The sequence below is a fragment of the Rhodococcus sp. BH5 genome (genome assembly GCF_027583855.1).
Classification (GTDB): Bacteria; Actinomycetota; Actinomycetes; order Mycobacteriales; family Mycobacteriaceae; genus Rhodococcus_F; species Rhodococcus_F qingshengii.
Genome location: NZ_JAJHVW010000001.1, coordinates 745,657 through 802,254, shown reverse-complemented (window position 1 = coordinate 802,254; position 56,598 = coordinate 745,657). Strand labels below are relative to the sequence as shown.

Here is a 56,598-nt window from a genome sequence, read left to right as displayed (position 1 = left end):
GACCACGGAAAAAGTCGTCACGAAGCTTCGTGAGCAGATGGCGGCCCGCAGCGTCCGGACCGAGGCTGCCGCCCGCGCCCTTCTGCGCGAGGTGTTGATCGCCGAACTGCGTCCCGAACTGGACCGCTCCATCCGCGCATTGCCGCACGATGATCACCCGGCTGTTCTGCTCGTCGTCGGCGTCAACGGGACCGGCAAGACAACGACCACCGGCAAGCTGGCTCGCGTGCTCGTCGCCGACGGTCGTCGCGTCGTGCTCGGTGCCGCGGACACGTTCCGCGCCGCCGCCGCCGATCAGCTCCAGACGTGGGCCGAGCGTGTCGGCGCTGAAGTTGTTCGTGGCAAGGAGGGTGGCGATCCCGCTGCGATTGCCTTCGACGCGGTCTCACGGGGCATCGCGGACGGCGTCGACGTGGTCCTGATCGACACCGCCGGCCGTCTGCACACCAAGACCGGTCTGATGGACGAGCTCGGCAAGGTCAAGCGGGTTATCGAGAAGAAGGCCTCGGTCGACGACGTTCTGCTGGTTCTCGATGCGACGGTCGGCCAGAACGGACTGGCGCAGGCTCGAGTGTTCGCGGAGGTCGTGGACATCACCGGCGTCGTACTGACCAAGCTGGACGGAACCGCCAAGGGCGGAATCGTCTTCCAGGTTCAGCATGAACTGGGTGTGCCGGTGAAGTTGGTCGGTCTCGGTGAAGGTGCCGACGACCTGGCGCCCTTCGAGCCGGGTGCGTTCGTCGACGCCCTCCTGGGCTGACGCCCCCGTGCGCCTTTTCGGTAGCGCGAACTACCAAAAAGGCGCACAGGGTCGGTAGAACCCCCTGGCGAAACCTGTTTGCAACAAAGTTGGGCAATTGGTTCACGTCTGCGAAACGCGACAGCGCCATGGACGAAACACCAGCCCAGCACTCTTCTCCTTAACGACGTGCTGCCCGGCACGTGCGACTAGGAGGTAGTAAGTGAGTACCGACGATTTGTTGGCGAACTCCGGTAACGCCGCATGGATGCTGATGGCTGCATCTCTGGTCTTGCTGATGACACCCGGCCTCGCTTTCTTCTACGGCGGGATGTCTCGGTCCAAGTCCGTCCTGAACATGATGATGATGTCCTTCGGGGCCATGGCCGTCATCGGCGTCATCTACGTTCTGTGGGGATGGTCGATGTCCTACGGCACCGAGAACATCGGGGGCATTTTTGCCAACCCGTTCGAGTTCTTCGGCCTCAAGAACAGCATCACCGATGCTGACGGCAACTTCATCGCCGGCGCCTGGGGCTACCCCAACGTCATCGACATCGCGTTCCAGGTGACGTTCGCGATCATCACCACCGCCCTCATCAGTGGTGCCCTGGCCGAGCGGGTCAAGTTCGGCACCTGGCTCCTGTTCTCGGGTATCTGGGTCACCGTCGTCTACTTCCCGCTCGCACACATGGTGTGGGGCGGCGGACTCCTCTCGGGCTCCGAGGACGGCATCGCGGCAAAGCTCTTCGGCACCACGGTCAACGACGACGGAGTCACCGTCGCCAACGTCGCTCCGATCGACTTCGCCGGTGGCACAGTCGTTCACATCAACGCGGGTATGGCCGGTCTGGTCCTCGCACTCATCGTCGGCAAGCGTCTCGGCTTCGGCAAGACCGCCTTCCGTCCGCACAACCTGCCCTTCGTGATGCTCGGCGCCGCACTCCTCTGGTTCGGTTGGTTCGGCTTCAACGCAGGCTCGGCATTCGCCGCCGACGGTAACGCCGGTCTCGCCTGGGTCAACACGACCACCGCGACGTGTGCCGCAGTCCTGGCCTGGCTCGCTACCGAGCGTATTCGTGACGGCCACGCCACCAGCCTCGGCGCAGCGTCCGGTGCGGTCGCCGGTCTGGTCGCCATCACCCCTGCTGCCGGTGCGCTCAACCCGGTCGGTTCCATCTTCCTCGGCGCTGTTGCCGGCATCCTGTCCGCTCTCGCAGTAGGCCTGAAGTTCCGCTTCGGCTTCGACGACTCGCTCGACGTCGTCGGTGTTCACCTTGTCTCCGGCCTGTGGGGCACGATCGGTATCGGATTCTTCGGCACCGCAACCGGACTCTTCTACGGCGGCGACTACAAGCAACTGGTGGTTCAGATCGTGATCGCACTCGCAGCCCTCGTCTTCACCGGCGTTCTGACGACGATCATCGGCTTCGCACTCAAGCCCCTGGGCTGGCGAATCTCGGCCGAGGACGAGGCACGCGGCATCGATGAGACCGAACACGCAGAGACCGCATACGACCTCGCGTGATCAGCACGTGATTAAAGTGAATTCAGGCACTTCAGAGTTTGGAAAGGGATGAGCACATGAAGCTGATCACAGCAATCGTCAAGCCGTTCACGCTCGAGGACGTCAAGACCGGACTCGAGCAGGCCGGAGTGCTGGGTATGACAGTCAGCGAAGTTCAGGGCTACGGCCGACAGAAGGGCCACACCGAGGTGTACCGAGGCGCGGAGTACTCCGTGGACTTCGTACCCAAGGTCCGGGTCGAGGTCGTCGTCGACGACGCGGCCGTGGACAAGGTGGTCGAGGTGATCGTCGAGGCCGCTCGAACCGGCAAGATCGGTGACGGCAAGGTGTGGGTCTCGCCAGTCGAGTCGGTCATCCGGGTTCGCACCGGGGAACGCGGTGGCGATGCACTCTGACCCGAAAGGGTCCGAGAACTTCGGCCCTGGTTCCGTCGCGAAAGCGACGGGGCCAGGGCCGGTCTCGTCAGGGGGATCCGACGAAGCTGCGGACCTGGCCCGCGCACGCAAGGCCCTACTCACCGGAGGCGTCAAGAACAGGAGGCTCGACGCCCCCGCGCTGCGACATGCACTGGTCGATCTGCACGAATTCTGGTTGACCACCAAGGGGACCGAACTGGGCATCAAACCGGATTGTGGGTTTGCCATCGTCGCCGTGGGTGGTCTCGGCCGACGCGAACTGTTGCCGTATTCCGATCTCGATCTGATTCTGCTGCACGACGACATGGACCCGGCGGTCGTGGCCCAGGTTGCGGACAGCCTGTGGTACCCGCTGTGGGACGCGCACATCAAACTCGACCACAGCGTGCGGACGCTTCCGCAGGCGCTTCAGGTTGCGGCCACCGACATGACGGCAGCACTCGGAATGCTCGAAGCACGCCACATTGCCGGCGACGTGGAGCTGAGCAACCTGTTGATCAGTGGTGTCCGACGACAGTGGCGCATGGACATCCGCAGCCGATTCGACGAATTGATCACCCAGACCCGTACGAGGTGGGAGCGCAGCGGCGAGATCGCCCATCGCGCCGAACCGGATCTCAAGAGCGGTCGTGGCGGGCTGCGAGACGTCCAACTGCTCAACGCCCTGTCCATCGCGCAATTGACCGACGGGATGCCAGGGCTGGGACCCAACTCGCCCGGCGGCGGTCTGGCACTTGCGCACAGGCGGTTGCTCGACGTGCGCACCGAACTTCACCGCGTTGCCGGTCGCGCCCGCGACCAACTGCGAGCACAGGACGCCGACGAGATCGGTGCGGCGCTACGGATCGGTGATCGCTTCGATCTGGCCCGCCTTCTCAGCGAATCGGCGCGCACCATCAGCTATTCGGTCGACGTCGGTATCCGTACCGCCGGAAACTCCTTGCCCCGGCGTGGTTTGTCGCGGCTGCGTCGCGCGCCGGTGCGACGACCACTGGACGAGGGTGTCGTCGAGCATGCCGGCGAAGTAGTTCTGGCGCGCGATGCGAGACCGAAGAAGGATCCCGGTCTGGTGATGCGGGTCGCGGCAGCGGCGGCCACCAACGGCATGCCGATCTCCGCGTCGACGCTCAATCGCCTGGCGGACAATGCCCCCGAATTGCGTGAACCGTGGCCGAAAAATGCAGTCAACGATCTCTTGGTCGTGCTGGGTTCGGGATCGCGTGCGGTTCCGGTGATCGAGGCGATGGACCGGACCGGGCTCTGGGGTCGACTCCTGCCGGAGTGGGGGACCATTCGCGATCTTCCGCCGCGCGACGCCGTCCATACGTGGACGGTGGATCGGCACCTGGTCGAAACCGCCGCGTATGCAAGCGGATTCACCACTCGCGTCGCCCGGCCGGATCTGCTCATGCTCGGTGCGTTGATCCACGACATCGGGAAGGGGCGAGGGGGAGACCACAGCGTCGTCGGTGCCGAATTGGCCACCGCGATCGGAAATCGCTTGGGACTCTGGCCTTCCGACGTCGCGACGTTGACGGCGATGGTGCGCTACCACTTGCTGTTGCCGGAAACCGCCACCCGTCGCGACCTCGACGATCCGGCAACGGTGCAGCGAGTGGTCGACGCACTCGAGGGAGACGGGACCCTTCTCGATCTCCTGCATTCGTTGGCGGAAGCGGATTCGCTGGCCACCGGGCCTGGTGTCTGGGGCGACTGGAAGTCGTCGTTGATCGGCGAGCTGGTGCGTCGTTGTCGTTTGCTGATGGCAGGGGAGGAGCTCCCGCAACCCGATCCACTCGCTCCCGAGCAATTGGCCATCGCCGAGGAGGGCGGGGTTCACGTCTCGCTCGTTCCGGCCGAGAATGCGCACACCTACGTCGTGACCGTCATCGCGCCCGACGCTCCCGGGCTGCTGTCTCGGGCTGCCGGAGTTCTGGCGCTGCAGTCGTTGCGGGTGCATTCCGCATCGCTGGGGTCGCATGCAGGTTCGGCGGTCAACTCGTTTGTCGTGACGCCGAGGTTCGGCACACCCCCGCAGGCGGTGCTGCTCCGGCAGGAATTGATCCGGGCTTCGGCCGGTGAACTGAATTTGCTCGAACTTCTCGACGCGAAGGACGAGGAGGCACGGGCAGAGCAGTGGGACGACCCGATCCAGACCAACAAGGATTCCGCGGTTCCGGTGCTCTATGCGCAGGCGCCACCGCGGGTCATCTGGTTCGACGCGCCCGGTGACGGTCAGGCGATCCTCGAATTGCGTACCGAGGACCGCGTCGGCCTGCTCTGCCGACTGGCCGCAGCACTCGAACACAGTGGAGCCGACATCCGGTGGGCGAAGGTCGCCACCTTGGGTTCCTCGGTGGTCGACGCGTTCTGCCTCGACTTCGGTGAGGCCGATACCCGCGCGGCGCGAGAGCGCGTCGAGGAGGCGGTGCTGGCGGTGGTTCCGGTGCCACAACCCAAGAAGAAAGAGGATTGACGGACCGGTTTCGGCAGTTACGCCCGCATCGGCTGGGATCGGTGCGGGCGTAGCGGCTAGGCTGGTGCCCGAGAATATCCACGGCTAACTCGCACGACCTTCAGGAGCGCACTCGGTGTTCGAATCCCTTTCCGACAGATTGACCGGATCTCTCAAGGATCTGCGTGGCAAGGGTCGTCTGTCCGGCGCCGACATCGACGCTACGGCCCGCGAGATCCGCCTTGCCCTGCTCGAGGCCGACGTCGCGCTTCCCGTAGTGCGCAGCTTCATCGCCAAGATCAAGGAACGCGCCAAGGGCGCCGAGGTCTCGGGTGCACTGAACCCGGCTCAGCAGGTCGTCAAGATCGTCAACGAAGAGCTGGTCGAGGTTCTCGGCGGCGAAACTCGTCGACTGCAGTTCGCCAAGACTCCGCCGACGGTCATCATGTTGGCCGGTCTGCAGGGTTCCGGTAAGACCACGCTGGCCGGAAAGTTGGCCAAGTGGCTCAAGGATCAGGGGCACACGCCCCTCCTCGTCGCCTGTGACCTTCAGCGTCCCGGCGCCGTCACTCAGCTTCAGATCGTCGGTGAGCGTGCAGGCGCCGCAGTCTTCGCGCCGCATCCCGGTACCTCCATCGGCGGCGGCGAGAACGCACTGGGCGTGTCCGCAGCCGACCCCGTCGAGGTCGCCCGCGCCGGCGTCGAAGAAGCACGCAACAAGCATTACGACGTCGTGATCGTCGACACCGCCGGTCGCCTCGGTATCGACTCGGAGCTGATGGCGCAGGCCGTCGGTATCCGTGACGCCGTCAACCCGGACGAGACCATCTTCGTCCTCGACGCCATGATCGGTCAGGACGCGGTCAGCACGGCCGACGCTTTCCGTGAGGGAGTCGGCATCACCGGTGTCGTCCTCACCAAGCTCGACGGCGACGCCCGCGGTGGTGCCGCGCTGAGCGTCCGCGAGGTCACCGGCCAGCCGATCCTCTTCGCGTCCACCGGCGAGAAGCTCGAAGACTTCGACGTCTTCCATCCCGATCGCATGGCCAGCCGGATCCTCGGCATGGGCGATGTCCTGAGCCTCATCGAGCAGGCCGAGCAGGTGTTCGACGCCGATCAGGCCGAAGCGACCGCAGCGAAGATCGGTTCCGGTCAGCTCACCCTCGAAGACTTCCTCGATCAGATGATGGCCGTCCGCAAGATGGGCCCGATCGGCAACCTCCTCGGTATGTTGCCGGGTGCCGGCGGCATGAAGGACGCGCTGGCCAACGTCGACGAGAAGCAACTCGATCGCATTCAGGCCATCATCCGCGGTATGACGCCGGCCGAGCGCGACGATCCGAAGATCATCAACGCCTCACGCCGACTGCGCATCGCGAACGGTTCGGGCGTCAAGGTTTCCGACGTCAACCAGTTGGTGGACCGTTTCTTCGAAGCCCGCAAGATGATGGCTGCCATGGCCGGCCGTATGGGTATGCCCGGCGCGCGTAAGCAGGTTCGCAGCAAGAAGGGCAAGAAGGGCAAGAAGGGCGGCAAGGGCCCGACGCAGCCCAAGATGCGCGGAGGATTCCCCGGCATGGGCGGATTCCCGGGTATGCCCGGCGGAATGCCGGCCGGTATGCCCGACCTGTCGAACATGCCCAAGGGTCTCGATCAGTTGCCGCCCGGACTGGAAGGCATCGATCTCTCCCAGCTCAAGCTGCCCAAGAAGTAGTCGGTGGCTGCGCTTCATCTGCGGGGTATCGGTCTGCCCGATGCCGAGCCGATCGAATTGTGGATCGTCGACGGGCTGATTTCCTTCGAGCCGGTGTCCGGTGCGGAGACGATCGTCGAATCGGGTTGGATCACACCGGGTCTCGTGGATGCGCACTGTCACGTCGGTATCCGCTACGGCGGTGGCGGCGGCGAAACCGTCGACGGCTTGCTGGGGCAGGCGAAGACCGAACGTGACGCGGGCGTGCTGTTGCTCCGCGACGCCGGATCGCCGGTCGACACCAGGTTCATCGACGAGCGCCTCGATCTGCCGCGGATCATTCGCGCAGGTCAGCACATCGCAGCACCGAAGCGGTACATCCCGGGCCTGCCGGTCGACCTGGACGACGAATCTCAGTTGCCGGCCGAGGTGGTGCGTCAGGCACGCGCCGGTGACGGTTGGGTCAAGCTCGTCGGGGACTGGATCGATCGTTCCATCGGTGACCTCGCCCCGTTGTGGAGCGACGAGATTCTGGTCGAGGCCATCGCTGCCGCCCATGCCAAAGGCGCAAGGGTCACCGCTCACGTCTTTGCCGAGGATGCTCTGCCCGGCCTGATCAACGCCGGCATCGACTGCATCGAGCACGGCACCGGATTGACGGACGCGACCATCGAGTTGATGGTCGCGCACGGCACGGCCTTGGTTCCGACGCTGATCAACATCGCAACTTTCCCCGAGATCGCGGACTCTGCCACGCGGTATCCGATCTACGCGGCGCACATGCGGGATCTGCACGCTCGTCGACATCGGACGATCGGTGCCGCTCACGAGGCCGGGATTCCGATCTATGCCGGAACGGATGCCGGCGGATCGATCAGGCACGGGCGGATCGCCGACGAGATCGCCGAACTCGAAGTTGCCGGTTTGACGGCGCATCAGGCGCTGGGCGCAGCCTGCTGGGACGCGCGGAGTTGGCTGGGTGCGCAGGGGATCGAAGAAGGAGCGCCCGCCGACCTGGTGGTTTATTCCGAAGATCCGCGCGGAAACCCCGCTGTGCTCGCGAAGCCGATGCGTGTGATCCTCCGCGGAACCCCCGTGAGTGGTTAGGGAGTCCCCGCACTCTCGAAGCGCGCACAGGGTGGTTTCCGAACGAGCCCACCCATCTGGCACAATGGACCATTGTTCGTCGCAACCGGTTACGTACCGCTGCGACGGTCACAGGATAGAGGCAAAACCGGGCTCACAAATCGTGTGGGTCGCTGAATTGCACGTGACATGCGCAGCACTGTTGTGCGCGCTGAAGGAGAACTGCAGCTGTGGCTGTCAAAATCAAGCTCACCCGCCTCGGCAAGATCCGCAACGCTCAGTACCGCGTTGTCATCGCCGACTCGCGCACCCGTCGTGACGGCCGTGCGATCGAGACCATCGGCAAGTACCACCCCAAGGAAGAGCCCTCGCTGATCGACATCGATTCCGAGCGCGCTCAGTACTGGCTGTCCGTGGGCGCACAGCCCACCGAGCCCGTCGAGGCACTCCTCAAGATCACCGGTGACTGGCAGAAGTTCAAGGGCCTGCCGGGCACCGAAGGCACCCTGCGCGTCAAGGAAGCCAAGCCCACCAAGCTCGAGCTCTTCCAGGCTGCGCTCGCGCAGGCCGAGAACGAGCCGGTTGCAGAAGCAATCACCCCCAAGAAGAAGAAGGCTGCAAAGGCTGACGAGGCCAAGGCAGAAGACACCGCGGCTGACGCCGAGGCTCCCGCTGCAGACGCCGAGGCTGCTGACAAGTGAGTGCCGTCGTCGCTGATGCGGTAGAGCATCTCGTGCGTGGCATCGTCGCCAATCCCGACGATGTGCGCGTCGAGCTGATCACCGGACGTCGGGGACGGACCGTCGAGGTGCACGTGCACCCAGACGATCTCGGCAAGGTCATCGGTCGGGGTGGTCGCACTGCGACCGCTCTGCGGACCTTGGTCTCCGGCATCGGTGGCCGCGGTATCCGTGTTGATGTCGTCGACACCGATCAGTAGACGGCAGTAAACAGGTGGAACTCGTAGTCGGTCGTGTCGCGAAGTCGCATGGCATCAAAGGTGAATTGGTAGTCGAGGTTCGTACAGACGAGCCCGAGGATCGTTTTGCCGTAGGTTCCGTGCTGCGTGGGCGCAAGCCGCGCGAGTCCACACTGAAGTCGTACACAGTGGAAGCCGCCCGGGATCATTCCGGGCGGCTTCTGCTGCGCCTCGAAGGCGTCAGTGACCGTGGCGACGCAGATGCGTTGCGCGGCACACTGTTTGTCATCGACAGTTCCGAACTCGAGCCTTCGGATGATCCGGACGAGTTCTACGATCACGAACTCGAAGGACTGAAGGTCGTCCTCACGGACGGTGCCGAGGTCGGTTCGGTCATCGAGGTATTGCATTCCGCCGCAGGCGAATTGCTTTCGATTCGCCGTACCGGTGAGGCATCCGGCGAATTGCTGATCCCGTTTGTCGCCGCCATCGTCACCTCGGTGTCGATCGCCGACGGTGTCGTGGTGATCGAGCCTCCCGAGGGACTGCTCGACCCGGACTTCGGCGACAAGTCGAACAGCGACAATTCGAACTCAGACAACGACTGATCGTTTGTTATGCGTCTCGACGTCGTCACCATCTTTCCCGAGTATCTCGAACCGCTTCGTGCTGCCTTGCTGGGCAAGGCAATCGAACGTGGCTTGATCTCGGTCGACGTCCACGATCTTCGGTCGTGGACCCATGACGTGCACAAAGCCGTCGACGATTCCCCGTATGGCGGCGGACCCGGCATGGTCATGAAACCCACCGTCTGGGGCCCGGCACTGGACGACGTGATCGGGCGCTCCGATTCTTCCGGCCCCGATGATGCCGAGACCATTCTGGTGGTGCCCACTCCCGCCGGCGTTCCGTTCACCCAGGAGACCGCGCACCGCTGGTCCAACGCCAAGCACCTTGTGTTTGCCTGCGGCCGATACGAAGGTATCGATCAACGGGTTTTCGACGACGCCGCCAAGCGGGTCAGAGTCGAAGAAGTCAGCATCGGCGATTACGTCCTGATCGGCGGCGAAGCAGCGGTGCTGGTGATGGTCGAGGCTGTCGTGCGACTGATGCCCGGCGTTCTCGGCAATCAGCTTTCACACCAAGAGGATTCGTTTTCCGACGGCCTTCTCGAAGGGCCTAGCTACACTCGCCCGGCTGTGTGGCGCGACCTCGAAGTTCCGCCGGTGCTTCTCTCCGGTGATCACGCGAAGATCAAAGCGTGGCGCCATGAGCAGTCGCTGCAGCGCACGGCCGAGCGTCGACCGGATCTTCTTCCTTAGGTATTTCGCTTCAACCAGGTGATGCTTGCGCCGTCGTCGAGCGATTCGGTTGCAGTCGGTGTGAACGGTGTCGGCTCGAAGTTACCTCTGATCATCGGTATGCCTGCGCCGGCGACTACCGGATACCTCTTGATGATCAACTCGTCGATCTCCGGTAGTAGTTCGCCGGCGAGAGTTCCGCCGCCACACAGCCAGATATCTTGTCCTTCTTCCTCTTTGAGAGATCTGACTACCCCAAGCGGATGGGCGCGAACGATGGTGACGGGGGGATCCTCGGCGTCAGGGATGGTTGTGGAGACGACGAACTGACGCAGGTGCGCGAAGGGGCTTTTCACTCCGGCGGCCAGCCCGGGCTCGTAGGAGCCGCGGCCCATGACGACCGTGTCGAAGGTCTTGTTGGGCGCGTCCTCGATTCCGAGAGCGGGCCGCACATGCGTTGGCACGGTTTCAGGATATCGATCGCATATCCAGGCCGTGATCTGTTCGGAGACCGGGAGGAAATCGAATTCGCCACCAGGCCCCGCGATGTATCCGTCGAGGGAAGCTCCCACGTAGTACACAAGCTTTCGCATATAACGCTCCGTTCGTAGTACTATGTTTGTAGTGGTTTAACTTAGGGTCGTGTCAGGAGTGATGTCAAGTGCGAAAGAACCCGGAACGCCGGCTTGCCCTGATCGACGCGGCAATCGAGGTGTTGGCCCGAGAGGGTGCTCGAGGCTTGACGTTTCGAGCCGTTGACGCCCAGGCAGCAGTGCCGAACGGGACAGCGTCGAACTACTTCTCCAATCGCGACGACCTGCTCACTCAAGCGGGTGGCCGGATCTACGAGCGACTGATTCCGGAGGACCTCGAAGGGATGATCGATCCCGTCAACGGCACCGATCGTGAGCGCCTGGTGACGCTCATGCTCGACGTGGTCGAGCGCGTCACCTCGTTCGGAACGGGTTTCCTCGCGCTCATGGAGTTGCGACTGGAGGCGACGCGTCGACCGGACCTGCGTGCGGTACTGACCGTCCGCATCCGAGAAGACTTCGATCTGAACGTAGCCAATCATCTGGCGTCGGGCGTGCCGGGTGATGCGATGACCGTTCGCCTGCTCTATTTGTCGCTGAACTGGCTCGCACTGGATCGACTCACATTGCCGAACCTGTTCGGAGAGGAAGATATTCGGACGATCGTCGAGGCGGCAGTGGATCGAGCGCTACCCCGCGAATCGTAGAAGGTCAGTGCCGTTCGGCAGGTTTGCGGCGGAACGAGAAGTATCGATGACCGAAGAAGCTCACACCGGCAACGATCAACATGACAACCGCCTGGGCGGGAAGCGGCGGGGCATGCAGAATCGACACCGCGATTGTTCCGAGTATCAGATTCAGCACCAGGCCACCGGAATTGACGACGATGAACGCTCCCAGGTCGCGTGCCACATGTCCGCGGACGCGGAAAACGAGAGTCCGATGCAGAACGAAAGCGATGAGGACGCTGATGGAGTACGCGCCGATCACAGCCACTTGATACAGATCCTTGTTGTCGAGGATCAGTGACCAGACCACGAAGAGCGCGTATCCGATCGCCGTATTAGCCACTCCGACAATGGCAAATGCGATGGGCTGATGCTTGACCACCCGAAGCAGTGGGCCGGGGTTCTCGGGTGATGCGATGTCTTCGGTCATGAAGACTCGGTTTTCACGGTGTTGATCCCGTCCTTGCGTCGGTTCCGCAGATACATCCACTCGAGCACGCCGAGTCCGAGGACTCCGGCGACCATCGAAGCGCCGCCGACCTTCCATCCCGGGGGACGCCACGTCAGGACAAGTTCCGCGTCTTTCGTACCGGCTGGAACGTCCACGGTGACAAAGGACTTCGCGACGACGTCGATCGGGACAGGCTGACCGTCGATGCTCGCCCGATATCCGGGCCAGCCGAGCCGTGCGAACACAACCTTGCCGCCGGTCTCCGAACTGACACGAAGGGTGCTCGACATGTTCGATTCCGCGATCGACGTAGCCTCGACGCCGTGGGCGTCGGCGATGCGTCCGTTGCGTGTCGAGACGGGGCCGTCGACGCGTTCGAGTACCGAGATGTAGTTCTCGTGTCCGGGGTAGTCGACCCATTTCCATCCGTCGGGAGCCGGGTTCTTGCGTGCATCGGGGTAGAGAGCGTTCTGAAGTACGACGCGGTCCACGTTCATCAGGTCGACGATGGTGCGGCCGGTGGTGGGTTCGACGGTGAATGCGCGTCGGAAGGCGTCGGGGCAGACACTCATGTCCCAGCGCATGCAGAGCAGATCACCGAAGTAGAAGTGCCCGTTGGGGGTGTAGCCGCTGGTGTAGGTCAGTTCGAGGTCTTTGGGGTAGTTGCCGAAAGCCAGGGAACCGTACGCTCCGTCGAGGGTCTTGTCCCCGGGGGCGATGAGCGCACGGTCGCCCAGTTGCAGTGTCGTGCCTTCGAAGTCGGGGAAGGCGTCTTTCATCTCCGAGCGGGATTCGGGCAGGTTCCAGCTCATCGGGGTTGGTTGCGCGGCCCGAACCTGGGCGTACGCGATGGGGGAGACCGCGACGATCGCTACGAGGCATGCGAAAGCAGTGCCCTTGGTACGGCCGAGCCAGACCATCGCGGCGCCGAGTGCGGCAACGAGCAGGGCCGAGATCACATGCCATTTCGCGAGCCCGGGAGCTGCCGAGGCTGACCGAATCAGAAGCAGGCCCACGAGGATTCCCGCTGCAACGCAGCGCCCGCGCAACTTGTCGGTCGTGGCGTAACGCCCGAGCAGGATGCACACCAGAAGCAGGAGTCCGATGGCCACCATCGGAAGTACGCGCGCGGGCCACCGCAGTGGGCCGATCGTGCTCGGCCCGGCAGTCCACATGAGGACGGCGACCGTGAAGATCCCGACGGCGGTCAATTCGCGTGCCGCGGCGCGTGCCTTGCCCCAGTCGATGAATGCCAGGGCGGGTATGAGGAACCAGGCGATGTAGACCATGGGCATGGTCTGGATGTATCCCCACCACGAGGTGAACGCGGGCATCGTGCTCGGCAGGCTCGCGTTCAGCGATTCCGACCACGGGACGGCGAGGAATGCATCGTTCTTGACTTCGGATGCACCGCGCCAGGTGACGTCCGCGGTGAGCAGGCTCGGCAGATACGTCGCGAGACCGGCCAGAGCGGCACACGCGGACACCGCCAGAAGCCGCAGTGACGGCAGCCAACGCCGCTGATAGACAACTTCGCCGATTGCGACCGCGCCGATCATCAAGCCGGATTCGACTGCGGGGAAAACATATTGGACCGACATCGCGAGATACAAGAACACGAAGGTCGGGATCGGACCGCTCTTACCTCGGGCGTAGCGGATTGCCGACGCCCACGCCTGAACCATCCAGGCAGTGCCGGTGAAGGCAGTCATCCAACTGGCCGAGTCGAAGAACAGCAGGAAACCGGTGAACGGAATCGAGACGCCGGCGACGGCAGCCCACGTGGGCTTCGAGCCGTACTCGAGGCAGATCCGATAGACGCCGAGTGCAAGGATGATCGCGAAGATCAACTTCACGATCGTCGCGTACAACGCCAGGTTGTCGAAGGACGGTGCGATCAGGTCGATCAGGAGTTGCGGTGGATTGAGAAGGCCTGCTTCCTCGATCGCGTAGTTGCCCGCCATCCAGTTCTCGGGGACGAGCACCGGGAGGTGTCCTTCTCGCAGACTGCGGCCGAGCATGACCCACAGCGGCGCGTATTGGGACTCGGTGTCGTCGGTGTAGAAGTGACGAGCATTCGCGAGCACCACGGCCAGATAACCGGCGATGACACCGATCGCCGTGACGGCGCCCCACTTGTACACGTCTGCCCGGGCGAGAGTGCGAGTTTCCACCACGAGTTCCAGACCTTAACAGGGCAGGTGGGGCGTACGGAGACGCGAGCGCGTCACGCGCCGCCGGCATCCGAAGTCAAGACATCTCTGCGTGTTAAAGTTCGCGACGGTGTGGGCCCGATCGTGCCTGTCTCTCGGCGCCAGTCGAGCCCCCTGAAGGGAGTGGAAGCGAGTGCACTCGATTTCCGTCGTAGTGCCCGTTTATCAGGGCGAAAAGACGATCACGGCGCTCGTCGAGGAGTTGGACGGCCTGGGCACACCGAGTGCGACGCCCGGTGGTGCGCAGTTCTCCGTCGACGAGATCGTGCTGGTTCACGACAACGGCCCGGACCGCTCCGACGTCGTGTTACTCGAATTGGAGCGCCGTTTCGAGCAGGTGCGTGTCGTGTGGCTCAGCCGCAACTACGGCCAGGACGCGGCGACCATCGCTGGCATGGCCGCTGCAACTGGACAGTGGATCGTGACGATGGACGAGGACGGCCAGCACGACCCGGTGCACATCGGGGCTTTCCTCGACACCGCGCTGACGGAGCGATCCGATCTCGTGTATTCCAAACCCACGAACACACGCCCGCACGGATTCTTGCGGAACCTGACCTCGCGCGGCGCAAAGATCGTCTTGGCGACGGTATTCGCGTTCCCTGATTCGACGAGATTCGAAAGTTACCGCCTGATCCGCGGTGACATCGGCCGACAGTTGGCCGGCGTCGCGGCCAACGGCGTGTATCTGGACGTTGCGCTGACGTGGGTTGTCGGTAACACGGCCACGGCGCCGGTGACACTTCGAGCCGAAGGCCGCGAAGAATCCGGGTACAACTACCGCCGTTTGTTCTCGTTGTTCTGGAAGATGGTGTTGTGTAGCGGAACACGCGGTCTGCGGCTGGTCAGCCTGCTCGGAGTCACCCTGGCGTCGGCCGGCGTGATCATGGCCGCGGTGATCTTCATCGGGGCCATGACCGGCGACAACAATGATCCCGAAGGATGGGCGTCGATCATCATGGCGCTGCTGGTCTGTTCGGGTGCGATTCTGTTCTCGCTCGGGCTCATTGCCGAATATCTCGGTGTGGCACTGCACGTCCTTGTCGGAAAGCCGCTGTATCTGACTGTCGACTCCCCGCGGCCCGGAACCTCGATCGATCGGCGTAGTCGTGAGCACTGATCGCATCATCTTCTCCCGCCCCTATCGGGCATCGAACGAATTGTCGAATCTGGCAACGGTTCTGGAGTCCGACCACATTCACGGTGACGGACGTTTCACCAAGTCCGCGACTGCAGCGCTCAAGGCGATCACCGGATCCACGCATGCTCTGCTGACCACCTCGTGCACGCATGCACTCGAATTGGGTGCGCTGCTGCTCGAATTGGGCCCGGGCGACGAGGTAATAGTTCCGAGCTTCGCGTTCAGTTCGGCGGCGACCGCCGTCGCGTTGCGCGGGGCCACTGTTGTTTTCGTCGACATCGATCCGAGTACCGGCAACATCGACCCTGCGTGCGTCGCGGCGGCGATCACCGAACGCACCAAAGCTGTACTGGTCATGCATTACGGCGGAGTCGCCGCGGACATGGAACCTCTCCTCGACCTCGCGGAACTCCACGGCGTTGCGTTGATCGAAGACAACGCTCACGGACTCGGCGGAAAGTGGCGCGGGCGCTCGCTCGGCACCATCGGAACTATCGGAACGCAGAGTTTTCACGACACCAAGAACGTTCACTGCGGTGAGGGCGGCGCGCTGTTGCTCTCCGACGATCAGTTGATGACTCGCGCCGAAATCATCCGTGAGAAGGGGACCGACCGTGCGCGTTTCCTGCGCGGGCAGGTCGACAAGTATTCGTGGCAGGACATCGGGTCGAGTTATCTGCCCAGTGAACTCAATGCCGCCGTCCTCGACGCACAACTCTCCGAGTTCGACGCGATTCAGGCGGCCAGGCATCGCGTCTGGGATGCCTACAGCGTGAGTCTGGGCGAGTGGGCGGCCGCGAACGGTGTCGTGCCCATGGCGGTGCCCGATGATCGCGAGCACACTGCGCACCTGTTCTATCTCAAGATGCCGACCGAAGAGAGCCGTGACGGCTTGATTCGGCACCTTGCCGGTGACGGAATCGTGGCGCCGTTCCACTACGTTCCGCTCGATACGAGTGCGGCCGGTGTGCGCTACGGACGAACACCGCAGCCGTGCGTGCGTAGTGCCGAGTTCTCCGCGTCGATCCTTCGACTGCCGCTGTGGCCCATGCTCACGTTCGAACAACAGGACCGTGTCATCGGTTCGGTGCTCGAGTACAAGCAGGCTTGAGGACGAACACGACCGCGTTGGATCGAATCAGGGCCCGGAAGCTTCGGGCATCGCCGAATCCGCGGTCGTGGATGCCGCTGCCCAGTCGTCGATGCTTCCGCTCGGGAAGAGAATCTGCGTGACGCCGGTGACCGTGTCGCGAGCGTGCAATGCACTTTCGTCGTCGACGGCATCGGTGAACGAGGTGTCGGGATAGAAGCTGTCCTCGTCCGTGTACTGGACGTCTTCTCGCGAACCGATCGCGATGATGTATCGGTTGTCGTCACCGACGATGCCGGTGGACAGATGGATCCACTTGTCCTCGACACAGCACATCCAGCCCTGTTTGACTCCTATGACGGGCTCGCCGAACAAGGCCTCGGGCAGGCCGAATCTCTGGTCGTAACCGTCGGTTCCTTCGGGAGTGGATTGCCGCAGGTACTCGACGAACTGCTCGACCCGTTCAGGTCCGAGTTGATCGGAGTCGTCGAGGACACCGCTGTAGAAGGTGACCAGGTCACGTGTCGTGGTCTCGGTGTTCCACCACATTCCGTCCCAGGGCGGCGTCGTCGCGGTCAGTGCGTAACGCTCGGCGACGCGGGTGATCACCTCTTGGCCGCCGACCTCGTCCCACAGGAGGTTGGCTGCGGTGTCGTCGGAGGATTCGAGCATCGCCGCCATGAGGGTGCGATCGTCGTCCGTGATGGGTCGCTCACCGCGCGCATCCTGATGAAGTAGATCCTCGGCGATGAAAAGTTTTGCCACCGAGGCTGTTTCGATCTGCTGGTCACCGGCGACGTCGAGGTACTTGTCCGAGGAGCGGTCGAGGATGGCGATGGAGACGTCCGCACCACGCCCGAGCGCAGCCACCTGAGCCTGTCCCAGACGGCCGTCGAGGGTCTCGGCTACCGGAACATTGGTGTCGGGAAAGGCGGGGGTCTGCATCGGATCATCCGGGTTCTGCCCACCGCTGCACGAAGCCGCAAAAGTAACTGCGGCCACCATTGCGGCAATCCGGACGTACCGCGTACTCATTTGTTTCCCCCGGTAGCCCTGACACGGCACTGTTGCCGATCTTCTTGTCTCAGGATAGCGGTAGGGTCGGATCTCGTGATTCTCAAGACCGTGAACCAGCGCATTGCCGAGGAACTCGACGTCCGCGAAGGCCAGGTTGCAGCAGCAGTCGACCTTCTCGACGGCGGAGCCACGGTGCCCTTCATCGCCCGGTACCGCAAGGAAGTCACCGGCACGCTCGACGACGCCCAGCTGCGACTCCTGGACGAGCGGCTGCGGTATCTCCGCGAGCTCGACGACCGTCGTGACGCCGTGCTCACGGAGATCGACTCTCAGGGCAAACTCGACGATCAACTGCGCGGTCAGATCATGCTGGCCGAGACGAAAGCGCGGCTGGAGGACATCTACCTCCCCTTCAAGCCGAAGCGGCGCACCAAGGCGCAGATCGCCCGCGAGGCCGGCCACGAGCCCGTCGCCGATGCTCTCATCGGAGATCCCACCACCGATCCCGCGCAGTATTCGGACGAGCAACTCGACGGTGCCCGGTCGATCCTCGTCGAGCGCTTCGCCGAGGACGCCGATCTGGTCGGTGAATTGCGTGAGCTGATGTGGAATCGCGGCCAGGTCGTCTCCTCGGTCCGCAAGGGCAAGGAAACCGATGGCTCGAAGTTTGCTGACTACTTCGAGTTCTCGGAACCGTTCTCCAAATTGCCCTCGCACCGCATCCTCGCCGTCCTGCGCGGCGAGAAGGAAGAAGTGCTGTCGCTCAACATGGCGGCAGACACCGAAGAACTCGCGCCGGGGGAGCGCACGGTCTACGAAGGCCGCATCGCGTCGCGGTTCGAGATCGCCGACCGTGGTCGGGCCGCCGACGGGTGGCTTCTCGACACCGTCAAGTGGGCGTGGAAGACGAAGTTCGCCGTCACGCTCGGTATCGACACTCGGATGCGTCTGCGGCAGTCGGCCGAAAAGGACGCCGTCGACGTCTTCGCCACCAACCTCAAGGATCTACTCCTCGCAGCTCCCGCCGGCGCCCGACCCACCATGGGACTCGACCCCGGATTCCGCACCGGAACGAAGGTTGCCCTCGTCGACGGAACCGGCAAAGTTGTTGCCTACGAGACGATTTACCCGCACCAGCCGCAGAACAAGTGGGACGCGGCTCTCGCGACGCTTGCCGGACTGGTCGCCGAACACGGCGTCGAACTGATCGCCATCGGCAACGGCACGGCCTCACGCGAGACCGACACGCTCGCTACCGAACTGATCAAGAAGACCGGCGCGCCCAACCTGACCAAGATCGTCGTCTCCGAGGCAGGCGCATCGGTGTACTCGGCTTCGGCCTACGCGTCGCAGGAACTTCCCGACCTCGACGTCTCGATTCGCGGTGCGGTGTCCATTGCGCGTCGCTTGCAGGATCCGTTGGCGGAGTTGGTCAAGATCGATCCCAAGTCCATCGGCGTCGGTCAGTACCAGCACGACATCACCGAATCGCTGCTCTCGCGTTCCCTCGACGCCGTCGTCGAGGATGCCGTCAACTCGGTCGGCGTCGACGTCAACACCGCGTCCGTGCCGCTGCTTGCTCGGGTGTCCGGAATTGCAGGATCCCTTGCAGAGAGCATCGTCGCGCATCGGGACCAGAACGGTCCGTTCAAATCCCGCAAGGGTCTCAAGGATGTCTCCCGACTGGGACCCAAGGCATTCGAGCAGTGCGCAGGCTTCCTGCGGATCACCGACGGCGACGACCCTCTCGACGCGTCGAGCGTCCACCCGGAGGCATATCCGGTGGTTCGCAAGATCGTCGCGAGTGCAGGCGGGGACGTGCGCACCGTGATCGGAAACTCGCAGGCACTTCGATCGGTCAAGGCGTCCGACTACGTCGACGAGCGATTTGGTCTACCGACCGTCACCGACATCATCTCCGAGTTGGAGAAGCCGGGACGAGATCCACGACCCGAATTCAAGACCGCGACTTTTGCCGCAGGTATCGAGAAGGTCGCGCATCTCAAGCCCGGCATGACCCTCGAAGGCGTGGTCACCAACGTCGCAGCCTTCGGTGCCTTCGTCGACATCGGAGTTCATCAGGACGGTCTGGTTCACGTCTCGGCGATGTCGCACAACTTCGTCAAGGACCCACGCGAGGTCGTCAAGTCAGGTGACGTCGTCAAGGTGAAGGTCCTCGAAGTGGACGAGGCACGCCAACGCATCGGGCTGACGCTTCGTCTCGACGACGAGGTGGGAGCGCCCCGCAAGTCCGAAGGCCAGCGAGGTGGGCAACCTCAGCGGCAGGGCCAGCCGCAGGGCCAGCGTCAGGGGCAGGGTCAGCAACGAGGAAATGGCGGACGCCAGGGCGGACGCGAGCAGCGACCGGACAACCGCGCGCCTGCTGCCGGGTCGATGGCCGACGCTCTGCGCAAGGCGGGCTTCGGCAAGTAAATCCGTCCGCCGGGTTTTCGAAGTCCGTATCGTCACAATCGAGTCGGTTGGCGGTATGAATCCGATCAGGGTCGGATCATGAATTCGGTGAAGGGAGGACAGTGATGCGGGAGTGGCTCGAGCGCGAGATCATCGCCCATGGCCGATTGCCGTTGCTGTTCTTCCTGCTCGGGTTCCTGTCCGCCTTCCTTTTCATCCGCCTCAGCGTCCGGATGATTCGCGCGCAAGTGAAATGGTGGCCGGGCAACATCGCGCCCGGAGGCCAGCATGTGCATCACGTCGTGTTCGGTGTGATCGCCATGATGATCTCCGGTGGTGCGTTGATCGCGGTCTACGTCGATGGTTCGCAGACCACCGGTGCCGTCCTGGCGGCGATCTTCGGTATGGGTGCTGCGTTGGTGCTCGACGAGTTCGCACTGATCTTCTATCTGAAGGATGTGTACTGGTCCGAACAAGGTCGGACCTCGGTGGATGCGGTCTTCGTCGCGATCGCCGTGACCGGCCTGGTGCTGCTGGGTTTCCGCCCGCTCGAACTTCTCGACGTCGCCGGATTCCGTGAAGAACGCGATCCGTGGATCAAGTTGGTCTTCGTTTTCGTCGCGTTGATCAACTTCGCCTTGGCAGCCATCGTGATTCTCAAGGGGAAGATCTGGACGGGGCTCGTCGGTCTGTTCGTTTTCCCGTTGCTGGTAATCGGAGCGGTCCGCCTGAGCCGGCCGGGTGCACCGTGGGCTCGCTGGCGGTACACGCGCAAGCCGAAACGGATGAACCGCGCGCTCGAACGCGAACGGAAATGGCGTCGGCCCGTCATCCGGGCCAAGATCTACGTCCAGGATCTGATAGCCGGATCGCCGAGCGTCGAACATGCGATGACCGCGGCCGAGCAGGAACTGGACCACACCATCCACGCAGCTCCGCCGCCACCGATTTCCCCGCTGGTATCCGCGTCTGGCACAATGGACGGGTTGCCTGGACCAGGCAGCAGCACTTGATCTGGGCACGAACCAGACGAGCGCCGTTTCGGGAGACCGAAACGCGTGCCGCTCGGTTCCTCTGCTCCTGCGAAATACAAGGATGACATATGAACACCCTGGACTTCCTGGACAAAAAGTCGCTCCGCGACGACATCCCCGAGTTCCGTCCCGGCGACACGCTCAACGTGAACGTCAAGGTTATCGAAGGCTCCAAGGAGCGCGTGCAGGTCTTCAAGGGCGTCGTTATTCGTCGCCAGGGCGGCGGCGTTCGCGAGACCTTCACCGTCCGTAAGGTCTCCTTCGGCGTCGGCGTCGAGCGCACCTTCCCGGTTCACAGCCCCACGCTGGCCTCCATCGAGGTTCTGACCCGCGGTGACGTCCGTCGCGCCAAGCTGTACTACCTCCGTGAGCTTCGTGGCAAGAAGGCGAAGATCAAGGAAAAGCGCTGATCTTTCCGATGAGCCCGGCACCGCGTACGCGCGGTGTCGGGCTAATCTGGTTTCTGTGGCAGATTCTTCGAAGGAGCAGGCATTGTCGTCCGGACCCGAGAATCACGAGGGATCAAGCGGTTCCGCGGAACCGACCTCACATCGGCCGCAGAAGAAACAGCGATCGTTTCTGCGAGAACTCCCTGTTCTGATCGGCGTAGCGCTGGTACTCAGCATCGTCCTTCAGGCATTTGTCTTCAGAGTTTTTCTCATCCCATCCGAGTCGATGGAACCGACACTGCACGGCTGTGCGGGATGTACCGGTGACCGCATCGTGGTGGAGAAGATCGGATACCGCTTCGGCGATCCGGAACCCGGCGACGTCGTCGTCTTCAAGGGACCCGATTCGTGGAACACGAAATATGTGTCCAATCGGTCCGACAACGTTGTCGTCCGCGGCATTCAAGAGGTCGGTTCGTGGGTCGGCCTCGTTCCGCCGGACGAGAACGACTTGGTCAAGCGAGTGATCGCTACCGGCGGCCAGACCGTCGAATGCTGCGACGAGCAGGGCCGAGTCCTGGTCGACGGCAAGCCGCTCGACGAGCCGTACATCAAGATGGATTTCCCGTTCACTCCGGGAACGCAAACGTGTGACACCGAATTGAAGTCGGGCCGCTGCTTCGGACCGATCACCGTTCCCGAGGGCCACGTGTGGGTCATGGGTGACAACCGCAGCAATTCCGCCGACTCGCGCTACCACGTCGACGACGAGTTCCAGGGAACCGTCCCGATCGACAACATCATCGGTCAAGCTCGTTTCATCGTTCTTCCCCCGTCGCGAATGGGCGGCATCGATGCGCCTGATATTCAGGGCAACTGAGTTGTCGGACCGCACACATGGATTCGCGTAGTTCCGAGTAGGCAGAGACAGTGAGTAGTTGGCCCCCTCGCGTTGTCATTCGCAGATCGGCAGGTCTGCGGACGATGGAGTCTGCGTTGGCGCGAACCGGACTCGGTCCGGTGGCCGGCGTCGACGAGGCCGGGCGCGGAGCGTGCGCTGGTCCACTTGTCATTGCAGCGTGTGTCCTGGCGCCGAAACCGCAAGCAGCCCTCGCGCGGCTCGACGATTCGAAGAAGCTGACCGAACGTGCGCGCGAGGAGCTTTTCCCGGCGATCAAGCGCTTGGCTTTGGCGTGGAGTGTCATCTCTGTTCCCGCTGCGGAAGTCGATCAGATCGGCATCCACGTCGCCAACATCGAGGGGATGCGACGAGCAGTTGCGGGCCTCGACCTCGAACCGGGCTACGTTCTCACCGACGGATTCCGGGTTCCGGGTCTGACGGCTCCGTCGCTACCGGTCATCGGCGGTGACGGCGCCGCTGCATGCATCGCCGCGGCGAGCGTTCTCGCGAAGGTGACCCGAGATCGTGTGATGACCGAGATGGACGACACTCATCCGGGATACGGCTTCGCGATTCACAAGGGATACAGCACGCCACTGCACATGGACGCACTCGACGAGCTGGGGCCGTGCCCTGAGCACCGCATGACCTATGCCAACGTGGTGGCTGCGGGAGTCCGGTTGGAACAACGCGCGGGCCGTACGGGATGATGGACGTTCAGACGAACTGGGAGGACTGGCTAAACCGATGAGTGCCGAGGATCTCGAGAAGTACGAAACCGAGATGGAGCTGTCGCTCTACCGTGAATACCGGGACATCGTCGGACAGTTCTCCTACGTCGTGGAGACCGAACGACGTTTCTACCTGGCCAACACGGTCGAGTTGCTGCCCCACAATTCAGACGGGGAGATCTACTTCGAGCTGCGGATGTCCGACGCCTGGGTGTGGGACATGTACCGCCCGGCGCGATTCGTGAAATACGTACGCGTCGTGACCTTCAAGGACGTCAACATCGAAGAGCTGGACAAGCCGGATCTGCGCCTTCCTGACTGATCTGCGCTTGCCGGACTGATCTCGACAACGAAGTGCCCCGCCGATATCGGCGGGGCACTTCGTATTTCGCGGAGTTGTGCGGGGTCAGTTGCCCTTGACATTCACGATCTGACGCAGCGTGTGTCGAATCTCGACCAAGTCCTTCGCGTCGTCCATCACGACGTCGATGTCCTTGTACGCACCCGGGATCTCGTCGAGGAACGCCGCGGAACGCTTGTATTCGATTCCGACCATTGCCTTGTCGAGATCTTCGATGGTGAAGGTCTTGCGTGCCTGGTTACGTCCGTACACCCGACCCGCGCCGTGGGGGCTGGACTTGAACGACGGTACGTTTCCCTTTCCGACGACGACGTAACTCGCCGTCCCCATCGAACCGGGGATGAGCCCGGGCGTGCCCTCGTCTGCCTTGATCGCACCCTTACGGCTCAGCCACACACCCCTGCCCATGTGGAACTCCTTCTGGGTGAAGTTGTGGTGGCAGTTGATCCGCTCGACTTCGTCGATGATCGCGGGCTTGCCGTCTCCCATGAAATGCGCGAAGTCCTTCACGACGCGGTCCATCATCTCTTCGCGGTTGAGCAGAGCGAAGTGCTGAGCCCAGTTGAGATCGGTGATGTACGAGTCGAATTCGGGTGTCTTCTCGACCAGGTAGGCAAGATCCGGATCGGGAAGGTTGATGTACCACCGCTCGCACAAGTCCTTGGCGATCTTGATGTGATGCTGCGCGAGCTTGTTTCCGATACCGCGGCTTCCCGAGTGCAGGAACAGCCAGACGCCGTCGCTTTCATCGAGTGTCACCTCGATGAAGTGGTTACCAGAGCCCAGCGTTCCGAGCTGAAACCTCCAGTTGTTCTTGAACTTGTCGTAGAAGGCCAGGCGATCGCCCGCCATTGCCTCGAGTTCTGCGATGCGGATTTTCGCCGTGTCGCTCAGCGTCTTGTTGTAGACACCTGCCGAGAGCGGAACGGAGCGTTCGATGCTGTGGCGAAGTACGCTCAGGTCGCGGCCTTGAAGGTCGCGTGCGTTGAACTGGGTTTTGACCGCGATCATTCCGCAGCCGATATCGACTCCGACGGCGGCGGGCATGATTGCGCCTTCCGTCGGAATGACCGAACCCACCGTCGCTCCCGCACCGAGGTGCGCATCCGGCATAAGCGCCAGATGTGGACGGACAAAAGGCATCTGGGACGTACGCAGCGCTTGCTCGCGAGTGTTCTCGTCGAGTATCGATGCCCAGTTCCACAACCTCTTGGTGATCTTCTCCATCAGATTTCTCCCACATAGTTCACAGCCGAACCGATCGGTCCGGTGTGTCGTGCAGGAATGACCATGCGCTCGGTCAGTGGTTGTGTGCAACCCCTTTTCAGGTTCGCAGGCCGTCTGCGAGTTCGTAGATTCGTCCGACGTACTTCTCCTGGAAGGCTTTTCGGGCAGCATCTGCTTGTTGCCGTGCGCCCATCTGGGAGTAGAGGTACTCGAGATGAACCAAACTCTCGCCGATGTCGACGCGTCGCTGGTCGAGAACCGTCAGCTCGTCGACCAGTCGAGCCAGATCTAACGCGGTGTCCGGTACCTCGTCCATGGTGATCCTCGATGTCCGTGAGTGCTTCCTGACCCCGAGGCTAACACTCTTCGAACATATTTTCGATACCTGCCCTGTTGTTTACTTCGACAACGTGGCTGTCAGTTGGTCGATGGCATACGGAATGCTCAGGACGGTATTGCCGGACATCGCCGCGCCGACGGGTGGATCTGCGGTGTACCGCACGACTATCGCATTTCCGTTCTTCACAGCGGGTAGCCGCTGGTAGAGAGTGTTGCCGGGGAGGGCCTTCTCTCCCTCCGGATCGGCCATCACGATCAAACGATCAACGGGTTCGAGGATGTCGTATCGCTCGTTCGGCAGCCAGTCGCCGAACTGGTCGCCGACGAATGCGTCGACCGTCGCAGGGAGGGTGAACCCGAGTGACGAGAGGAAAATGCCGCGTGGGTCGTGCGACGAGAACACGTATCCCTCGGGAGTGTCGAGGTTGACGATCGTTGCGGTTTGCCCGGCGAACTCCGGGTGTGCAGCGCGGGCGGCGGCAAACGCGTTTTCGGTATCCGTGATCAGTTGCTGAGCTTGTGGTCCTTTGCCGAGGGCGCGCCCGGCGGTGAGCGTCATGTCGGTCCACGGCGTTGTGTACGCGTCGTAGTCCTTGCTCTGCGCGACAGTCGGCGCAATCGAGGTCAGCTTCTTGTAGGTTTCCGTGTCGATGTCGGCGTACAGCGCGAGGATCAGATCTGGTGCGAGGGAGGCGATTTGCTCGAAGTTGAAGTCTCCGCCGCTGTTGATGTAGGTCGGAGTTTTCCCCTTCCAGTAATTCTTCGTCCACGGCCAGCTTTCATCCATGCCGGACCCCCACCATTCGGCCATGCCTACGGGTTCGACTCCCAAGGCGAGCAGTGGTTCGTGATCGGTGTATCCGAGTGTCACTACCCGCTGCGGTTCGGCATCGATTGTCGTCGAACCCTGTGCGTGCTCGATCGTCACGGGGAATGCGTCGTTGCTCTGGGTCGCTGATGCGGTGTCGACGCCTTGCGAGGTTCCACAGGCGGTCGAGAACCCGATGATCGCGGCCGTCGTGAATAAGGCGGCGAGGATTCGGGTGCTATGTGAGGGCACGTGCATGCTCCTTCGAAGTGGTGGGCGAAGTGATCTGAGGTCCGCGTGAAGTGCTGAGCTGGTCGCGTCAGCAATAAAGTGAGGCTAACCTTTGCAGGATCGTCGGTCCATCCTTCAGGATGGACTCGGATACGCCCAGAAAGACGCAAAATGTCCACTATCGAGTACTCGACTCGCCCAAAGTCCTTGCTAGCGCTGCCCGATAGTCGCGGACGGACATTCAAAGATTTTCAGGTCTACACCAACGTCGTCGAGGGCGTGACCGCGTACGGGGCTCACCGCCACCCGGAGCATCAGATCGCCTGGATGAGTGAAGGGACGATGCAGATTGCTGCCGGGGGCAACGTGTGGCACCTGCACAGCGAGCACTTGGTCTGGTTGCCGGGCACCGTTCTCCACGACATGACGCTTCTGTCGGCGGGATGCATGATCGCGGCCTATGCGCGTCCGGATCTACGCCCTGGCGGGCCCAGGTGGACTCAGCCACTGGTTCTCGAAGTCGATGCTCTGTCCGCTCAATTGCTGCGCCATCTCGCAGATCGGACCATCGACGATGCTCGGCGGTTGATGAGTCAGGAGTTGCTCTACGACATTCTTGCTGCCGCGCCCGAACGGCACGACGTCCTCGCGGTTCCTCGCAATGCTGCGGCGAGTTCGGTTTCTGCCCGCATCCTTGCCGATCCGGCAGACTCGCGAACATTAGGGGAGTGGGCGGGTGAACTCGGGGTCAGTTCCAAGACTTTGATGCGTGCCTTTGTCGCCGATACCGGGATTACCTTCGGACAGTGGAGGACTCGCGCCCGAATGTATGCGTCGCTCGAGATGCTCGCGCGGGGTGAGGGTGTCAACGACGTTGCCCCGCAGGTGGGTTACCGAACCAGTAGCGGGTTCATCGCCGCATTTCGGGAAACCTTCGGTACGACGCCGGCCCGGTACGGCGGAAAGCTGACGCGGTGATTTGCTGATGATTTCTTGAACTCGGTTGACGGCAAAGCTTTGTTCGGCAACGTAGAAATGGGCCGAGCTACCAGCATGTGCTGGTGGCTCGGCCCATTTCTAATTCGAACTGAGTCAGCTCATGTTGCCGAGCACATTGCCCAGGACACCGCTGATGACATTGGTCATCGACCCCTGCGGATCGGTGAGGGAACCGAATACCTGGCCCGATCCGGAGTTGAGTGAGCCGAAGCCCATGTCCTCTAGGCTTCCGGCGCCCGCCTCGACGGGGTTCGGCTGCCGGATGGTGACGCACACGCCCATCGGATTGATGTTCCAGTCGCCCGCCGCCAGCACAATGTTGGTGCCGGCGCCGCTGTCGAGCTGAGAGCCGACAACTGCGTTATCGGGAACCTTGTAGGTGGTCTCCAATGCGATGATGCCGCCACCAGCAGTGGTCCATCCGCCGCCCTTTGCCACCACGGAGTTGTTGCCGACGACGACGGTCTTGGTGACGTCGTCCCACTTCTGGTCGCCGATAAGCCATTTGACGTTCAGGCGAGCCTTGACCAGCTGGAATCCTGCCGGGTGGAAATCGCGGATCTGATTGACGAGTGCTCCCGAACCGGAAACCTTTGTCAGGTAGGTGACCGTCTGTCCCGGGGCGACCTTGCCGTCGCCGACAACCTCCTTGCTGACGGTGTACGGCGTCCCGAGGGAACCGGCCCAACTGTCGGTGACCGACTGGTTGAGCGCGCATGCCGGTGCTGCTTGCGCCACCGAGGCTCCAAGTCCAACAGTGACGCCGGCGGCGATGAGAACGAGGGATGTAGTGGTTGCTACTGCGTGGCGAAGTGAGCGGCGGGCCATGTAGAACTCCATTCAGCGGGGTGCGTGACGGTTTGAGCAAAACTGTAACTAGTTCTACTGGACTTTCGTCCAAGATGTGGCTGGTTTCAGAAAATTGTCAGGTTTCGGGTCGCCGTTGGTGTGTCGCGCTGCCGAATTCCACAGGTTCCGAGTTGTGAACAGGTTGTTTTCGGATGGCTTGGTTTTGTGGTGGTGGGTTGAGGGTGGTGGTTGGGACGCGTTTCGTATGGGCGGGCGCGGGGTGTGAGTGGTGGGGGCTGCGATGGCGAGGAATATGGCGTTGGGGGCTCGGGGCGAGGATGTGGCTGTCGAGTTCCTGATTGATGCGGGTTTGGAGATTGTCGAACGCAATTGGCGTTGTCGGTACGGCGAGTTGGATGTTGTTGCGACGTCCGGTGATCGAATTGTGTTCGTGGAGGTGAAGACTCGCTCGGGTGCCGGGTACGGGAGTCCGGCGGAGTCGGTGACGTTCGCGAAGCAGCGTCGGATTCGGGTGTTGGCGATGCACTGGCTCACTGATTCGGGCCGGTCGTGGTCGAGGGTCCGTTTCGATGTGGTGGCGGTGTTGATCGGCCGGGACGGCGTGCCTTCGGTCGAGCATTTTGTGGATGCGTTCTGATGGCGTTGGGGCGGGCGCATTCTGTTGCGGTCAGTGGTGTGGACGGGCAGATAGTGGAGATCGAGGCGGATATCGGGCGCGGGTTGCCTGCGGTGCATTTGGTGGGGCTGCCTGATACGGCGTTGCACGAGTCGCGTGATCGGATTCGAGCGGCGGTGACCAATTCTGGTGAGGAGTGGCCGGACAGCAAGGTGATTTTGGCGTTGTCGCCGGCGACGTTGCCGAAGGTGGGCAGTGTTTACGATTTGGCTTTGTCGTTGTCAGTTCTCGATGCGGCGAAGAAGTTGCCGCGGAAGTTGTTGCGGGAGACTGTGTTTTTGGGGGAGTTGGCGCTCGACGGTCGTTTGCGGACGGTGCGTGGTGTGTTGCCTGCGGTGCTTGCGGCGAAGCGGGCGGGGTGGGGGACTGTGGTGGTTCCGGCTCGGGCGTTGGCTGAGGCGGGCTTGGTGAAGGGGATCGAGGTGCTGGGCGCTGACGATCTGTCCGCGGTGATCGGGTGGTTGCGTGGGGAGTTGGCGCTTGCTGTTCCTGATGTTTTCGAGCGTGCTGGTGTGGTGGCGGTGCGGGATTTGAGTGAGGTTGTCGGGCAGACGGATGCTCGGTGGGCGATCGAGGTTGCTGCGGCGGGTGCGCATCATTTGATGTTGACGGGTCCGCCGGGGATCGGGAAAACGATGTTGGCGCAGAGGCTTCCGGGGATTCTTCCGCCGTTGACGGAGGGGGAGTCGTTGGAGGTGACGGCGATTCATTCGGTGGCGGGGGTGTTGCCGGAGGATCGGCCGTTGATCGATATGCCGCCTTTCATTGCGCCGCATCACAGTTCGTCGGTCAGTTCGCTGGTGGGTGGTGGTAGTGGGATGGCTCGTCCTGGTGCGGTCAGCCGCGCCCATCGCGGCGTGCTGTTTCTCGACGAATGTGCCGAGATCGGGGTGAAGGTGCTCGAAGCGCTACGCACACCACTCGAAGACGGGGAAGTGCGAATCGCCCGGCGGGACGGAGTTGCTCGGTACCCGGCGCGGTTCCAGCTGATCCTGGCCGCGAATCCGTGCCCATGCGCGCCGCCGCGAGACGCGGACTGCGTCTGCGCACCCGCGGCGCGTCGCCGTTACCTGGGGAAATTGTCTGGCCCGTTGTTGGACCGAGTCGACATCAGGGTCCGGATGCAGGCGGTAGCAACCGGAGCGCTGATCGACGAAGTGGGGGAAAGCACCAGCGATGTTCGTGCGCGCGTGGCGGCGGCTCGGGACACTGCAGCCCAGCGGTGGAGTGAGTACGGGTGGCGGACCAACGCGGAGGTACCAGGGCCGGCGTTGAGACAGAAGTTCAGACTCTCGCGTGCAGCGCTGGCGCCGGTGGAACGGGCGCTGCGTAAAGGTGTCATCACTGCTCGTGGGGCGGACCGAGCGTTGCGGGTTGCCTGGAGTGTCGCCGATCTGGCAGGTGAAGCGATGCCCGGACCAGACCAAGTTGTCACCGCACTCGACTTTCGAGACAGGGGATTCCAATGACTGCACACGATCCACGACTACTCGCTTGGGCATATCTGTCCCGCGTCGTGCAGGGCCCTAGCGCATATATGTCCATGTTGATCGGCGAGCTCGGGGTCGAAGAAACTGCGAGGGCGGTTCGCAACGGCGATCTGCCACCCGCGATCGAGGAGAAGACGCGAGCCCGCGCTCACATCGACACAGCCCAACGAGACCTCGACCTGATGGAGGCGATGGGTGGCAGACTCGTAACACCGAACTGCGCCGATTGGCCGGCGTGGCGAATGCTTTCCTTTGACGGACTCGATCCCTCCGGGGGTGAGACGGCGCCATTTGTGTTGTGGGTGTTGGGGTCCGGGGATTTGGTTGATCTGACCGAGAGATCGGTTGGAATTGTGGGCACGCGGGCATCGACTGCGTACGGCGAACACGTGACGGCAGAGATTGCCGGTGACCTCGCTGTCGACGGATGGACCGTGATTTCCGGGGCGGCCTTCGGTATCGACGGGGCCGCGCACCGCGCTGCATTGGGCGTAGGTGGAAACACACTGGCTGTCTTGGCCTGTGGCGTGGATCGAGCGTATCCGTCAGGGCATGCGCGACTACTCAAACAGATAGCGAGTTCGGGTGCAGTGATAAGTGAATATCCGCCGGGCACAACACCTGCAAAGTTCCGGTTTCTGGCAAGGAATCGACTGGTAGCTGCGTTGTCGGACGGAGTAGTGGTGGTCGAGGCGGGTTGGCGCAGTGGTGCACGCAATACCGCCAATTGGGCTCGGAAGTTAGGCCGTCCCGTGATGGCGGTGCCCGGACCGGTTACCTCGGCATCGTCGACCGGATGCCACCGGATGATCCGAGAAGGTGAAGCGCAACTCGTGTCCAATGCCGTGGATGTAGTCGAAGCGTCAGGCCCATTTGGTGTCGGGGATTCCGCGGAGGATGCGGCCGCGACGCGTGACATCGACGCATTGCGAGGCAATTCTCGATTGGTATACGAAGCATTGCCGGGAACGGGGTCTCGCAGTACGCGTGAGTTGTCCGAGGAATCGGGATTGCTCATAGCTCAGGTTCGTGCCACTCTTCCTCTGCTCGAACTGGAGGGATTTGCAAGTTCTGATTCCAGTGGTTGGTTTCGGACGCGGTAGTACGTGAACTACTTCTGCGCCCGTCAGACCATGCGTGGCGATGCTCACTAATCGTTTGCGAAGACCGTGAATCGTCAATACCCGCAGCGCATCGGAAATGGCACGTCAGGGCTATTTTTCACGAATTTGCTCGACTGTGTGCAACGTAATTCTCGATGCGTTTCGCCGACCCGACCTGCAAGTTCGACGGGTCTCAGGAAAGCCTCAGGTCAATGTGCATGGAAGTCCGATTAGTCTGGATCACGATGACGGCGGGCATTGATTGACACCCGGCATCCGAGGGATGAATGTGCAGAATTTTCAGGGTCGTGTTCGGTCGAGGCAATGCCGCTAACCCGCTGCTAATTCGGACCATTGAGTCTGTTCGGAAACGGTGAAGGCTTTCGAACTTCTTTTGTTCATCAACGCTCTATCTGTGTATTGTGAAGGAGAATTGAATCGATCATTGAAAGAGGAGTGCAATGGCTGAGAAGCTGATTCGGCAACTCATCGACGACCTTGATGGTAAGCCGATTGACGATGGATTCGGTGATCGAATTGAGTTCTCTTACCAGGGAACGGATTACGTGATCGATCTGCGCGCCACCAATGCAGAGAAGTTCGACGCTGCGGTGAAGCCGTTCGTCGAGGCTGCTGCGAAGGTGAGCGGGAAGCGCGGCAAGAAGGCTCAGGCTGCATCTCCGCAGGCCACATCAGGTTCCGGACGCTCCAAGGAGACGCTCCAGGCCATCCGTGACTGGGCAGGTAAGAACGGTTACGAAGTTGCTCCGCGTGGGCGTATCAAAGCGGAAATCATCGACGCTTTCGACGCTGCACACTAGATTGAATTAAATACACCTCTGGCTCTCGGCGAACTCGCCGGGAGCCAGAGGTGTATTTTACTGTTGCTTTGCCGAGTTCTCGGACAGCTTTGTCCGACAGGTCGTCCGTGTGAAGCAGATCAAATAATTCGTCTAAACAGCACCGAATTTACCCAGCAGATTGGTCGGTTTCTTTCGCTCTGTACAAAGGTCGACAGAGCGCTGTGTGGAGTCGTCGGCGAGGTATTTCGCCCTCGTGCTGCAATTGTCGTGTACATTAGTTAGGTAACACTAACTTTCGGAAGGATCTTTCTGTGGCCAAGCCGACAACTGCATTGACGGTTCTGCGGACCGAACAATTGACCCCCCATATGGTACGAGTGTTTCTCGGGGGACCAGGCTTCGAGTCGTTCACTCCCAGCGAATACAGCGATTCCTATGTAAAGATCGAATTCGGCACTCCTGATCAGCCGACACTGCGCACCTACACGATTCGTTCGTACGATCTTGATGCCAAAGAGATTGCAATCGATTTTGTCGTCCACGGCGACATGGGTGTCGCAGGTCCGTGGGCCGCGTCAGTTCAGCCGGGCGCTGAGATTACTCTGCGGGGACCTGGTGGCGCGTTTTTGCCGTCACCAACCGCTGATTGGTATCTCTTCGTCGGAGACGAGACCGCAATACCCGCTATTTCCGCGTCGATAGCGCGATTGGCGCCGAATGCGGTCGGCTACGCCGTTGTCGAAGTCGGGGGACCGGAAGACGAAATCGCGCTCGATGCCCCAGAAGGTATTGCCGTGACCTGGCTACATCGCGGGGCATCGTCCGATGCGGTCGGCGAAGAATTAGCGGGCGACAACGCTCCGGTTGTCGCCGCGGTCAAGGCACTCGAATGGTTGCCGGGCGAACCGCACGTGTTCATTCACGGTGAAGCACAAGCCGTCATGCACAACCTCCGACCGTACATTCGCAAGGAACGAAATGTCCCGGCGTCGGCTGCTTCTATTTCCGGCTATTGGCGTCGTGGTCGCACCGAAGAGGGCTTCCGGGTCTGGAAGTCCGAACTCGCCGCGGCCGAAAACTAACTCGCGGCGGCCGTGCCGCGAGTCAGCAACACGAGCGCAACGGCCGCGAGAACTCCGAAGGTGGGAATTGCGATTGCCATCGGAACTGCCGTGTCTTCTCCCGCAATTCCCACCAACGGCGAAACCAGCGCCGCCAAGCCGAACTGGCCCGCTCCCATCAGCGCTGAACCGGTCCCGGCCGCGTTGGTGACCTCTCCTTGGGCGAGAGCGGTCGCATTGCCCATGATGAACCCGATGCTCGAAATTGCCACGAACAGTGGGACCAAGATCAACCAGGTATTCGTGGAACTGAAAACCACGCTGGTGCAGAACAATACGGCGCCGCCCATGAGGAGTAGGCACACCCCGAAACGCAGCAGCGTGCGTGCTCCGACGCGACCGAGCAGGCGAGTGGTGATCATCGCTGCCGTGACCATTCCGGTGGCGTTCACTGCGAACGCGATCGAGAATTGTGACGGACTCAGCCCGAGAACGTTCTGAACGACGAACGGTGACGCGGAGATGTACGCGAACAAGGCGCCGAATCCGAAGACGAATGCGAGCGCATATCCGAGGTAGTGCCGATTGCGGACCACGTATCGCAGATTCGAGATCAGGGCCTTCAATCCGCCGCCGTGGCGTCGCTCGGGCGGAAGTGTCTCGGGAACGAGCAAAACGACACCAGCCACCATCACGGCGCCCGCGACAGCCAGGACCCAGAAGATTCCGCGCCATCCGACGGGGCCGAGAAGTGCGCCGCCGATCAGTGGCGCGACGACGGGAGCGATACCGCCGATGATCATCATGATGCTGAAGAGCTTCGCTGCGTCGTCGCCGCGCGCTCGGTCGGCAATACAAGCGCGGGCAAGAACGATGGCAGCGCCTCCACTCAAGCCCTGGACGAGTCGTGCACCGATGAGAAACTCGATGTTCGGCGCCACCGCGCATGCCGCGCCGCTCAGTGCCGTGATGATTGTCGCGGCCAGCAGTATTCGTCGCCTGCCAAGTCCGTCGGAGATCGGACCGATGATCAGCTGGCCGATTCCGAGGCCTGCCATGAAGGTGGTCAGCGTGAGCTGAACGCTGGCCGCAGTAGTGTCGAGTGCATCCGCCATCAACGGTAGGCCGGGCAGGTACATGTCGATGGACAGTGGAGCGATTGCGGAAATCAGTGCCAGTACGCACAACATCTTCAGAGGAATTGCTCGATTCACCGATCAACCCTATCGGCGAGGGAGCTTGCAGTTTCAATCGCGGCGAGCGAGCGTGTGTTCATGACTGACGCATTGCCGGCGAGCTTGAGCGTTCACCTCGATGCGTATGCCGAGCACCTCCGACTGAGCCGAGGCCGGTCGGAACACACGATCCGCGCCTACGTCGGTGACGCGCGGGCATTGCTGACCCATTTCTCCGCGGGTTCGGAGAATGCAGATCTCGACCGCCTCGACCTAAGTGTCATGCGTTCGTGGTTGGCCGCCCAGAATGCCGTAGGAACAGCCCGTACGACGGTAGCTCGACGGGCTTCTTCGGCGCGTGGGTTCACTGCGTGGCTCGCGCAGACCGGACGCATTTCCGTCGACCCGGGCACACGTCTGGCGGCTCCACCAGCTCGCCGGACGCTGCCGACGGTGCTGCGTCAGAGCCAGGCCCTCGACGCAATGGATGCGGCGGAAAGCGGTGCGCAGCAACAAGAGCCGCTCGCCCTGCGAGACCGACTCATCGTGGAATTGTTGTACTCCACCGGAATTCGCGTCGGCGAGTTGTGTGGACTGGACGTCGAGTCGGTCGATGCCGATCGACGATTGCTTCGTGTTCTCGGCAAGGGGAACAAGGAGCGGTCGGTGCCATACGGCCTGCCCGCAGAATCGGCACTGAACGGCTGGCTGGAGCACGGACGACCCGCGCTGTGTTCGGATCGGTCCGGGCGAGCGTTGCTCCTCGGAGTTCGAGGCGGCCGGCTCGATCAGCGTCAGGCGCGTTCGGTGGTCCACGAAACCATGGCTGCAATTCCAGGGGCTCCCGACATGGGTCCGCACGGGCTTCGGCACTCGGCTGCGACACATTTGCTGGAGGGTGGTGCGGACCTTCGTGTGGTCCAAGAACTCCTCGGTCATGCGAGTTTGGCGACCACTCAGCTGTACACGCACGTGTCGGTCGAACGGCTTCGATCCGTCCACGATCAGGCCCATCCGCGCGCCTGATTTGTGGAGCGACGCGAGTTCTCGGCTGGTATTTGGTAGCGTCGCAGCTCAGAAGAGTGAACAATCGGCAAAGTTCGATCGTCGTATCGAGACACTCGATTACATGCGATATCCGGGGGATTCGTGAACCGCCAAGATGTGAAGCACCTGCCGAACAGCGGCCAACCAGCCTGGCTGTCCGAATCGCCGCAACCGGCTCCCGAGCCGGCGCCGACGCCGGAGCCTGTGGCGCGACTGCAAGAGGTCTGGTCCACGCCACCGCCACCGTCGAGCCAACAGCAGGTGACAAACCAGGATCTGGTTGCCGAAGCTTTACTGAAACGCCCGAAACGGACGCCGCGTGGCGGCTGGCGTAGGGGATTGCATCGTGCGACCGGAGGTGTGGTCAATCTGGGGGATTCGACCAACGAACAGCGCAACCGTGCACTGGCCGCCCGAATCGAGCAGCCGATCCGCAACGACTACCGAGTCGCTCTGCTCTCGCTCAAAGGCGGCGTGGGCAAGACGACGGTCACGGTCGGACTCGGTGCGACGTTTGCTTCGCTGCGTGGTGACTGCGTCGTGGCGGTTGACGCCAATCCCGATTTCGGGACTTTGGCACAACGTGTTCCGCTGCAGACCAATTCGACAGTGCGCGATCTGATTGCTGCTAGACCGGACATAAAGAGCTATTCGGACGTTCGAGTGCACACATCCCAGTCGTCGAGTCGTCTCGAGGTGCTGGCGAGTGAGCAGGATCCGGCGATTTCGGAGGCATTCAGCGAGGCCGACTATCGCCAGGTCATCGACATCTTGCAGGTCTACTACAACATCATCCTCACTGATTGCGGTACCGGGATCATGCACTCGGCGATGAACGGCGTTCTGGATCTTGCCAATTCGTTGGTTCTCGTCAGTTCGCCGGCAATCGACGGAGCGCGCAGTGCAGCGGCAACGCTCGATTGGCTTCAGTTGCACGGATACGGCCATCTGGTCGAGCGGACCGTCGTCGTCATCAGCGCCGCCAGACCCGGGTCGAGCGTCATCGACATGGACGCGTTGGTGGACTATTTCATGCGTCGATGCCGCGCCGTCGAGGTCATTCCTTTCGACGAGCATCTCGCGGAGGGGTCGGTGATGGACCTCGAATTGATGCGACCGGCCACCAGACGAGCGTTCATGGAACTGGCAGCGATGGTGGCCGACGACTTCGCGGACGCTGTGGGTCGGCACGCCGTTTCCGAGTGGCACTGATTCTGCGACCGATTTCTGCGACCGATCAGCCTCCTTTCAATGGCTTGAGCCTGAGCGGTTGCGACCGAACCAGTCCGAGTGGATCGAGATACTCGCGTCCTCTGCGCAAGCCCCAGTGCAAACATGCTTCGACAGCGCACCCTTCGTGCCCGGTTTCGAGGGTTCCGATCACGGACCTGTCTGCGACGCGTTCACCTGTGCGAACGACTGCGGTGACGGGTTCGTAGGTCGTGCGTAGGCCGCCGGAATGATCTATCGACACCGTCGGCTTTCCGGCGACCACTCCCGCGAACACCACGATGCCGTCGCCGGCCGCGAGGACGGATTGGCCGGCACTGCCGCCGAGATCGACCCCGCGATGACCCGGCAGCCAGTTCTCAGCCGGTTTGTCGAAAGCCCGTTCCACGTGCGGCCGAGGAGCGAGCGGCCAGTCGAATCGCGTGTCTGCTGACGCCGTGCCTACGGCGACACAGCAGGAGATCACGGCAAAGACCACGCCTCGTCGAGCTCCGTGCAACATCGTCATTCCTTGATCTTGCGTGGAGTAGCGCACGCTTCAATGCAGATCAGACGGGTAATCCACAAGGTAGCCGCCGATCCACAACCGCCGGTTCGGTCTGTTGCTTCCGGGGTGGTTATGGCATCGGGGGACGAGGACGTACACTTGTCGAGCGGTCTGTGCTCGCACAGTCCGACTTCGCGCGCCCGCGCACGTTTTCCGGCCTCGGCTGGTCCTGGTTCTCACGAAACAGGTCCGACGGCCGTGCGGGTGCCAGGGCAGGGATCACCCGATCGCCTGCATCAACCGGATTGAAAGTTTGAGGTACACAGCCATGGCTGTCGTAACCATGAAGCAGATGCTCGATAGTGGAACCCACTTCGGACATCAGACCCGTCGCTGGAACCCGAAGATGAAGCGATTCATCTTGACCGACCGCAACGGCATCTACATCATCGACCTCCAGCAGACGCTGACGTACATCGACAAGGCGTACGAGTTCGTCAAGGAGACCGTTGCCCACGGCGGCACCGTTCTCTTCGTCGGTACCAAGAAGCAGGCGCAGGAGTCCATCGCTTCCGAAGCGACTCGCGTCGGAATGCCCTACGTCAACCAGCGTTGGCTCGGCGGCATGCTCACCAACTTCACCACCGTTCACAAGCGTCTGCTTCGCCTCAAGGAGCTCGAGGCAATGGAGCAGACCGGTGGATTCGAAGGTCGCACCAAGAAGGAAATCCTCATGCTCACGCGTGAGATGACCAAGCTGGATCGCACCCTCGGTGGTATCCGCGACATGGCCAAGGTTCCTTCCGCGGTGTGGATCGTCGACACCAACAAGGAGCACCTGGCAGTTGCCGAGGCTCGCAAGCTGAACATCCCGGTCATCGCGATCCTGGACACCAACTGCGACCCCGACCTCGTCGACTACCCGATCCCGGGCAACGACGACGCCATCCGTTCCGCAGCACTGCTGACCAAGGTTGTCGCTTCCGCGGTTGCCGAAGGTGTGCAGGCACGTGCAGGACTGAGCGCCGACAAGGACGCGAAGCCCGAAGCCGGCGCAGGCGAGCCCCTCGCCGAGTGGGAGCAGGAACTGCTCTCGCAGGCAGCTCCGGCCGCAGAGGCTGAGGCAGCTCCGGCTGCAGAGGCTGAGGCAGCCCCCGCCGCAGAGGCACCGGCCACCGAGGCCTGATTCGTTGAAACCGGCCCTGACCAAGAGTTCTTTTGGTCAGGGCCGTTTCACCGTTAGGCCCGAGCACCACCGTCAGGCCGTGCTTCACCGTTAGTCCTAGGTCCGAAACAGACACATGAGGAGGCTCGCTAATCATGGCGAACTACACCGCCGCTGACGTCAAGCGGCTCCGTGAGCTCACCGGCTCCGGAATGATGGCATGTAAGAACGCACTCGCAGATGCAGACGGCGATTTCGACAAGGCCGTCGAGCAGCTGCGCATCAAGGGCGCGAAGGATGTCGGAAAGCGCGCAGAGCGCACCACCGCTGAGGGTCTCGTCGTCGCCAAGGACGGCGTCATGATCGAGATCAACTGCGAGACCGACTTCGTCGCCAAGAACGACGAGTTCATCAAGCTGGCCGACGAGATCGTGACCGTCGCTGCTGCTGGTAAGCCTGCTGACCTCGACGCTCTCAAGGCGCTCGAGCTCGACGGCAAGACCATCGACACCGTCATTGCGGAGCAGTCCGCGAAGATCGGTGAGAAGCTCGAACTGAGCCGCGTCGCTTCCTTCGACGGCCCCGTTGCCGTTTACCTGCACAAGCGCAGCTCCGACTTGCCGCCCGCTGTCGGCGTTCTCGTCGAGTACACCGGTGAAGGCGATGCTGCTGCTGAGGCCGCTCGCGGCGCTGCAATGCAGGTCGCAGCACTCAAGGCGAAGTACGTCACGCGTGACGAGGTTCCCGAGGAGATCGTCGCTTCCGAGCGTCACATCGCCGAAGAGACCGCCCGCGCAGAAGGCAAGCCCGAGCAGGCACTGCCGAAGATCATCGAAGGCCGCGTCAACGGTTACTTCAAGGACGTCGTTCTGACCGAGCAGTCTTCGGTCACGGACTCCAAGAAGACCGTCAAGGCGATCCTCGACGAGGCAGGCGTGACCATCAAGCGCTTCGTGCGTTTCGAGGTCGGCGCCTCCGCTTAATTCGGAGCCCGCACACATGGACCCCGCCTGAAGAGCATTTGCTCTACCGGCGGGGTCTACGTGTACCTGGGGCCTCCGATGAGGCAGGATGAGAGTGCCTCGGGACGAGTCCCGGGGGCTTTCCTATGCCGCGGTGTCCGATTCGGCGGCAGAAGAAGAATGAAGGACCTACAAGGTCTTGTATCGAACTGAGGAGAACAATGTCCGAACCAGCCAACGAACGTCCAGGATTCAAGCGGGTCCTGCTCAAACTCGGCGGCGAAATGTTCGGAGGCGGCAAAGTCGGTCTCGATCCCGACGTGGTCACCAAGGTGGCTGAGCAGATCGCAGAGGTCGTTCGATCGGGCGTACAGGTTGCAGTGGTCATCGGCGGCGGAAACTTCTTCCGCGGAGCGGAACTGCAGCAGCGTGGCCTCGATCGCGCGCGCTCCGACTACATGGGCATGCTAGGCACCGTCATGAACTGCCTCGCTCTGCAGGATTTCCTGGAGAAGGCGGGCGTCGATTCTCGCGTGCAGACGGCCATCACCATGGGCCAGGTCGCCGAGCCGTACCTCCCCCTTCGCGCACGCAGGCACCTCGAGAAGGGGCGCGTAGTCATTTTCGGTGCCGGGATGGGTATGCCCTACTTCTCGACTGACACCACTGCTGCGCAGCGCGCGCTGGAGATCGGTGCCGAGGTAGTGCTGATGGCCAAGGCTGTCGACGGCGTCTACTCGGCCGACCCGCGTCTCGACCCGGACGCGACGATGTACGAACAGATCACGCACCGTGAGGTCATCGAACGTGAGCTCAAGGTCGCGGACGCGACGGCATTCAGCCTGTGCATGGACAACTCGATGCCGATGATGGTGTTCAACCTCCTCACCGAAGGAAACATCGCTCGCGCGGTGTCCGGTGAGAAGATCGGCACCCTGATCAAGTCGTGAGTGACACCCAAAAAATGATGCAGAACAACATGGAGGAACAGCCGTGATCGATGAAGCGCTCTTCGAGGCAGAAGAGAAGATGGAAAAGGCTGTCACGGTAGCCAAGGACGATCTCGGCTCGGTTCGCACCGGACGCGCGAACCCCGGTATGTTCTCGCGCATCGTGATCGACTACTACGGTTCGATCACGCCGATCACGCAGCTCGCGAGCATCAACGTCCCCGAGGCCCGCATGGTCATCGTCAAGCCGTACGAGGCTTCGCAGCTCAACGCGATCGAGACGGCGATCCGCAACTCGGATCTCGGTGTGAATCCGTCCAACGACGGCAGCATCATCCGCATTTCGGTTCCGCAGCTCACGGAAGAGCGTCGACGTGAACTGGTGAAGCAGGCCAAGTCCAAGGGCGAGGATTCGAAGGTCACGCTGCGCAACATCCGCCGCAAGGCGATGGACGAACTCAGCCGGATCCAGAAGGACGGTGAAGCCGGCGAGGACGAGGTCGGTCGCGCAGAGAAAGAACTCGACAAGACCACGGCGAAGTACGTGCACACGGTCGAGGAACTCGTCAAGCACAAGGAAGCAGAGTTGATGGAGGTATAGCCTCCTCATTTGCAGTGTTTGTCGTCGGGAGTAGATCAGGGAGTTTGGGTGCACGCACAAGAGGGAACCGCCGGTGGTCCCGTCACGGACGGGCCTACGGGCGGCGCTGAGGGCGCGCAACCGCCGAAGTCGAAGGCGGGCAGGAACCTACCTGCCGCCATCGGCGTCGGAGCTGGCCTCGGCGCCTTGGTCATCGGCACTTTGATCTTCCTGCCCCCCGGATGGATCGCCGTCGTTGCGATCGCGATGTTCATCGCGACGTGGGAGGTCACCACGCGGCTTCGTGAAGCCGACATCGAGGTGCCGCGAATTCCGCTTCTCGTCGGCGGGCAAGCCACGATCTGGCTCGGCTGGCCGTGGGGACCGGTCGGGGTGCTCAGCGGATTCACCGCGACCGTCCTGGTATGCATGGTGTGGCGGTTGTTCGACCACGGCCTCAAGGCGACCCCGAAGAACTTCCTGAGAGACACATCCATCACGGTGTTCGTTCTGGCGTGGATCCCGCTGTTGGCGTCATTCGGTGCGTTGATGGTGCTCGAAGACGACGGCCCCGGTCGCGTCTTCGTCCTGATGATCGGTGTCGTGTGCTCCGACATCGGCGGCTACGCGGCTGGAGTGCTGTTCGGGAAGCACCCGATGGTGCCGGCTGTGAGCCCGAAGAAGTCCTGGGAAGGATTCGTCGGCTCCCTCATTTTCTGCGTCATCGGCAGTCTGCTTTCGGTGACGTTGATACTCGACGCGAATTCGATGATCGGCGTCCTGCTCGGTGTCGTCCTGGTGGTAGTCGCGACGGTCGGCGACCTGATCGAATCGCAGATCAAGCGTGAACTCGGCATCAAGGACATGGGAACCTTGCTTCCCGGCCACGGCGGAATCATGGACCGCCTGGATTCACTCCTGCCGTCGGCATTTGTCACCTGGCTGATTCTGTACGCACTCGTCTGATTTCTCGTGCGTGATTTCTTCTCAGGCCGTTCCAAGCCGATCCCCAGTCCGAACATCTGGCATTGGCCGGACGTGTACGAAATCGAGAACCGTGCGCAGGACGTCGACGGTTCCCTCTGGGCCGCGATGCGAGCCCAGGTCGACTGGTCTGGACGCGATGTCGTCGATGTCGGCTGTGGGGCGGGGTTCCATCTACCGGAGTTCGCTCGTACTGCCCGTCGTGTTGTCGGAGTGGAGCCGCACGCACCGCTGGTGAGGGCCGCGCGGGAACGAACCCGCGATTCGGCGTCGATCGACGTAGTCCAGGGTTCAGCAGAGTCCACGGGTCTGGTGGATGCTTCAGTCGATCTCGTTCATGCCCGTACGGCGTACTTCTTCGGAAAAGGCTGCGGCCCGGGAATTCGTGAGGCCATGCGCATCCTGAGGCCCGGGGGAGTCTTGCTGATCGTGGATCTCGATGTGAGCGCCGGCCCGTACGGGGAGTGGATGAGGGCGGATCTGCCCAAATACGATCCCGCGGCGGTCGAAGCGTTCTTCGAGGCTCAAGGATTCTCGCTCACGCGCGTCGAGACCCGGTGGGAGTTCGAGAATCGAGACGATATGCGGCGGGTACTCGGAATCGAGTTCACCGAGAAGACTGCCGAGCGTGCGTTCTCGCAAGTAACGGGATTGGGCTTCACGGTGCGATACCGGATCCATGTTCGGTCCAAACCACGATCACTCGAACTTGCGTGAAGGCGGGCTCAAAAGACGAACGTCAGGCGCTCCGACTTGAGCGCCTGACGTTTTCTGCACCGATTCAGTAGTAAAAAAATCAGTGATCGGTGGGGATGTGGAACAGGGTGGCGAGCTTGTGAATCTTCTTCGCCTTGGCGAGCTTGGGCAAGTCGCTGCCGTCGCGCACGCGTGAGCCGTCTTCGCCGAGATCGTCGATGACATTCTGAGCCCAGATCGCGTCGGCTACAGAGGGACTCAGTCCTGCGTTGACGGGGGCAGTCTGCGCGGTGGTCATGCAGAGTTTGCCGGCCATGCCGAGTGACAAGGTGATCGCACAGTCTCGGGCGAGCAGATCCAGATCGGGGCCGAGCGTGGGACCGTCGATCGGCGGAGCGATGCGTGCCGCGCGGCTGGCGATGGTGAGCCGCGAACGCGGGTACGACATCGACGTGGGGGAGTCGTCCATCCCAGTGTCGCGCCGGAAGTCGCCGCTGCCGAATGCGAGACGGAAGATGCCGTCAGTGCGTGCGATCTCGGGCGCAGCCTCGAGTCCCACCGCGGATTCGACGAGAGCAAGAATCTTGGTGCCGTCGGGAAGTCGCTCGGCCGTGGCGTCGGCCTGCTGACCGCTTTCGGTCTTTGCGAGCATGACACCCTCGAGTCCGGGGAGGCCCGCGAGTACGGCCAGATCCTCTTCCCAGAACGGTGTCGTGGCGTCGTTGATCCGAACCCAGGCGTGATTGTGTTCGCTCAGGAATGCGGCGACATCGCGGCGGGCAGCTGGTTTGTCGGGTGCGGTGACGGCATCCTCGAGGTCGAGAATGACGGCGTCGGCCGCACTCGCGAGTGCGGCGTCGAAGGTGTCCGGTTTGGACGCGGGGACGAGGAGCCAGGATCTTGCCTGCTGCGGGGCAATTCGCGAGGTCACAGGTCTCTCCATGTGAGTAGTCACATCAGGGCCTTTCCGGTGATTTCCACGACATCAATGATGCCTGCTGGCCCATCGATCGACCCAATTGCGTAACTAGATTTCAGTCACATCTGCCGCTTCGCTGCGCGCCGGATCTGAATGATGCGAACGCCGCCTGCCAACGCCATGATCAATGCGCCCGCGATGGCGGAAAGCAGGATCGTGATTCCGAGCGGAAAGTCGATCTGCCAGGCGAGGATCTTGACGGAGACGCTCTCGAGGTTCTGCAGGATGAACACCAGCAGTAAGATCAACACGATTGCACCTATGACCAGGCCAACCCAGGTCGTGGCGGCTCTGGTTCGGTCGGTGACCGACGTTCCGGTCGGCACCGGTTCAGGCGTCAGTGTCGGTTCCGGATCGTGTTTTTCCACTGCCTTGTTCTCGTCCACCTTCGGAAGTTCCGGATCGGGGCCGAAACCGTCGGCTGGGCCGTACACGGGGGAATTCGACGGATCCTCTGGTGTGGTTGACATGACATGATCATCACTCAACCTGCGCGAAGTTGCACGGGTAATCCGGCCACAATCGGGTGGCAGTGGGGTAGCACCCCAAAACAATGGGACAATGGTGTAACTATGGCTGCCTCTCTTCCCCTCGTTTTCACTGCACCCAAGCGCGGAATGCCTCCACGGCACCTCGCCGATCTCGATTCCGCCGAGCGCAAAGAAGCGGTGAAAGAGCTCGGCCTTCCGGCTTTCCGGGCCGATCAGCTGGCGCGTCAGTACTACGCGCGGCTGGAAGCCGATCCGGAGAAGATGACCGATCTCCCCGCATCGGTGCGCGAGAAGGTGGGGGAGTCGCTGTTCCCGACCTTGTTGACCCCGATCAAGCACCTCGCGTGCGATTCGGGCGACACTCGCAAGACCCTGTGGAAGGCACATGACGGAACGCTGCTCGAAAGCGTCTTGATGCGCTATCCCGACCGGGCAACACTTTGCATCTCGAGTCAGGCAGGCTGCGGAATGGCCTGCCCGTTCTGTGCGACGGGTCAGGGCGGCCTCGACCGCAACCTCTCGACCGCCGAGATCGTCGATCAGGTTCGCGAGGCAGCGGCCGCCATGCGCGACGGTGAAGTCGCCGGCGGCCCCGGACGCCTCTCGAACGTCGTGTTCATGGGTATGGGCGAGCCTTTGGCGAACTACAAGCGTGTGGTGGCAGCGGTACGACGGATCACCTCGCCTGCACCCGACGGCCTCGGCCTGTCTCAGCGGTCCGTCACGGTCTCGACCGTCGGCCTCGCTCCCGCTATCCGCAAGCTCGCTGACGAAGGCCTGAGCGTCACGCTGGCGGTATCGCTGCACACACCGGACGACGAACTGCGCGACACTCTTGTCCCGGTCAACAATCGCTGGTCAGTGTCGGAGGTACTTCAGGCTGCCCGGTACTACGCAGACAAGACCGGTCGCCGTGTGTCCATCGAGTACGCGATGATCAAGAACGTCAACGATCAGCCGTGGCGCGCGGACATGCTGGGCAAGAAGCTGAAGAAAGCACTTGGCGGGTTGGTGCACGTCAACCTGATTCCGCTCAACCCGACTCCGGGCAGCGAGTGGGACGCGAGCCCCAAGGACGTCGAGCGTGAGTTCGTGCGTCGGGTCATCGCCCAGGGCGTCTCGTGCACGGTGCGCGATACGCGCGGTCAGGAAATCGCCGCAGCCTGTGGCCAGCTGGCAGCCGAGAACTGAAACGTTCCAGGCCTGAAACACGTAAAGAGAAGGCCTCCACGAACTTTCGTTCGTGGAGGCCTTCTCTTTGTCAGGTTTCTAGCGCGGGCGGCGACGGATGACGATGTCGCGGACCAGAATGAAGATCATCAATCCGGCGGTGCCGATGAGCCACAGATCCTCGACCTTGCCGTGATGGTTTCCGATCATCATCAGAAGCAGGAATATTGCGAAGAACCATCCGAGGAAACGGAAAAACTTGAGTCCTTCACCACTCCACCCCCATGCGGCAGAGGGAACCTCGGCCTCATCGACGTGCGAGACCACGACGGGGGCGCTGGACTTGACGTCCAACTGGGTATCGGCCACGGTCGATCCTCCTGCTCATTCGGTTGCACTACTGCCCAATATGGTGACATACGACTGCCTGTCGTACGTAGTTGGGCGTCGATAAGGTTGTTCTCAGGTGTTATCAGGAACAATGGGCGAGTGCAGGAAACCACACGTACCCGCGTCCTCCTCCTCGGCAGTACCGGTTCGATCGGTACCCAAGCGCTGGAGGTCATCGCTGCCAACCCCGACCGTTTCGAAGTAGTCGGTCTTGCAGCGGGCGGCAACAACGTCGAGTTGTTGGCCGAACAGATTCGTGCAACCGGCGTCACGGACGTCGCCGTCGCCGATCCTGCAGCGGCATCGGCGCTGGAATCGGTAACCGCCCGTTCGGGACCGAGCGCCGTGACAGAACTGGTTCGGGACAGCGGTGCCGATGTTGTCCTCAATGCGCTCGTCGGTTCGTTGGGACTCGAACCGACACTGGCGGCTTTGAACTCGGGAGCGCGCCTGGCGCTGGCGAACAAGGAATCGCTTGTCGCCGGCGGAGCGCTGGTGACGAAAGCCGCCGCCCCCGGTCAGATCGTGCCGGTCGACTCGGAGCATTCGGCGCTTGCCCAGTGCCTACGTGGTGGAACAGGCGACGAGGTGGCCCGGTTGGTTCTCACCGCTTCGGGTGGGCCGTTCCGTGGCTGGAGCGCCGAGGATCTCGAAAGTGTGAATCCAGCTCAGGCAAAAGCGCACCCCACCTGGTCGATGGGGCCCATGAACACCCTCAATTCGGCAACTCTGGTCAACAAGGGCCTCGAGCTGATCGAGACGAACCTGCTGTTCGGGATCGACTACGACCGCATCGACGTCACCGTGCACCCGCAGTCGATCGTGCATTCCATGGTCACCTTCTTCGACGGGTCGACGCTGGCGCAGGCAAGCCCGCCGGACATGAAGCTCCCGATCGCTCTCGCTCTAGGCTGGCCGGACCGCATCGAAGGTGCTGCGTCGGCATGCGACTTCACCACCGCCTCCACCTGGGAATTCGAGCCGCTCGATTCGTCGGTGTTCCCCGCCGTCGATCTGGCGCGAAGCGCGGGCAAATCCGGCGGTTGCTTCACCGCGATCTACAACGCGGCCAACGAAGTGGCGGCTCAGGCATTCCTCGACGGTGTCCTTTCCTTCCCGGCGATCGTCCGCACGGTGGCCGCTGTTCTCGACGATGCAGGTCAATGGTCCGCGGAACCGGTTACCGTGGACGACGTTCTGGCCGCAGACGGCTGGGCACGCACACGAGCGCGTCAGCTCGTGAAGCAGGAGGGCTAGAGCTTTCATGGTTTTTGCACTGGGCGTAGTGCTGTTTGCCCTCGGCATCGGCGTGTCCATCGCCCTGCACGAAGCCGGTCACATGTGGACGGCCAAGGCTTTGGGAATGAAGGTTCGCCGCTACTACATCGGCTTCGGACCGAAAATCTTCTCGTTCCGTCGAGGTGAGACCGAGTACGGCCTCAAGGCGCTGCCGCTGGGCGGATTCTGCGACATCGCGGGCATGACGGCCCTCGACGAGATGACGCCTGAAGAAGAGCCGCACGCGATGTACAAGAAGGCGGCGTGGAAGCGCGTCGTCGTCATGTCCGGCGGTATCGCGATGAACTTCATTCTCGGCTTTGCGCTGCTGTACGGGCTGGCTCTCGGCTGGGGCCTGCCGGATCGCAGCGGGGATACGTTGGCGAAGGTGGGCAGTCTGTCGTGCGTCGCACCGACGCAGTCCGAAGACGGAACTCTGGCGACCTGCTCCGGTGACGGTCCGGCGCAACGGGCTGGGTTGGAGCCGTCGGATGTGATCACAGCCGTTAATGGGCAACCGGTGTCGACATCGGCCGATGTGGTGGCCAAATTGCAGCCGGTCACCGGTACTGCAGTGCTCAGCGTCGAACGCGACGGGCAGGATCTAACGATTCCAGTCGTCGTAGAACAAGCGCAGCGGTGGGTGACGGATCCGGCAACAGGTGATTTGCGTTCGGCGACTGTGGGCGCGGTCGGAATGAGCCTGGGTACCGTGTCGCCACCCCTGCTCCAGTTCAACGCTTTCAGCGCAGTTCCGGGCACCCTGAGTTTCACCGGCTTCACTCTGGTCGAATCGGTCAAGGCCATGGCTGATCTGCCGGCAAAGGTCGGTGCGTTGTGGGAATCGGTGACAGGCGGCGAACGCGCCCAGGACACACCGATCAGCGTGGTCGGTGCAAGCGTTATCGGCGGTGAAGCGGCGGACCGTGCACAGTGGGCGACGTTCGTCGGACTGCTCGCATCGATCAACTTCTTCCTCGGTGTTTTCAACATCCTGCCGCTGTTGCCGCTCGACGGCGGTCACATCGCGGTGGTCTTCTACGAGAAGATCCGTGATTGGTTCCGCGCCCGCCGAGGCTTGATTCCCGGCGGCCCGGTCGACTACACGCGACTCCTTCCGATTACTTACGTATTCATCGTGATCGGTGGCGCGTTCATGTTGCTGACACTCACGGCTGACATCGTCAATCCGATCAAGATCTTCTGACCGTGTGAGAAGGGTGACGGTTGCCGCGCGGTAGTGCGGCGATCGCCCGGCTAAACTTGCAGTGAAGCTATGAAAGAAGGCACAGACGTGACCATCCCTATCGGACTGGGAATGCCCTCGGCACCCGCAGCGATTCTTGCTCCTCGACGCAAGACACGGCAGCTGCAGGTCGGCACGGTAGGTGTGGGCAGCGATTTCCCCATCTCGGTGCAGTCCATGTGCACCACGAAGACGCACGACGTCAATGCAACGCTGCAGCAGATCGCGGAACTGACCGCGTCCGGTTGCGACATCGTTCGTGTCGCCTGCCCGCGTCAGGAAGACGCGGACGCGTTGTCGATCATTGCGAAGAAGAGCCAGATCCCGGTTATCGCCGACATCCACTTCCAGCCGCGCTACATCTTCGCGGCAATCGATGCGGGATGCGCTGCGGTGCGCGTCAATCCGGGCAACATCAAGGAATTCGACGGCCGTGTCAAAGAGGTGGCCAAGGCTGCCGGTGACGCAGGCATTCCGATCCGTATCGGTGTCAACGCGGGATCGCTCGATCCTCGGTTGATGGAGAAGTACGGCAAGGCGACGCCCGAAGCGTTGGTCGAGTCCGCGCTGTGGGAGGCCGGGTTGTTCGAAGAGCACGGCTTCGGTGACATCAAGATCTCCGTCAAGCACAACGATCCGGTGATAATGGTCGAGGCTTACCGCCAACTCGCCGCCAAATGCGATTACCCGTTGCACCTCGGCGTCACGGAGGCAGGGCCGGCGTTTCAGGGCACGATCAAGTCCGCGGTCGCCTTCGGTGCGCTGCTCGCGGAGGGTATCGGCGACACGATCCGGGTTTCGCTCTCGGCCCCGCCGGCCGAGGAAATCAAGGTCGGTAACCAGATTCTGCAGTCTCTGAACCTGCGTCCCCGCAAGCTCGAGATCGTCTCTTGCCCCTCGTGTGGCCGTGCACAGGTCGATGTCTACACGCTTGCCGACGAGGTCTCCGCCGGCCTCGAAGGCATGGAGATTCCGCTGCGCGTGGCAGTCATGGGTTGCGTCGTGAACGGACCGGGTGAAGCGCGTGAGGCCGACCTCGGTGTGGCGTCCGGCAACGGCAAGGGCCAGATCTTCGTCAAGGGCAAGGTCATCAAGACGGTGCCCGAGGCGCAGATCGTCGAGACGTTGATCGAAGAGGCGATGAAAATTGCCGAAAGCATGGAGGGTGACGCTTCGGAGGGTGCGCCGGTCGTTACCGTGAGTTGAGTGATTGCCGGATGAATCTTCCCCGTCGGTGTCAGGTTCGTGGCAATCTGAGTGCATCATGATCGGGTAGTGATATTCGTGGACGCGCAGTCGAGTCGAGGGGGTTGACGGATGCTCAAACTCCTCGGAGCCAAGCAGGTCGGAAGTCGAGATCTCGAAGACGTCCGACGGGTACTCGACGCCGATCCGGTGGCGGCCTGCATGATTGCCGCGCGCGTCGAAGAATGCGGCGTCGACCCACGAATGATTCACGGCGAGCTGTGGAGTCGAGGCGGGCCGTTGTCCTCACTGTGCTTTGCCGGGGCGAATCTGGTTCCGCTTCGAGGCGATCCGGATGACATTCGGGCATTCGCCGACCGTGCCTGTCGGATTCCGCGCATGTGCTCGTCAGTGGTCGGCCGCGCCGAATTGGCGTTGCCGCTGTGGGAGATGCTCGAGCTCGATTGGGGAACTGCGCGGGAGGTTCGCCCCGAACAGCCGTTGCTCGCGGTTTCCGAGCCGTTGGCGTGTCCGTCGGATCCGCTGGTCCGGCAGGTTCGCTCGGACGAACTCGAGATCTATCTGCCTGCCGCGATCGCGATGTTCATCGAAGAGGTCGGAGTCGACCCGCGTGCCAACGACGGTGGGCGCGGATACCGGCACCGTGTCGCCAGCCTGATCGCCGCTGGTCGAGCGTGGGCGCACATCGAGGACGGCCAGGTCGTTTTCAAGGCGGAGGTCGGTTCGATGTCTGCTCGCTGTGGCCAGATCCAGGGTGTGTGGGTCAACCCGGAATTTCGTGGGCAGGGCTTCGGCGTGACCGGTACAGCGGCTGTAGCGGAGTCGATCATGGCGACCGGTCGCATTGCGAGCCTGTACGTCAACAGCTTCAATACGATTGCGCGGTCGACCTATTCGCGGGTGGGGTTCCGACAGGTCGCGACCTTCTCGACGGTGCTGCTCGACTGACCGTACAAGCTGCGTGCAATGGTCGCGCCTACGCTGGGTGGAGCATTTGTCGCCCTACTATGGGGCTCGATGAACACTCGGCATTTCTCTCGTAGTCGCTCGGCCCAACTGTTGGCCTCCTGCACCGTGATTTTCTTGGCGGTGGGGATCAGTTCGTGTACTCCGAAACCCGCCGGCCCCGAGCCCGTCGCGCAGCAGTTCCTGAGTGCGTTCGGTGACAGGGATATCGACGAGGCAGCAAAACTGACGGACCGGCCTGATTCCGCGGGTCCTGTATTGAGTGACACCTGGGATGCGCTCCAGGCCGAGTCGATGACTGCCGAGACCACGTCGGTGAAGATGAACGGTGACACTGCGACGGTCGGCTACACCTACGAGTGGCACCTTCCGAAAGACCGTGTGTGGACGTACGACGGCGAGCTGCAGATGGGACGCAAGGACGGCGACTGGTCCGTCCGGTGGAGTTCGACGGACGTTCACCCGCGCCTCGGTGACAAGCAGACGATGTCGTTGCGGGCAACCGCGGCGCCGCGAGCGCGGGTCAACGAGCATTCGGGCACGGATGTCCTGGTGCCGGGAATTGTCTACCGAGTGAAGTTCGATCGCTCCAAGAGCAACGACATCATTGGTTCCGCAAACAATCTCGCAAGTGTTCTCGGTCGGTTCGATTCTTCGCTGACGGGTCAATCGATCGCCGAATCCTCGACGGCCGTCAAGGGCGACTATCTGGTGACCCGCCTGCGCAGTGACGACTACGACCAGGTATCGGCGCAACTGGGAGCCATCTCGGGAGTCTCTGTCTCGGACGAATCGGATCTCGTCTCGACGGACCCGGAGTTCGCGCCCGACCTTCTCGGGCAGATCAAGAAGACGATCATCGACGAGGTCGACGGCAAAGCCGGCTGGAGTGTCGTCACGGTCAACCAGAACGGCGTCGACACCGATGTGCTGACCGAGACTGCGCCGCAACCTGTTCCGTCGTTCAGTATCAGTTTGGACCGCAACATTCAGATCGCTGCTCAGCGTGCCGTGAACGTGAACAAGGATCAGGCGATGATGGTAGTCATCGAACCGTCGAGTGGGGCGATCCTGGCTGTCGCACAGAACAAGGCAGCAGACCGCGACGGACCGGTCGCGACGATGGGTCAGTACCCGCCCGGTTCGACGTTCAAGATCATCACGGCAGGCGCCGCAATTTCGACCGGTCAGGCGACCCCCGACACGATGGTGCCCTGCCCGGGCCGGATCGAGATCGGTGAGCGCAGCGTCCCCAACTACAACGAGTTCTCACTCGGCACGGTGCCGATGGCAACGGCCTTCGCGCGTTCGTGCAACACGTCCTTCGCCAAGCTGGCCAGCGAGATGCAACCAGACACGTTGACCACTGCCGCAGCGCAGTTCGGCATCGGCCAGGACTACAACGTGGTGGGATTGCCGATCGATTCCGGTTCGGTGCCGCCGGCGTCGGACCTGGTGCAGCGGACCGAAGACGGGTTCGGTCAGGGAAAGGTCGTGGTCAGTCCGTTCGGAATGGCGATGGCAGCGGCGACGGTCGCGAACGGTTCGACTCCGGTGCCGCAACTGATTTCAGGGCGCGAAACCACCATCGACGGTGAGCGCCCGGCGATCTCGCCCGCCATGGTCGACGGCCTGCGCGGCATGATGCGACTCGTGGTCACCAGCGGTACTGCAGAACGCGTCGAAGATCAGGGTGAGGTGTACGGCAAGACCGGGGAAGCCGAGGTCGAAGGGGGATCGCACGCGTGGTTCGTCGGCTATCGCGGGAACCTGGCCTTCGCGACTCTGGTTGTGCGGGGCGGAAGTTCGGACAACGCCGTCGCAGTCACCCGCGACATGCTCACCGCCCTGCCTGAAGGCTACTGACCCGTCAGGGGAGCAGTCCCAACCTCCGGGCGGTCACCACGGCTTCGTGGCGTGAGCTCGCGTCCAGCTTTCCCATCGCGCTTCGCAGATAGCTCTTGACTGTTTCAGGGCGAAGGGAAAGCCGTTGGCCGGCTTCGATGTTGGTGCAGCCGAGTGCGACCTGAGAGAGAACATCCACTTCACGCGGGGTGAGCGTGACGTCGGATTCGGCGTCGGCGGTGGGACGGAGCAGGTTGGCCAAACGCTGGGAGAGTCCGCGGAGTTTGGTCTGCAAGTCGGTGTCGGTGACGGTCTGGGCGACACTGCGTAGTTCGGCGTGGACTCCGCGGATCTCTTCCGAAGACATACCGTCGGCGGTAGTCGCGGCGGCGGCCTGCAGTAGTTGCAGGCGACGATCGACTTCGTCGCGGATGGCGAACTCCATCCCGAGACGCCGGGATGCGCCGACCATGACGTCTGCTGTGCGGTCACCCAACGGAGCGGAATCTCGGATCGCGGCGTAGAGCACAGCGCGCGATTTTCCCGAAACCATGACCGGAACGGCGATGATCGAATGCAGGCCCTCGCTGAGAACAGGACGGTCGAAGTGATGAGTGATGGACTGCGAATTGCCGTAATCGTTGACGGTGATCGGTGAACCCTGGGCTACGACGCGTCCGCCCATGCCCGAGCGCGGCGGGATGGCCAAGCCCTTGAGGTTGTTGGTGCGGGTGCCGACGAATTCGCTCAGGTGCAGGGTTCCGTCCTGGACCTCGCCTCCGAACAGCACGGGAACAACGCCCTGAGCTGCGATTGTGCGGAGTTCACCTCGCATTGCGTCCCCGTCGCGGGGGCGCAGAAGTGACGAAGCATGTCGGTTCACGCAGGTACCCCTTTCTGGGGGTAGTGAAGTTCTCTTGTGAGCTAGATCATAGGGGGTGAACAGTACGTATGACGAGCCGCCAAACGTAACCGGTCGGGCCAACCATACGACGATCGATAAGGAGCAAGTTGATGAGCACCGATCCCACCGCACGGGTGCGCGAGCTGCTGGACCAGTACGACACCCCGCATGCCAGCGCCGCAGAATTGCTCTGCGATCGGCATCCCGCGGATGGCGTTGCATTCACCGTCGTCGAGGCAGACCTTAGCTCGGTGGACCTCACTTACGGTCATCTACGTGAGCAGTCGGCGCGTTTCGCGGCAGCTCTGGCCGACCTCGGAGTCGAGCCGGGTGACAACGTCGCGACCTTGATGGGTAAGTCTGCGGACCTGGTGGTCGCGCTCCTCGGAATCTGGCGCCGCGGAGCAGTCCACGTGCCCTTGTTCACGGCGTTCGCTTCGCCGGCCATCGCTTTCCGCTTGACCGCCAGCGGCGCGAAGGTGGTCATTTCCGACGCCAATCAGCTCGAGAAGCTCGCGCCGGGAGAGGACATCCCCGCCGACGCAGCATGGCAGGTCATCGTCGCGGGCGGCGCGGCCGGTGACGAGTTGGACTTCGACGCACTTGTCGCAGCTCAGGATGCCGAAGACCCGAAGGGCGCTGCTCAGGCAGTCGGCGGCAACGCACCGATGGTGCAGTTGTTCACCAGTGGCACCACGGGAACACCCAAGGGCGTGCCGGTTCCGGTGCGCGCGCTCGCCTCGTTCCACGCCTACCAGGAGTTCGGCCTCGACGTCCGAGAGGACGACGTGTTCTGGAACGCCGCAGACCCGGGCTGGGCGTACGGGTTGTACTACGCGTTGCTCGGCCCGCTTGCCGCCGGCACGCGAAGCTTGCTGCTGCACGCCGGGTTCTCCGCGCCGCTGACGTGGCAGATCATCGAGAAGTTCGGTGTCACCAATTTTGCCGCCGCTCCGACCGTCTACCGCAGTCTGCGTGCCGACAAGGCTCCCGTTCCGGAAGGCATCTCGCTGCGCCGCGCGTCCTCGGCCGGTGAGCCCTTGACTCCGGATGTTGTTGCGTGGTCGAAGAACTCGTTGGGCGTCGAGGTCCGTGATCACTACGGCCAGACCGAGCACGGCATGTTCATCGTCAACGCCTGGGCCGACGGACTTCGCGACGATGTCCGTCCCGGATCCATGGGTCGTCCGTTGCCGGGTTGGTCTGCCGCTGTGCTGGAAGACAATTCGGATGACATTGCACCGGCCCGCACTCAGGGACGCGTGGCGATCGATACTCACAACAGCCCGTTGATGTGGTTCACCGGGTACGTCGATGCGCCGGAGAAGACGAAGCAGCGATTCAGCGAAGACGGCCGCTGGTACATCACCGGTGATGCGGGAATGACGGACGAGGACGGATTCTTCTTCTTCTCCTCGCGCGACGACGACGTCATCATCATGGCGGGCTACCGCATCGGTCCCTTCGACGTCGAGAGCGTGCTGGTCATGCACGAGCACGTCATCGAGGCCGCCGTGGTGGGCATGCCCGACGAGTTGCGTGGTGAGGTTCTCGAGGCGTTCGTCGTTCTTCGCGAAGGTGTCGACGGTGACGACGAACTCGAGAAGGAACTGCAAACACTGGTGAAGAAGAAGTTTGCAGCGCACGCATACCCACGCACGGTGCACTTTGTTCCGAACCTGCCCAAGACCCCGAGTGGCAAGGTTCAGCGGTACATCTTGAGGAAGGGATAAACCCCTGCTGTGCGCCTTTATTAACCCCCGGCGGTTAATAAAGGCGCACAGCAAGGTCAGCGCCGACGAATTCTGCCGACCACCATGAGGGCGACCAGGGTGACTGCAAGCAGCAGTGTCGTATTTGCTGCGGCAAGAAATACCTGGCCACGGTCGGTGAGTCCGAAGATGCTGACCGGCAAGGTCTTCCATGTCGCCGGGTAGACCATGACCGTTGCGCCCAGCTCACCCATCGACAGTGCGATGGAAAGCCCGGCGGCCGCACCCAACGCTGGGAGCAGCAGCGGTAGCGTTACCCGTGTCAGCACCCGCACCGGGCCGGCGCCGAGTGATTCGGCAGCTTGACGGTAGGCGGGATCGAGCCGTTCGAGCGCGGCCGATACGGAACTGAAGGCAAAGGCAAGCACCAAAACCGTGTGAGCGAGAATCACGATCCACTTGGTGCCGCCGAGCAGTAGCGGGCGCTCGTTGAAAGTGATGAGCAGACCCAAGCCGATCGCGACCGACGGAACCGCAATCGGTAAATGGAATACGGCATCGGTGATGCGCCGCAGCCACATCGGTGCCTCACGCGAGGCCAGCGCGGCCCACGTTCCGACGATCAATGCCAATGCCCCCGCGATGAATGCAGTCTGCAAACTGACGATCAGGCTGGCGAAGTTCTCGTCGGACAGCGCCGTGGAGAAGTTCTTGCCGCCGAGATTCGACGGGAGTGGTCCGGTCCACGATCCGGCCAAGGCAGCCGCGACGACGGTGGCGATGGGCGCGACGAAAACCACCGCGACGACCAGGGTGAAGAATCCGAGTACGAGGGCCCTAGAGCTTCGTGTCCACAGCAGCACGGCTGCCTCCCATCAATCTGTTGAAGGTGAATCGGTAGAGGCAGTACAGGCCGAGTGAGAGTGCGACCTGGACCGTCGCGATCACTGCCGCGCCGGGCAAGTCGAAGGTGACAATGCCGCGGGTGTAGATGAGGACCGGCAGAGTTACGACGTCTTTAGCCCCGGTGAAGAGCACGATGCCGAATTCATTCAGCGTCATCAGAAGCACGAGCGATCCACCGGCCAGTAGGGCCGGCCACGCTTCCGGCATCACCACCTGTCGCAGAACTCGGACGGGTGACGCGCCGAGACTGGCTGCCACGTCGAGTTGTTCACGCGGAATCTGGGTGAACGCTGCCAATAGCGGACGCACGACAAAGGGTGTGAAGAAAGTGATTTCGGCCGCGATCACACCGAACGGAGTGTTGAGGAAATTCAGTGGGCCGCTCGCATCGCCGGTGATGCGGACGATCAAGGCGTTGACGGCGCCGGCTGTCCCGTACAGGAACGTGAACGCCAGCGTGATCAGGAAAGACGGCAGGGCGAGCACCGTGTCGATCAATCGCCCCACCACCTTGGATCCGGCGAACGGAACGAAGGCCAGCACCAAGGCGAGGAAGGTTCCCAGGATCAGGCAACCCAGGGTCGACGCCACGGCGATTTGGATGGTCCGCCAGAGCGCGGTTCTGAACAGTTCCGAACCGAGCACCGAAGACCACGTGGACAACCCGGTGCCATCTGCGGTGCTCAGAGATTCCGTGAGGACACGCGCAGTGGGATAGACAGCAAACACGAGGACAAGAAGCAGTGGTGGCAGCGTCCAGCCGATCCGGCGCCACGCGATCGGGTCTTTGTGCTGGGGCGCAGCGGTTTCGGGGCGTTCCAGGGTTGTCGTCATGGGTGGCGATCCGCCGGAACCAGGACACTGCCGTCCGTGGGCAGGACGACGCCCACTTCGGTGTCGACCGGTCGTTCGTCGTGCCCTGGAACATCCGCGTCGACGCGGACATCGTCGAGGCCACGTACAGCCAGCGTCAGACGCGTCGTGGAACCGCGCCAGACGCTCGAGACGATGCGCGCCGGGAATGATCCTCGTGCGCCGAGGCCGGTTACGGCTACCGCGTGTGGACGAACACACAGGTAGGCGTCCATGTCGGACTCCCATTCGATGTGCCCGATCTCGGGCTGCGGGGCGTGAGCAGTGAACGGCGTGCCACCGATCGAGACCAGCGCGGAGGTGCCGATGACGCGTGTGACGGTGCAGGGCAGTAGGTTGGCACCCCCGAGGAACGCCGCGGTGAAGCTGGACGGCGGACGTTTCCACAAGGCCTCAGCGGTGTCGATGTCCGCGAGTCTGGCGTTGCGCATCACTGCGATTCGGTCTGCGAGCGCCAGGGCTTCACTCTGATCGTGCGTCACATAGAGCATGGCTGTGTCAGGTAGTGCTGCGCGCAGTCTCGCCAGTTCACCGAGCATGCTCTCGCGAAGTTGAGCATCCAGGGCGGCCAACGGTTCGTCGAGGAGGAGTACTCCAGGGCGAATTGCCAACGCTCGGGCAATGGCGATTCGCTGCTGTTGACCGCCGGAAAGTTCACGGGGAAGCCGCTT

57 protein-coding genes (2 of these 57 cut by a window edge) are annotated in these 56,598 nt (G+C 62.4%); 40 read left to right on the top strand and 17 right to left on the bottom strand.

Going from position 1 to position 56,598, the window contains the following annotated elements; all coding sequences use genetic code 11:
• The 10 genes from ftsY to trmD all read left to right on the top strand — a co-directional run.
• A protein-coding gene (ftsY, locus tag RhoBH5_RS03640) for a signal recognition particle-docking protein FtsY (RefSeq protein ID WP_030535428.1) crosses the window boundary here: on the top strand, positions 1-760 show its 3' portion. Its footprint begins 668 nt before the window's first position; only the last 760 of its 1,428 coding nucleotides appear in the window; the start codon falls outside the window, past its left edge; the stop codon is at positions 758-760.
• 247 nt (positions 761-1,007) lie between these two features.
• Positions 1,008-2,267, top strand: coding sequence for an ammonium transporter (locus RhoBH5_RS03635; RefSeq protein ID WP_042450902.1), 1,260 nt, complete (start codon positions 1,008-1,010; stop codon positions 2,265-2,267).
• A gap of 56 nt (positions 2,268-2,323) precedes the next feature.
• Complete coding sequence (locus tag RhoBH5_RS03630) at positions 2,324-2,662, top strand: P-II family nitrogen regulator (protein WP_003942772.1); 339 nt, start codon at positions 2,324-2,326, stop codon at positions 2,660-2,662.
• The gene (locus tag RhoBH5_RS03625) at positions 2,652-5,159 is read left to right on the top strand and encodes a [protein-PII] uridylyltransferase (protein ID WP_003942689.1); all 2,508 of its coding nucleotides are present in this window, start codon (positions 2,652-2,654) and stop codon (positions 5,157-5,159) included. The genes RhoBH5_RS03630 and RhoBH5_RS03625 overlap by 11 nt, the downstream gene beginning before the upstream one ends.
• A gap of 115 nt (positions 5,160-5,274) precedes the next feature.
• Complete coding sequence (ffh, locus tag RhoBH5_RS03620) at positions 5,275-6,852, top strand: signal recognition particle protein (RefSeq protein WP_270007956.1); 1,578 nt, start codon at positions 5,275-5,277, stop codon at positions 6,850-6,852.
• Positions 6,853-6,855: 3 nt separating this feature from the next.
• On the top strand, positions 6,856-7,938 hold the full coding sequence (locus tag RhoBH5_RS03615; RefSeq protein WP_270007955.1) for an amidohydrolase family protein: 1,083 nt from the start codon (positions 6,856-6,858) through the stop codon (positions 7,936-7,938).
• Positions 7,939-8,147: 209 nt separating this feature from the next.
• Positions 8,148-8,618 carry a 30S ribosomal protein S16 gene (rpsP, locus tag RhoBH5_RS03610; RefSeq protein ID WP_003942818.1) on the top strand — a complete coding sequence of 157 codons (471 nt, stop codon included), beginning with the start codon at positions 8,148-8,150 and terminating at the stop codon, positions 8,616-8,618.
• Complete coding sequence (locus RhoBH5_RS03605; protein ID WP_003939023.1) at positions 8,615-8,857, top strand: RNA-binding protein; 243 nt, start codon at positions 8,615-8,617, stop codon at positions 8,855-8,857. Before rpsP ends, RhoBH5_RS03605 begins: the two co-directional genes overlap by 4 nt.
• 14 nt (positions 8,858-8,871) lie before the next feature.
• Positions 8,872-9,444, top strand: a complete 573-nt coding sequence (gene rimM / locus RhoBH5_RS03600; RefSeq protein WP_064688991.1) for a ribosome maturation factor RimM — start codon at positions 8,872-8,874, stop codon at positions 9,442-9,444.
• Positions 9,445-9,453: 9 nt separating this feature from the next.
• Positions 9,454-10,158, top strand: coding sequence for a tRNA (guanosine(37)-N1)-methyltransferase TrmD (gene trmD, locus RhoBH5_RS03595; protein WP_003942745.1), 705 nt, complete (start codon positions 9,454-9,456; stop codon positions 10,156-10,158).
• On the opposite strand, the gene RhoBH5_RS03590 is transcribed toward trmD, so the two are convergent.
• Positions 10,155-10,730, bottom strand: a complete 576-nt coding sequence (locus RhoBH5_RS03590; protein WP_054187758.1) for a dihydrofolate reductase family protein — start codon at positions 10,728-10,730, stop codon at positions 10,155-10,157. The genes trmD and RhoBH5_RS03590 overlap by 4 nt on opposite strands.
• Before the next feature lie 68 nt (positions 10,731-10,798).
• On the opposite strand from RhoBH5_RS03590, the gene RhoBH5_RS03585 reads away from it, so the two are divergent.
• Positions 10,799-11,377, top strand: coding sequence for a TetR/AcrR family transcriptional regulator (locus RhoBH5_RS03585; protein ID WP_003942695.1), 579 nt, complete (start codon positions 10,799-10,801; stop codon positions 11,375-11,377).
• Positions 11,378-11,381: 4 nt separating this feature from the next.
• Here RhoBH5_RS03585 and RhoBH5_RS03580 read toward each other — a convergent pair whose 3' ends face one another.
• Both RhoBH5_RS03580 and RhoBH5_RS03575 read right to left on the bottom strand, forming a co-directional pair.
• Complete coding sequence (locus tag RhoBH5_RS03580) at positions 11,382-11,828, bottom strand: GtrA family protein (protein ID WP_007729301.1); 447 nt, start codon at positions 11,826-11,828, stop codon at positions 11,382-11,384.
• Complete coding sequence (locus tag RhoBH5_RS03575; protein WP_064444658.1) at positions 11,825-14,023, bottom strand: hypothetical protein; 2,199 nt, start codon at positions 14,021-14,023, stop codon at positions 11,825-11,827. Before RhoBH5_RS03575 ends, RhoBH5_RS03580 begins: the two co-directional genes overlap by 4 nt.
• Before the next feature lie 172 nt (positions 14,024-14,195).
• On the opposite strand from RhoBH5_RS03575, the gene RhoBH5_RS03570 reads away from it, so the two are divergent.
• Together RhoBH5_RS03570 and rffA are read left to right on the top strand one after the other, a co-directional pair.
• Positions 14,196-15,182, top strand: a complete 987-nt coding sequence (locus tag RhoBH5_RS03570; RefSeq protein WP_003942691.1) for a glycosyltransferase — start codon at positions 14,196-14,198, stop codon at positions 15,180-15,182.
• Positions 15,172-16,314: a dTDP-4-amino-4,6-dideoxygalactose transaminase gene (rffA, locus tag RhoBH5_RS03565; RefSeq protein ID WP_003942806.1), complete on the top strand. Its 1,143-nt coding sequence runs from the start codon at positions 15,172-15,174 to the stop codon at positions 16,312-16,314. Before RhoBH5_RS03570 ends, rffA begins: the two co-directional genes overlap by 11 nt.
• A gap of 27 nt (positions 16,315-16,341) precedes the next feature.
• Here the strand turns inward: rffA and RhoBH5_RS03560 are convergent, their stop codons facing one another.
• A complete protein-coding gene (locus tag RhoBH5_RS03560; protein ID WP_007729299.1) occupies positions 16,342-17,328 on the bottom strand; it encodes a serine hydrolase in 987 nt (328 codons plus the stop codon).
• A 75-nt stretch (positions 17,329-17,403) separates the two neighbouring features.
• Between RhoBH5_RS03560 and RhoBH5_RS03555 the strand changes: the two genes are divergently transcribed.
• The 6 genes from RhoBH5_RS03555 (at position 17,404) to RhoBH5_RS03530 (ending at position 23,099) form a co-directional block, all read left to right on the top strand.
• Positions 17,404-19,743, top strand: a complete 2,340-nt coding sequence (locus RhoBH5_RS03555) for a Tex family protein (RefSeq protein WP_270007954.1) — start codon at positions 17,404-17,406, stop codon at positions 19,741-19,743.
• Positions 19,744-19,847: 104 nt separating this feature from the next.
• Entirely contained in the window at positions 19,848-20,735 is an 888-nt protein-coding gene (locus tag RhoBH5_RS03550) for a hypothetical protein (RefSeq protein ID WP_003942742.1), read from the top strand.
• 89 nt (positions 20,736-20,824) lie between these two features.
• Complete coding sequence (gene rplS / locus RhoBH5_RS03545) at positions 20,825-21,166, top strand: 50S ribosomal protein L19 (RefSeq protein WP_003942791.1); 342 nt, start codon at positions 20,825-20,827, stop codon at positions 21,164-21,166.
• A 55-nt stretch (positions 21,167-21,221) separates the two neighbouring features.
• Positions 21,222-22,025: a signal peptidase I gene (gene lepB, locus RhoBH5_RS03540; RefSeq protein ID WP_172403453.1), complete on the top strand. Its 804-nt coding sequence runs from the start codon at positions 21,222-21,224 to the stop codon at positions 22,023-22,025.
• Between the two features lie 50 nt (positions 22,026-22,075).
• Entirely contained in the window at positions 22,076-22,756 is a 681-nt protein-coding gene (locus tag RhoBH5_RS03535) for a ribonuclease HII (protein ID WP_024487346.1), read from the top strand.
• A 37-nt stretch (positions 22,757-22,793) separates the two neighbouring features.
• Positions 22,794-23,099 (top strand): DUF2469 domain-containing protein, encoded by a 306-nt coding sequence (locus tag RhoBH5_RS03530; protein ID WP_003942715.1) that lies wholly within the window; start codon positions 22,794-22,796, stop codon positions 23,097-23,099.
• Between the two features lie 84 nt (positions 23,100-23,183).
• Here RhoBH5_RS03530 and RhoBH5_RS03525 read toward each other — a convergent pair whose 3' ends face one another.
• The 3 genes from RhoBH5_RS03525 to RhoBH5_RS03515 form a co-directional block, all read right to left on the bottom strand.
• The gene (locus RhoBH5_RS03525; protein ID WP_050656825.1) at positions 23,184-24,365 is read right to left on the bottom strand and encodes an RtcB family protein; all 1,182 of its coding nucleotides are present in this window, start codon (positions 24,363-24,365) and stop codon (positions 23,184-23,186) included.
• 97 nt (positions 24,366-24,462) lie between these two features.
• The gene (locus tag RhoBH5_RS03520; RefSeq protein ID WP_003942716.1) at positions 24,463-24,681 is read right to left on the bottom strand and encodes a hypothetical protein; all 219 of its coding nucleotides are present in this window, start codon (positions 24,679-24,681) and stop codon (positions 24,463-24,465) included.
• An 81-nt stretch (positions 24,682-24,762) separates the two neighbouring features.
• Positions 24,763-25,770 (bottom strand): iron-siderophore ABC transporter substrate-binding protein, encoded by a 1,008-nt coding sequence (locus tag RhoBH5_RS03515; protein ID WP_231783294.1) that lies wholly within the window; start codon positions 25,768-25,770, stop codon positions 24,763-24,765.
• A gap of 144 nt (positions 25,771-25,914) precedes the next feature.
• Here RhoBH5_RS03515 and RhoBH5_RS03510 point away from each other — a divergent pair, with 144 nt between their 5' ends.
• The gene (locus RhoBH5_RS03510; protein WP_007734863.1) at positions 25,915-26,721 is read left to right on the top strand and encodes a helix-turn-helix transcriptional regulator; all 807 of its coding nucleotides are present in this window, start codon (positions 25,915-25,917) and stop codon (positions 26,719-26,721) included.
• Positions 26,722-26,835: 114 nt separating this feature from the next.
• On the opposite strand, the gene RhoBH5_RS03505 is transcribed toward RhoBH5_RS03510, so the two are convergent.
• Entirely contained in the window at positions 26,836-27,570 is a 735-nt protein-coding gene (locus RhoBH5_RS03505; protein ID WP_007734864.1) for a hypothetical protein, read from the bottom strand.
• 262 nt (positions 27,571-27,832) lie between these two features.
• Here RhoBH5_RS03505 and RhoBH5_RS03500 point away from each other — a divergent pair, with 262 nt between their 5' ends.
• From RhoBH5_RS03500 to RhoBH5_RS03480, 5 genes are all read left to right on the top strand, one after another.
• Positions 27,833-28,189 (top strand): YraN family protein, encoded by a 357-nt coding sequence (locus RhoBH5_RS03500; protein ID WP_039973464.1) that lies wholly within the window; start codon positions 27,833-27,835, stop codon positions 28,187-28,189.
• Entirely contained in the window at positions 28,189-29,697 is a 1,509-nt protein-coding gene (locus tag RhoBH5_RS03495; protein ID WP_007734866.1) for a YifB family Mg chelatase-like AAA ATPase, read from the top strand. The genes RhoBH5_RS03500 and RhoBH5_RS03495 overlap by 1 nt, the downstream gene beginning before the upstream one ends.
• Positions 29,694-30,821, top strand: coding sequence for a DNA-processing protein DprA (dprA, locus tag RhoBH5_RS03490; protein WP_003942814.1), 1,128 nt, complete (start codon positions 29,694-29,696; stop codon positions 30,819-30,821). Before RhoBH5_RS03495 ends, dprA begins: the two co-directional genes overlap by 4 nt.
• A 461-nt stretch (positions 30,822-31,282) precedes the next feature.
• Positions 31,283-31,642: a histone-like nucleoid-structuring protein Lsr2 gene (locus RhoBH5_RS03485; RefSeq protein ID WP_003942721.1), complete on the top strand. Its 360-nt coding sequence runs from the start codon at positions 31,283-31,285 to the stop codon at positions 31,640-31,642.
• 293 nt (positions 31,643-31,935) lie between these two features.
• Positions 31,936-32,706, top strand: coding sequence for a siderophore-interacting protein (locus tag RhoBH5_RS03480; RefSeq protein ID WP_030535667.1), 771 nt, complete (start codon positions 31,936-31,938; stop codon positions 32,704-32,706).
• Here RhoBH5_RS03480 and RhoBH5_RS03475 read toward each other — a convergent pair.
• A complete protein-coding gene (locus RhoBH5_RS03475; RefSeq protein ID WP_007734871.1) occupies positions 32,703-33,875 on the bottom strand; it encodes a multidrug effflux MFS transporter in 1,173 nt (390 codons plus the stop codon). The genes RhoBH5_RS03480 and RhoBH5_RS03475 overlap by 4 nt on opposite strands.
• An 84-nt stretch (positions 33,876-33,959) precedes the next feature.
• Between RhoBH5_RS03475 and RhoBH5_RS03470 the strand changes: the two genes are divergently transcribed.
• Both RhoBH5_RS03470 and RhoBH5_RS03465 read left to right on the top strand, forming a co-directional pair.
• Positions 33,960-34,886 carry a tyrosine recombinase XerC gene (locus tag RhoBH5_RS03470; protein WP_003942767.1) on the top strand — a complete coding sequence of 309 codons (927 nt, stop codon included), beginning with the start codon at positions 33,960-33,962 and terminating at the stop codon, positions 34,884-34,886.
• 123 nt (positions 34,887-35,009) lie between these two features.
• Positions 35,010-36,119, top strand: a complete 1,110-nt coding sequence (locus tag RhoBH5_RS03465; protein ID WP_003942711.1) for a MinD/ParA family ATP-binding protein — start codon at positions 35,010-35,012, stop codon at positions 36,117-36,119.
• A gap of 25 nt (positions 36,120-36,144) precedes the next feature.
• On the opposite strand, the gene RhoBH5_RS03460 is transcribed toward RhoBH5_RS03465, so the two are convergent.
• Positions 36,145-36,639 carry a M23 family metallopeptidase gene (locus tag RhoBH5_RS03460; protein ID WP_231783297.1) on the bottom strand — a complete coding sequence of 165 codons (495 nt, stop codon included), beginning with the start codon at positions 36,637-36,639 and terminating at the stop codon, positions 36,145-36,147.
• A 313-nt stretch (positions 36,640-36,952) separates the two neighbouring features.
• Here RhoBH5_RS03460 and rpsB point away from each other — a divergent pair, with 313 nt between their 5' ends.
• The 6 genes from rpsB (at position 36,953) to RhoBH5_RS03430 (ending at position 41,982) form a co-directional block, all read left to right on the top strand.
• On the top strand, positions 36,953-37,810 hold the full coding sequence (rpsB, locus tag RhoBH5_RS03455; RefSeq protein WP_003942709.1) for a 30S ribosomal protein S2: 858 nt from the start codon (positions 36,953-36,955) through the stop codon (positions 37,808-37,810).
• A 134-nt stretch (positions 37,811-37,944) separates the two neighbouring features.
• Positions 37,945-38,772, top strand: coding sequence for a translation elongation factor Ts (gene tsf, locus RhoBH5_RS03450; RefSeq protein WP_007734877.1), 828 nt, complete (start codon positions 37,945-37,947; stop codon positions 38,770-38,772).
• A gap of 200 nt (positions 38,773-38,972) precedes the next feature.
• On the top strand, positions 38,973-39,701 hold the full coding sequence (gene pyrH, locus RhoBH5_RS03445) for a UMP kinase (RefSeq protein WP_003942722.1): 729 nt from the start codon (positions 38,973-38,975) through the stop codon (positions 39,699-39,701).
• Positions 39,702-39,744: 43 nt separating this feature from the next.
• On the top strand, positions 39,745-40,302 hold the full coding sequence (gene frr, locus RhoBH5_RS03440) for a ribosome recycling factor (protein WP_042924420.1): 558 nt from the start codon (positions 39,745-39,747) through the stop codon (positions 40,300-40,302).
• A 48-nt stretch (positions 40,303-40,350) separates the two neighbouring features.
• Positions 40,351-41,247 (top strand): phosphatidate cytidylyltransferase, encoded by an 897-nt coding sequence (locus tag RhoBH5_RS03435; RefSeq protein WP_003942673.1) that lies wholly within the window; start codon positions 40,351-40,353, stop codon positions 41,245-41,247.
• A gap of 6 nt (positions 41,248-41,253) precedes the next feature.
• A complete protein-coding gene (locus RhoBH5_RS03430) occupies positions 41,254-41,982 on the top strand; it encodes a class I SAM-dependent methyltransferase (RefSeq protein WP_054827408.1) in 729 nt (242 codons plus the stop codon).
• 79 nt (positions 41,983-42,061) lie between these two features.
• Here RhoBH5_RS03430 and RhoBH5_RS03425 read toward each other — a convergent pair whose 3' ends face one another.
• Together RhoBH5_RS03425 and RhoBH5_RS03420 are read right to left on the bottom strand one after the other, a co-directional pair.
• On the bottom strand, positions 42,062-42,904 hold the full coding sequence (locus RhoBH5_RS03425; protein WP_073512296.1) for an HpcH/HpaI aldolase/citrate lyase family protein: 843 nt from the start codon (positions 42,902-42,904) through the stop codon (positions 42,062-42,064).
• A gap of 95 nt (positions 42,905-42,999) precedes the next feature.
• Positions 43,000-43,410, bottom strand: a complete 411-nt coding sequence (locus RhoBH5_RS03420) for a LapA family protein (protein ID WP_221741945.1) — start codon at positions 43,408-43,410, stop codon at positions 43,000-43,002.
• A 102-nt stretch (positions 43,411-43,512) separates the two neighbouring features.
• Here RhoBH5_RS03420 and rlmN point away from each other — a divergent pair, with 102 nt between their 5' ends.
• A complete protein-coding gene (gene rlmN, locus RhoBH5_RS03415) occupies positions 43,513-44,622 on the top strand; it encodes a 23S rRNA (adenine(2503)-C(2))-methyltransferase RlmN (RefSeq protein ID WP_003942816.1) in 1,110 nt (369 codons plus the stop codon).
• A gap of 78 nt (positions 44,623-44,700) precedes the next feature.
• Here the strand turns inward: rlmN and RhoBH5_RS03410 are convergent, their stop codons facing one another.
• On the bottom strand, positions 44,701-44,970 hold the full coding sequence (locus RhoBH5_RS03410; protein WP_003942762.1) for a DUF2631 domain-containing protein: 270 nt from the start codon (positions 44,968-44,970) through the stop codon (positions 44,701-44,703).
• A 120-nt stretch (positions 44,971-45,090) separates the two neighbouring features.
• Here RhoBH5_RS03410 and dxr point away from each other — a divergent pair, with 120 nt between their 5' ends.
• From dxr to RhoBH5_RS03385, 5 genes are all read left to right on the top strand, one after another.
• Positions 45,091-46,248, top strand: a complete 1,158-nt coding sequence (dxr, locus tag RhoBH5_RS03405; protein ID WP_030535659.1) for a 1-deoxy-D-xylulose-5-phosphate reductoisomerase — start codon at positions 45,091-45,093, stop codon at positions 46,246-46,248.
• Positions 46,249-46,255: 7 nt separating this feature from the next.
• Positions 46,256-47,476, top strand: a complete 1,221-nt coding sequence (locus RhoBH5_RS03400; protein ID WP_270007953.1) for a M50 family metallopeptidase — start codon at positions 46,256-46,258, stop codon at positions 47,474-47,476.
• Between the two features lie 87 nt (positions 47,477-47,563).
• The gene (ispG, locus tag RhoBH5_RS03395; protein WP_007734888.1) at positions 47,564-48,721 is read left to right on the top strand and encodes a flavodoxin-dependent (E)-4-hydroxy-3-methylbut-2-enyl-diphosphate synthase; all 1,158 of its coding nucleotides are present in this window, start codon (positions 47,564-47,566) and stop codon (positions 48,719-48,721) included.
• 111 nt (positions 48,722-48,832) lie between these two features.
• Complete coding sequence (locus RhoBH5_RS03390; RefSeq protein ID WP_003942692.1) at positions 48,833-49,669, top strand: GNAT family N-acetyltransferase; 837 nt, start codon at positions 48,833-48,835, stop codon at positions 49,667-49,669.
• A gap of 69 nt (positions 49,670-49,738) precedes the next feature.
• The gene (locus RhoBH5_RS03385; protein ID WP_042450801.1) at positions 49,739-51,553 is read left to right on the top strand and encodes a penicillin-binding transpeptidase domain-containing protein; all 1,815 of its coding nucleotides are present in this window, start codon (positions 49,739-49,741) and stop codon (positions 51,551-51,553) included.
• A gap of 4 nt (positions 51,554-51,557) precedes the next feature.
• Here the strand turns inward: RhoBH5_RS03385 and RhoBH5_RS03380 are convergent, their stop codons facing one another.
• Positions 51,558-52,367, bottom strand: a complete 810-nt coding sequence (locus RhoBH5_RS03380) for a LuxR C-terminal-related transcriptional regulator (protein WP_042450799.1) — start codon at positions 52,365-52,367, stop codon at positions 51,558-51,560.
• A 179-nt stretch (positions 52,368-52,546) separates the two neighbouring features.
• Between RhoBH5_RS03380 and RhoBH5_RS03375 the strand changes: the two genes are divergently transcribed.
• Positions 52,547-54,169, top strand: coding sequence for an AMP-binding protein (locus RhoBH5_RS03375; protein WP_003942743.1), 1,623 nt, complete (start codon positions 52,547-52,549; stop codon positions 54,167-54,169).
• A 56-nt stretch (positions 54,170-54,225) separates the two neighbouring features.
• Here the strand turns inward: RhoBH5_RS03375 and RhoBH5_RS03370 are convergent, their stop codons facing one another.
• The 3 genes in view from RhoBH5_RS03370 to RhoBH5_RS03360 are tightly spaced (each overlapping or abutting the next) and all read right to left on the bottom strand, a layout consistent with a single transcriptional unit that may run on beyond the window.
• Positions 54,226-55,011, bottom strand: coding sequence for an ABC transporter permease (locus RhoBH5_RS03370; RefSeq protein WP_003942733.1), 786 nt, complete (start codon positions 55,009-55,011; stop codon positions 54,226-54,228).
• Positions 54,986-55,888: a 2-aminoethylphosphonate ABC transporter permease subunit gene (locus tag RhoBH5_RS03365; protein ID WP_042450795.1), complete on the bottom strand. Its 903-nt coding sequence runs from the start codon at positions 55,886-55,888 to the stop codon at positions 54,986-54,988. Before RhoBH5_RS03365 ends, RhoBH5_RS03370 begins: the two co-directional genes overlap by 26 nt.
• Positions 55,885-56,598: the 3' portion of an ABC transporter ATP-binding protein gene (locus RhoBH5_RS03360; protein ID WP_270007952.1), read on the bottom strand. Its footprint extends 462 nt past the window's final position; 714 of the gene's 1,176 nt are visible here — the last part of the coding sequence; its start codon lies off the right edge, out of view — the gene reads right to left on this strand; its stop codon occupies positions 55,885-55,887. The genes RhoBH5_RS03365 and RhoBH5_RS03360 overlap by 4 nt, the downstream gene beginning before the upstream one ends.

What these genes read in the sequence shown, in the direction of transcription:
- RhoBH5_RS03630 (WP_003942772.1), top strand. Translation starts at nt 2,324, where the DNA reads ATGAAGCTGATCACAGCAATCGTCAAGCCGTTCACGCTCGAGGACGTC.
- RhoBH5_RS03475 (WP_007734871.1), bottom strand. Translation starts at nt 33,875, where the DNA reads ATGTTGTGCGTACTGGCACTGATTTCCGCAATCGCTCCACTGTCCATC.
- RhoBH5_RS03390 (WP_003942692.1), top strand. Translation starts at nt 48,833, where the DNA reads ATGCTCAAACTCCTCGGAGCCAAGCAGGTCGGAAGTCGAGATCTCGAA.
- trmD (WP_003942745.1), top strand. Translation starts at nt 9,454, where the DNA reads ATGCGTCTCGACGTCGTCACCATCTTTCCCGAGTATCTCGAACCGCTT.
- RhoBH5_RS03560 (WP_007729299.1), bottom strand. Translation starts at nt 17,328, where the DNA reads ATGAGTACGCGGTACGTCCGGATTGCCGCAATGGTGGCCGCAGTTACT.
- dprA (WP_003942814.1), top strand. Translation starts at nt 29,694, where the DNA reads ATGACTGCACACGATCCACGACTACTCGCTTGGGCATATCTGTCCCGC.
- RhoBH5_RS03365 (WP_042450795.1), bottom strand. Translation starts at nt 55,888, where the DNA reads ATGACGACAACCCTGGAACGCCCCGAAACCGCTGCGCCCCAGCACAAA.
- rplS (WP_003942791.1), top strand. Translation starts at nt 20,825, where the DNA reads ATGAACACCCTGGACTTCCTGGACAAAAAGTCGCTCCGCGACGACATC.
- RhoBH5_RS03420 (WP_221741945.1), bottom strand. Translation starts at nt 43,410, where the DNA reads ATGTCAACCACACCAGAGGATCCGTCGAATTCCCCCGTGTACGGCCCA.
- RhoBH5_RS03460 (WP_231783297.1), bottom strand. Translation starts at nt 36,639, where the DNA reads ATGTTGCACGGAGCTCGACGAGGCGTGGTCTTTGCCGTGATCTCCTGC.
- RhoBH5_RS03470 (WP_003942767.1), top strand. Translation starts at nt 33,960, where the DNA reads ATGACTGACGCATTGCCGGCGAGCTTGAGCGTTCACCTCGATGCGTAT.
- RhoBH5_RS03425 (WP_073512296.1), bottom strand. Translation starts at nt 42,904, where the DNA reads ATGGAGAGACCTGTGACCTCGCGAATTGCCCCGCAGCAGGCAAGATCC.
- tsf (WP_007734877.1), top strand. Translation starts at nt 37,945, where the DNA reads ATGGCGAACTACACCGCCGCTGACGTCAAGCGGCTCCGTGAGCTCACC.
- RhoBH5_RS03550 (WP_003942742.1), top strand. Translation starts at nt 19,848, where the DNA reads ATGCGGGAGTGGCTCGAGCGCGAGATCATCGCCCATGGCCGATTGCCG.
- RhoBH5_RS03580 (WP_007729301.1), bottom strand. Translation starts at nt 11,828, where the DNA reads ATGACCGAAGACATCGCATCACCCGAGAACCCCGGCCCACTGCTTCGG.
- RhoBH5_RS03400 (WP_270007953.1), top strand. Translation starts at nt 46,256, where the DNA reads ATGGTTTTTGCACTGGGCGTAGTGCTGTTTGCCCTCGGCATCGGCGTG.
- RhoBH5_RS03505 (WP_007734864.1), bottom strand. Translation starts at nt 27,570, where the DNA reads ATGGCCCGCCGCTCACTTCGCCACGCAGTAGCAACCACTACATCCCTC.
- RhoBH5_RS03625 (WP_003942689.1), top strand. Translation starts at nt 2,652, where the DNA reads ATGCACTCTGACCCGAAAGGGTCCGAGAACTTCGGCCCTGGTTCCGTC.
- rlmN (WP_003942816.1), top strand. Translation starts at nt 43,513, where the DNA reads ATGGCTGCCTCTCTTCCCCTCGTTTTCACTGCACCCAAGCGCGGAATG.
- RhoBH5_RS03375 (WP_003942743.1), top strand. Translation starts at nt 52,547, where the DNA reads ATGAGCACCGATCCCACCGCACGGGTGCGCGAGCTGCTGGACCAGTAC.
- RhoBH5_RS03530 (WP_003942715.1), top strand. Translation starts at nt 22,794, where the DNA reads ATGAGTGCCGAGGATCTCGAGAAGTACGAAACCGAGATGGAGCTGTCG.
- RhoBH5_RS03635 (WP_042450902.1), top strand. Translation starts at nt 1,008, where the DNA reads ATGCTGATGGCTGCATCTCTGGTCTTGCTGATGACACCCGGCCTCGCT.
- RhoBH5_RS03500 (WP_039973464.1), top strand. Translation starts at nt 27,833, where the DNA reads ATGGCGAGGAATATGGCGTTGGGGGCTCGGGGCGAGGATGTGGCTGTC.
- rpsB (WP_003942709.1), top strand. Translation starts at nt 36,953, where the DNA reads ATGGCTGTCGTAACCATGAAGCAGATGCTCGATAGTGGAACCCACTTC.
- RhoBH5_RS03380 (WP_042450799.1), bottom strand. Translation starts at nt 52,367, where the DNA reads ATGCGAGGTGAACTCCGCACAATCGCAGCTCAGGGCGTTGTTCCCGTG.
- RhoBH5_RS03590 (WP_054187758.1), bottom strand. Translation starts at nt 10,730, where the DNA reads ATGCGAAAGCTTGTGTACTACGTGGGAGCTTCCCTCGACGGATACATC.
- RhoBH5_RS03495 (WP_007734866.1), top strand. Translation starts at nt 28,189, where the DNA reads ATGGCGTTGGGGCGGGCGCATTCTGTTGCGGTCAGTGGTGTGGACGGG.
- RhoBH5_RS03485 (WP_003942721.1), top strand. Translation starts at nt 31,283, where the DNA reads ATGGCTGAGAAGCTGATTCGGCAACTCATCGACGACCTTGATGGTAAG.
- pyrH (WP_003942722.1), top strand. Translation starts at nt 38,973, where the DNA reads ATGTCCGAACCAGCCAACGAACGTCCAGGATTCAAGCGGGTCCTGCTC.
- RhoBH5_RS03385 (WP_042450801.1), top strand. Translation starts at nt 49,739, where the DNA reads ATGAACACTCGGCATTTCTCTCGTAGTCGCTCGGCCCAACTGTTGGCC.
- RhoBH5_RS03525 (WP_050656825.1), bottom strand. Translation starts at nt 24,365, where the DNA reads ATGGAGAAGATCACCAAGAGGTTGTGGAACTGGGCATCGATACTCGAC.
- RhoBH5_RS03515 (WP_231783294.1), bottom strand. Translation starts at nt 25,770, where the DNA reads ATGCACGTGCCCTCACATAGCACCCGAATCCTCGCCGCCTTATTCACG.
- RhoBH5_RS03510 (WP_007734863.1), top strand. Translation starts at nt 25,915, where the DNA reads ATGTCCACTATCGAGTACTCGACTCGCCCAAAGTCCTTGCTAGCGCTG.
- RhoBH5_RS03520 (WP_003942716.1), bottom strand. Translation starts at nt 24,681, where the DNA reads ATGGACGAGGTACCGGACACCGCGTTAGATCTGGCTCGACTGGTCGAC.